We start from the raw sequence: 57,671 nt of genomic DNA, 5'->3' as shown, positions 1-57,671 counted from the left end.
TTCTAACAGAATTATTACCATACATCCGGCAAACTTCAGCCATGTCATCCGAATTATTTTCATTGTTAATCAAGTATGAAGCAAGGAGCATATCATAATCGATTCCATGTGCATGAATTCCAAGTCGGTTAAGTCCAACTGTCGTACGTTTTAAATCAAAAACATCCTTTTTGATTTTTTCATCTTCTAATAGATGTTGCAGATTTTGCTCTTTTAATAAATCAACATCGCGACTGACATAAATTTGACCAGCAATTTTAAATGCAAAACCAACAAAATCAGCTAAATGATAATTAGGTCCGAGCATCCCTAGGTAAAAGACAATGGTGTCGCCTTCTTTAGCATCAACTTTTGCTAAATCATCTTTTGTCAATTCTGTGTATTCCATCAAAACTTTTTCATTTTCATCATTTTGATTTTCTGAATCTGCAGCGTTAGGATCAAGTTCACTTAAAAATTTTCTAAAATTCATTTTTTCATAAAAACGTCGTAATTTTGGATAGTCGATATCCTTACGCTTAATATCATCAATTCCAATCGTAACTGGAGTTTGACAATCAATAGTCGCAAGTTTTTTACCCAAAAGAGCCTTGTCTTTATCGTTCAGCAGGTTTTCTTTTAATTTTGACTGCTTCATTTCGTCGATATGATCATAAAGATTTTCAACTGAACCATATTCTTGGACCAATTGCGAAGCTTTTTTGGGCCCTACCTTGGTTACTCCAGGATAATTATCGGAATTGTCACCCATCAAGGCCTTCATGTCGATGAATTCAGTTGGTGTAACACCATTAACTTCTTTCATGTGTTCCGGTGTGTAAGCCTCTAAGTTCATTACACCTGACTTAGTCACCATGACCGTAGTCTTTTCAGTAGCTAATTGAGTTAAATCCTTATCACCAGTCACAATTGTTACGTCAAAACCATTTTCTTCACCGATTCTAGAAAAAGTACCGATGATATCATCCGCTTCATAGTTTTCCAGCTCATAGGTCGATATACCTAAGTCATGCAGCAATTCTTGGATATATGGTAATTGCTCGGACAATTCACCTGGTGTTTTTTGACGTCCCCCCTTATAATCAGCGTACATGTTATTTCTAAAAGTAGTTTTGCCCGCATCAAAAGCAACTAACACATGGTCAGGCTTAACATCGTTAAGTAAGACATCGAGCATGTTTTTAAATGTATAAATGGCATTAGTATGTAGTCCCTCAGGATTCCTGAAGTTCTCAAGCTGACGGTATAATGCATAAAAAGCACGAAAGGCAACAGAATTACCATCAATTAAAAGTAGTTTTTGGTTAGCCATTAGATCTCCTCACAGTTAAATTAGTCTAGTATTCATTAATCATTTTACCAGTTTTTCCTTTTTTCTGGCACAATACTGATCTATCTTGCAATTTACTTAACTTATTAATTTTGAACAGCAAAAAAGACTGAAAACTCAGTCTTTTAGGTTAGTCTTTATTTAGTTCATTGTACTGATCCATATAATACATGGTGTAGTAGCACCTAAAATAGCATCACTTTCGGCTTGTGACTTATCATAATGAGATAAATCATTTTGGGTTTTAACCAAGATTGCTTTTGCCGCTTTTACTTCTGCAATTGTTGCCTTATCAGAACTTAGTGTAGTTTTAGCTAACTTCAGTGCAGCCTTAAAGCGATTTTCAAGATTACTCAAAGACGAGCTTTGGTATGGCGTAATGTTTTCTTGATCTACTAAATCTTGTAATTCCTGTTTGTCTTCTTTGACTGCTATCTTAGCATCTTTTTGAGCCTGCTCAGGTGTGTTAATTGGTTTTAAAACTGGACCTGATTCATATTCAGTTGTATCTGCCTTAACATAAACTAACCCAGCAAAATCTTGTGCGTGATAATTAGCTAATGAATAAAAACGAGGCTCGTTCCAGGAATCCTTTAACAAGTAAAATAGTTCTGCCTTATTGTCATTAGCATTCCACAAATAAGTTGCACTTTCAACTGGGTAAACATCATAAGCAGCAAAAGTTGAGTTAGGATCAGCTGTAGGACGAGCTGAACCATCCACATTATAAGTTCCAGCTTTTTGGGTAAATATAATGTAACTAGCTTGCGTATAAGTTTGCAACTGTTGCTTAGGTTTAGCCTTTATTTTGGTTTCTGGAATAAAGGCAGTCTTAGTTCCGCGAACACGATATTCAATCGAAAGACCTGATTGGCCTGACATACCAGTCACACGGTCAACTTGATAGCTTTTACCATTTTTTAAGTTAATACTGTCTTTACCAACACCGATTTTGTATGATTCGTTCTTTTTTAAATTGGCAATTTTAACAGTTGCTTGATCAGTATATAAGGGATGACCAGCAATTCGATAAACATTGTTTGCTTTAACATATCCACCAGAGCTAAGTTTGTAATAACATTGGCCCTTAATCATCTTATATGGTAACCAAGATTGCTTTTCACGATCTTCATTTAACAAATAGAACTTTTTAGTGTTAGGTTCAACTTCTTTAATAGAACCAGAAAAGTTTATACTCGTGCCCTTTTTCAAATATGCATTATTCTTTTGCCCATGATAATTTTTAATCCTTTTACCCTTTTGATTAAAAATATAGGCATTATGCGCTAATTCAAGATTGTTATTGCCTGTTGCTGCTTTAACAGTTGCAGCGTTAAAACTTGCTAACTGGCTTACAAGCCCAAGCGTTATCATTCCAGCTACTGCGCCTTTAAGCATCTTTTTTTGTAAATTCATAATTACCTCAAACTACTTTTTTAAAAATTTTAATCTCTATTTTAGCTGAAAAATAAAATTAATAAAGAAAAAACCAAACTAAAATTTTTAGTTTGGTTCTTAAATTAACTACAGAATTTCTAATGCTTAATAAAAACTATTAAATCAACACCTAATATGGCTTCGTATCGGTTACATAATCTAGAAGACTAAGTTCGTCAGGCGACTTCAATTCTTTTTCTTGCTGTCCTTTTAGGACAAAGGTTGCTTGTTTGACTTCCATTACAGTTGCAGTATCTGAAGCAACAAGCTTTTTGGCAGTTGCTAACGCTGCATCATAACCGTCATGTTTAAATTCCTTGTATGATTCTGAATTCTTAACTACATTTTCTTGATCAATTAGTTTCTGCAAGTCTGATTTATCAGTGCTTGTTGCTAGCTGGGTATCAGCTTTAGCCTGCTCAGGCGTATTAACTGGTGTCAAGTATGGCCCTCCGATATATTTACAGTCATCTGCTTTAAGATAGCTCAAATTATCTTTAGAATTGTCCACGTAAACAATATCACCCATACCTGAATCACCTAGCAAATGATAAAACAACGCAGCCTTATTTTCTTTTGGTAACCAAATATAAAGTAATTCATCTACTGGTAGTTTATCACCTTTACCAAAAGGTCTATAAGCTTCAAATGGTGGCTGTTGGTTTTCTCTAACTTCACCTTTATTGTTAAAAGTATTGATACTGGCATTAACTAAAACATAGGTATAACCACTAAAAGTCAGTAATTTCTGTCTTGGTGGAGTTACTACAACTGATTTTGCTAAAAAACCAGTCTTTGTACCACTAATACGGTAAGAAGGAACTGCAGATGGATCCTCCTGCTTTAACGTGGTACGATCTACTTTAATTTTTTGATTATTCTTAATCATCATATTGTCTTTTCCACGACCAACAGGAAAAGAATTAGGAGTTTTTACCTTAACGGTTGCTTCAGCAGTATAAAGCGGTTTTTGATTAATCTGGCCAACATTGGCCGCATTAATATAACCACCAGAACCTATATTGTAATAATAGCTTTTGCCAATCTTAGTATATGGTAACCATGTTTGGTGATAATTATCATCATCTAAAAGGAAGTACTGCTTAGTATTGGGCTTGATTGATTCAAGCTTATCAGCAAACTTTACAGTTGCTCCTTTATACAAATGAGTCTTGTATCTACTGCCCTGAAATCTCTTGAGTCGTTTACCATTTTTATTATAGACATAAGCGCCATGCACTAATTTCATTGTATTCGTAGTTGTCGTTGCTGCAAGCACTTCATTTGTCTGACTTACTGTTGCAAAAGATCCTAACGCCAGAACGCTTGCTACGGCACCTATGGCACCTAATGCAATTCTTTTCTTTAACTTCATAATATCACCTCATTATCAATTATAGTCCTAAATACTATATACGACTTTAATAAATAAAAATGACCATTACCTAATAAGTAACGGCCATTTTTTAATTAAATTAATTTTTCCAAAGCGTCTTCATACTTTTGAATATCACCTGCACCCATAAAGACAATCACACTGTCTTTATTTTGAGCCAGGTCAGCAATGTTTTCGAGGTTGATTACTTCGGACCCGGGAATCTTAGCTACTAGATCCTCACTCGAGATGTCGCCACTTGCTTCTCTGGCAGAAGCATAAATTGGGGTAACGTATGCTTTATCAACACCACTTAAAATTTCTTCAAAATCATGCGCATACTTCTTAGTTCGCGAAAAAGTATGCGGTTGAAAGACAACTACAAGTCTCTTATCAGGAAACTTCTGTCTAGCTGCTTGAATCGTTGCCCGCATTTCCGTTGGGTGGTGAGCATAATCATCGATAATATTAATATCGCCAAAATCCTTTTCGGAAAAGCGGCGTTTAGCTCCTTGATACGTAAGGAGCCCTTGCTTGATATCTTCCAAAGGTATCTTCTCTGTGTGAGCAACAGCAATAACAGCCGTTGCATTCAAGATATTATGATCGCCAAACAAGTGAATTGTGAATTCACCAATCCTTTGACCGTGATCCAAAACACTAAAGGTGGAGCCTTCTGTTGTTCGCTTGACGTCTACTGCTTGAAAATCATCATTAGCTTCAAACCCGTAAGTATATTTAGGGACTGCTGCTTTGAGTTCTCGTAGACGTTCATTGCCACCCCAAACAAATAAACCTTTTTTTGTCTGATCTGCAGCAGTTTGAAAGGCGGAAGTATAATCTGCTTGATCCTTAAAGTAGTCAGGATGATCAAAATCAATATTTGTCATAATCTGATAGTCAGGATGGTAGGCCAAAAAGTGACGGCGATATTCGTCAGCTTCGTAGACAAAAAAGCGTGAACTCTTGATTCCTTTTCCTTCACCATCTCCAATTAGATATGAAGTTGGCGCTGCTTCGCTCATTACTCGAGCAAGAATTCCAGTCGTTGAGGTCTTGCCATGAGTTCCTGCCACACCAATACTTGTATGCATTGCAACAACTTCTTCAACCGTATCAGGATAGCTTTGCCAGCTAATCCCTTTGTCCTCACAAGCCTTAACTTCAACATTATCGTTTTTGAACGCATTCCCTTTAACAATTACTTGACCTTCAGTTTTGATATTGTCAGCACTAAAAGGAGCAATTTTAATCCCAGCTTTTGCAAGTGGTTCCTGCGTGAATGTATATTTTTCAATATCACTACCGCTCACTTCATAACCTAGATCATTAAGTAATAATGCTAGGGCAGCCATTCCTGTTCCCTTAATTCCAATAAACCAAATTTGCTTGTTCTTGTCTAACATATCTTAGCTCCAAAATCTATTTTTCATCGTTTATTATTTTACCATTGTTGCAGTAAAAAGAGCAGAGTTCAAATAAACAGTTAATCACAAAAATAAATCTCAAATTACCGTTTTACGTTTTTAACCATAAAAAAACTTCACGTTAACCGTGAAGTTTATGTTTATTTATAGGCTGATTTTACCGCTAGCTAATAATTCATCACATTTAGCAGCATCAAATTCGTCTCCAACTTGAAAATCATCTGGTAAAACCATGATGCCACGTTTTTCTGGAGCATGTTCAAGGCCTAATTCGCGTGCTGAACAAATCATTCCGTATGAATCAACATGACGTAATTCGCCAGGCCAAATCATTTGTCCGTTAGGCATTAAAGTTCCTGGTAAGGCAACAACTACCTTTTGTCCTTGAGCAATATTAGGAGCACCACAAACAATTTGATGTTCTTCGCCGTTACCAACTTCAACTGTAGTGACATGTAAATGATCAGAATCAGGGTGCTTATCGCAAGTTTTAACAAAGCCGTAAACCAATGTTGGTTTACCATATGCAAGTTCCTCAGCAAAACCGGCATCTGCTAACGCTTTATTCAATGCACTCAAATCTGCATCTGATAATTTGACTTGACCGTCTGGTAACTTATCATAGTCAATAACTTTATCAACGTTGAAAAAGTTGAAACCAGTGACGTTCCCTTTTTCATCAGTAATACGAGTAATATTACCTTTTTCTTCATATTCACTCTTACCTTGATCTTGACCTAAAATAACAATCAAAGTATTGGGATAGCTACGTTTATTAATACTAGTAATCATCAAAATTCAATCCTCTTTCACTTAGTCCAATGACCGCAAAAAGTCTTCAACTTGGTCTTTGGTTTTACGATCCTTATTAACTAGTCTACCAATTTCTTCGCCATCTTGGTAGACCACAAATGATGGTATCCCCATAATGTTTAACTCTTTAGCCACATCAATTGAACCATCACGGTCAATTTGGTAAAACTTACTTTCAGAAAAGTCTTGTTCAATTTCAGGTAAAAATGGATCTAAAAAGTGACAATCAGGGCACCAGTCAGCTGAAAATTCTAAAACCACTCGACCACTTTTAGTTATCTCTGATAATTTTTCTTTGTTTAATTCTTTAATTTGTTCCATCTCATTAGCCTCACTCATCTAGATAAATATCTAATCTATTCTACTCCAAAATCTGCATGAAGAGCGTAAATTGGATTACCTTTAGCAGCAAATTTGTGCTCATACTCAGTTTCAATGTTTTTTGCTACAATCTCCTCATTTTCATGATGAAGATCAACAGAGACAAAGTCAAAATGCATACCATAATTGTTCATGCTGGCGACTGAATATGAGAATAATCCTGAGTTATCAGTCTTAAACTCAATTTGACCTCCAGGCTTCAAAATCTTTTTATATTTTTCTAAAAAGGTTTTATAAGTTAAACGCCTTTTTTCATGCTTTGTTTTAGGCCATGGATCGCTGAAGTTTAAGTATAGTGTATCAGCGCTATTTGCAGCGAAAAATGCCGTAATGTCAGCTGCATCAGCACATAAAATTTGCAAGTTATCCAGCTTCTTTTCAAGTTTGGTTCGCAAAATCATTCCGGCAGCTGTCACTTGCAGTTCAAGTGCAACAAAATTCTTATCAGGATTTTGTTCAGCCAAAGTGGTAATAAAATGTCCTTTGCCTGACCCAACTTCAATTTCCAATGGTCTGGAACAGTCTGCAAAACGCTGTGACCAATCAATCTGTTTTTCAGGATCAGGACGATCTAATACACTTTCTGGATGCTCCTGTACCAACTTAACTGCCCACGGCTTATTCCGTAATCTCACTTTTAAATCTTCCTTTTCTTGATTTTGATTGGTAAGTATAACCACAAAATAATTATACTAAAAATTAATAGACCGAGGATTGCCTCAGCTAACTGCAAACTAATTGGTAAGATAATTAGCCAAGACAAGCTAATAATAAGCCATTGCAGGCCTAGCGCTAATTTAAGTACTGCTACTAAATCTTGGCCCCTTTTTTCGCGTTCAATCGGATAAATTCTATACATAACGTTATCATCAAATTCAGATACCAAGGGTAATAACTGGTAAACGGTCAGAAAAATAACTAAGCATGACAAACCAAATGCCCAAAGCCAGTTCTGAACTATCCATGAGATTAAAATTGCAAATGCAGTCATTCTTACCAGTAAATTAAGGTATTCCGGGTTACGCAACAAAGAACGACGGTATAAGAATTTATTTGGTTCTTCTTTTGCCAAAGATTTTGGTAGCAAAAAGTCTAAATACTTGCGCCGCTTTATACTAATTTTCTTTTCTTTTACATCAGTAAACATGCTAAAGGCACTATAAACACGATTTTTTCTACCTTGTTCTTGGTTAACCGCATATTGCCAATCAAATAACGCAACATTTTTTTGCTTTTGTGCAAGCATAAAAAAAGCACCTAAAATCAAGATGACAGCTATATAGCTACAAATTGTCCAAGTGGCACTGCAAATTAAGCCAAGTAAAAGTAGCAAGCTGAGTAGTGGCAATGAAAGCTTATGACTCGAATATAAATTATATTCTTCTAATTTCAACTGCAGAACTTTTGCCAATAAAACTACTACTGCAAGTATAACGTACGCTACTGGGGATATTTCAGCTTTAAGTGTCGCGAAGGGAAACAAGATTCCCACAATAAGTACCAAAATAATTGTGGGTACAATCAAGCTATAATTTAGCATTGGTTTTAAATAGTCACGCATTTGCTTATCCTGCGGTAAGAGAAAATGCAAATCAGCTGGTTCTAGCAAAGTTACTAGTTTTCCAGAAATTAAGGGTAGCCAAATAATTACTCCAACTAGCGGGCGGTAAAACCATAATCCAGTAGGCATCTTTTTCATACTCTGCGCGTACCAAAACATTAATGCGCCGAATAGAAAAATCAGGGCTAGTATAAAGAAATCATTAAAAACTAACACCAAGTACTTAAGTGACTGCTGTAAATTTTTGTGTAATCTTTTTTGAGCTAACTCACGCATGACGTTGCTCCTGATTTAAGATTTGGTAAATCTTGTCAAAAGAATCGCTATCTTTTAGACCATAGTGCTGCCTAATTTCAGTCAGATTACCTACAACATCAATTACCCCATTGTTTAATACCGCATAATTTGAAATTGCTTGCTCTGCATCAGCTAGGATATGAGTCGACATCAAAATCATTTTACCGTCACTTATCGCTGCTTTAATCAGTTCAATTAAATTAGCTACAGCAAGTGGGTCCAGACCAGTAAATGGCTCGTCAATCACTAAAAGTGGCGTGTCTGCTAGAAACGCAGTGACGATCATCACCTTTTGCTTCATCCCTTTGGAGAAATGAATTGGTAACCACTCTAGCTTGTCCTCCAACCTGAACATCGTTAACAGCTTATTCGCTCTTTGCCAAGCCTTATCTTCATCCAGTTGATAGCTTAAAATTGTTAAATTTAGATGCTCTTTTAAGGTCAGTTCAGGATATAAAACTGGTATCTCCGGAATATAAGCAATTTGTCGCTTAAATTCAGTTGGTTGTTTAGTTAATTCTATTCCATTTAAACTAATTTTCCCTTTTTGCGGACGTAACAATCCTAAAATATGTTTAATTGTAGTAGATTTTCCAGCACCATTAAGTCCAATAATGCCTAATGCTTCTCCTGGTTTGATTTCAATATTAATATCGTTAATGACTGGCACACCAGTGTAGCCACCAGTCAAATGCTCTATTTTTAGAACCATAATTCCTATCTTTCTTTTAGTGAATTTACTTATTTTATATGATAGCATGATATTAATGGAAACTAAATTTCAAAATCAAGAGGTTTAAAAATGGATGAATTAGATAAAGACTGTTTATTTTGCAAAATTATTCGTGGTGAAGTTCCTAGTTATACCGTTTTCGAAAATGATGACGTTAAAGCTTTTTTAGATTTATCACAGGTTAATCCAGGACATACCTTAATGGTGCCCAAAAAGCATCTCACAAACTTATTTGATTATACTGCCGAAGATGCAGAAAAGTACTTAAAGTATATTCCGGCAATTGCCAATGCAATTAAGAAATTTGATCCTAAGATTACTGGAATGAACGTTACCACCAATAATGGTGAAAGTGCTAGTCAAGTTGTAATGCACTCACATATTCACTTCATTCCCCGTTTTGAAGGCGATGGCTTAAAACTTGCCACCCGGAATAATGAAGATAAATACACTCCTGACGACTATCAAAAGATTGCTGATCAGATTAAAGCACAATTTTAAGGAGAAAAAATGAAACATTTTAGCCTAGGACTTGCCGTAGGTGCAGGATTCGGGATGGTCCTCTCTCTTTTTGAAGATAAAAATGGCAATCGTTTAGCTAAACCAGTTCAAAAGCAATTTAATGGTGTTAAAGATGATGTTAAGAGTCTGACTAATGCCATCGCTGATTTAAAAACGGCCCAACAAGAATTAAAAGATGCAACGCCGATTGCTAAGCAGGGATTGACTGAAGTAGAAAAAGAGATTGAGTATTACCAACTTAGTGTTTCTCGCATAGTTGATAGTTTACAGCAAGAACTTGATAAACTGGTTCAAAGTACTTCAAAGAACAAATAATTCTAAAAATTGTTAAAGAAAGTTTGTTTTTTGAATGAATTCTGTAAATTTAAAAACTTGTTCTGCGAGTTTATGTTATATTAATTGTCGGTGACTTATTTAATTAAGGATGTGGAGAAATATTTTATGAAAAAATATATTAAAAAATTAGCTACAGTAGCTGCTGTAGCTGGTATTGCACTATCAACCACTGCTTGTTCTAACGGTGGTAAAACAGTTGCTTCCTATAAGGGTGGCAAGATTACCCAAAATGATTACTACGATGAAATGAAGAAATCACAAGCAGGGCAAACTACTCTTGCAAACATGATTATTAACCATGTTTTAGAGCAACAATATGGTAGTAAAGTTTCTAAGAAACAAGTTGATAAACAATTCAACAGCTACAAAAAGCAATATGGTTCTCAATTTAGTGCTGTTTTACAACAAAACGGTATGACAGTTTCAAGTTTCAAACAAAACTTGAAGACCAATTTACTCAGTGAAGCTGCATTAAAAGATGTTAAGAAAATTTCCAAGAGTCAGGAAGACAAAGCTTGGAAAGAATATCAACCTAAGGTTACTGTTCAACACATCTTGGTTTCTAAGAAATCACAGGCTGACACCATCATTAAAGAATTAAAGAATGGTAAGAGCTTCAAGAGCTTAGTTAAGAAGTACTCATTAGACCCTGGTACTAAGGCTGATGAAGGTAAGCTTCCTGCATTTGATTCAACTGATGCAACTTTAGATCCTGCATTCAAGAAAGCAGCATTTAAACTTAAGACTGGCGAAACTACTAGTAGCCCAGTTAAATCTCAATCTGGTTACCACGTAATTAGAATGATTAAACACCCAGATAAGGGTACATTTGCTTCTCACAAGAAGGAAATTGATGATGAAATTTATCGTTCAATGTCCCAAGATCAGGAAACAATGCGTAGTGTTATTTCAACTGTTCTAAAGAAGGCTGATGTTTCAATTAAGGATAACGACCTGAAGAACGTCTTATCATCTTACGTTTCTACTTCAGATTCTAAGAAATAAAAAGCAATAAAAAAGAAGTTCATTAGAAAATGAACTTCTTTTTTTACTCTAATTTTTTAAACTTCGTCAACGCCTCATCATTCTTTGGCCGATAAAAGCGTCTTCCACCCTGGCTCATAATGTTATCTGTAAAATTACCAGGACGCGTATTTTGCAGCGCGTTCGTTATTGCATAAAGCGATGCATCCAAGTCATCAATTCTGTGTAATAACTCAGCTTCTAATAAAGCCGGCAATTTTGGTGAACCATATTCAAATTTACCGTGGTGCGACAATACCATGTGGCGTAACAACAAAACGTCTTCTGATTCAAGATCAAAATTTAGTTCTCTTGCAGCAAGCATTATTTGCTCATCAATTAAAACTAAATGCCCAATCAAGTTACCTTCCGTAGTATATTGGGTTGCCACTGGACCAGACAATTCCAAAACTTTACCCATATCATGTAAAATGCAGCCAGCGTATAGGAGCGAACGGTCAACTTGCGAATAATTATCGGCAATTGCTTTAGCATCTCTTAACATTGACAGTGTATGATATGCCAGACCGCCACGTACCGCATGGTGATTGCTCTTGCCTGCTGGATAATCAAAAAAGCGCTTGTCCCATTTTTTCAATAAATAGCGCACAATTCTATTCCAAGTTGGATTTAGGATTTCAAACACATACTGATTAATTTCATCTTTCATTGAAGAAATTTCTTCTGGCGCCGATTTAACAAATTGATTTAGATCATAGCCCTCTTCAGGTCCTACCACACGCAAACCATAAATCTTAATTTGTGGCTGACCCTGATATTCTTCGCGCTTACCGTCCAATTCAACGATTGTGCCACTACTATAGGTTGCAGCATCTTGATTAGTTGCATCCCAATAATTTCCACGAATTTCACCAGAAGCATCACCAAAAGACAATGCCAAATATAATTTACCCTTCTGAGTATGTCTTAACTGGGAATTCTTAATTAAGACAATCGCCTCTAATTCTTCGCCATCATTGTAGTCCAGTAAGTGTTTATACATTACTCGGTTCCTTTCGTAAAAGTTAGCGGCTTAAGCTGTAACTTTTCAACTAATCCAGCTTGTGCGGTAAAAATAAGTACTTGATTATTCTCGGATACCTGGCCCAACAACTGCTTAATTTGATTTACTCTTTGATCATCAAAGTTTACAAAAGAGTCGTCAATTAAAATTGGCAAGTTAATCTGATCTTTAATTTGTTCAACAAAAGCCAACTTGAGTGCAAAATAAAGCTGCTCAGATGTGCCGCGTGACAAATATTGTACTTTAATCTTTTTACCATCGAATCTAGTAACTGTTAATTTCTTATCAATATTAAGACTATTATACCGATTATTTGTTAATAGTCGCAAATATTCTTTTGCTGTCTTTAACATTTTAGGGAACCGCTCATTTGAAGCGAGGTCTAAGGCGCGTGAAATCCACTTTGAAGCAGCTAAATTAGCTAGATACTCAATACTTAAGTTTCTAAATTCAGTTTCTGTATTAGCTAATTCTTGTTTGGCTGCAAAAACGGCATTTGAATTCGCCAAATTGGTCATTTTTACCTTTGTTTCGGCATCTTTGGTTTGCAATTCCTTGATTACTTCTTGCTTTTGGTCAATTTTAATTTGGACTGTTTCTAGCTTTTTGGCAAGTTGATCACTTTCTTGAAGCTGCTTAATCTCAGCTAGATTTTCACCAAGATTATCCTTCAAAAGAGAAATCTTAGTTTTTAGTTCGGCTTGTCGAGTACTCTTAGCCTGCAGAGCTTGGTATTCAGCCATATCTTGAACCTGTGCCTGAGCAAATGCCGTCTTTAACCGTAAATTCAGATCATGCAACTCAGCTTGAGTTTTTGCCAGCCGCTTTTGCAGATCAATTCTTTGATCTGCTATGTGCCGCGAGTTCGCTAACCGATTCTCAAGTTCATCTAATGAAGCTATAACGGCCTCAAAACTAGGTTCAATTGAGCGATCGAGTGTGGCACTGATTTTCATTGCAATTTTTGCAAGTTGCTCGTTAAGCTCGCGTTCATGCTGCAAATCATTCTGCTTTTTTTGCTCAAGCATTTGGTATTGACGCCATTCATTGACCAAACTATGAAGATCAAGCTGATCAGGATTAAGACCATACTTATGTGAAAATGTAATTCTTTGTTCCTTAATCAGCTTCGCCTGTTTTGCCTGTTGGTTGAGCACACGCTTTTCTCGCTTTTGTTTGCCAATGCCCCAGCAAGCTCCGACTAGGCCAATTAACATGACCACCCCACCGATTAGAGGTGATGATGCAACTAACAGAATTATGCCGATAACAATGATTAAGCCTGAACCAATCGCAGCGTATTTACCAACTGCATTTTCAGAACTAGAGGTATCGTCTTCAGAAGATGGCAATTTTTCAAAATCATTTTGTAGTTGAATAATATCTGCCTGAGTTAAATTGATGATTTGATGCAAGTCTGGATTTAAAGTGAGTAATTGCTCCTGCTGCTGACTAACTTGCTGAAAGTCCTGCTGGCAATCACGGTCTTCTGCGCGCCATTGCAATATTTCAGGCTTTTTTTGTACCAACAACTTCAAGGAATTCTGATTTTCATCATTAGACGAAAAGTTGGCAAGTTGCTGTTCTAGCTCACTTTGCTCTTTTTGAAGATTTTTAGCTTCTAAATCGAGTCTTTGCGCAGCTTGATATTTTTCTGGATCAAATTCAACTTGTTCCACTTCCCGCTCTAATTCAATTAGCTTGCGGTAGTTAGGAACCTGATTTTGCAGTTGACGTAATTGCTCTTGCTCACTCTGAAGTTTTTGAAGAGCTTGCTCCTGCTCTCTTAGTGCACTTGCTTGTGTTTTTTCTTGCTCACTCAAAGTACGATAATCATTAAACTCGTTTTCAGCTTCATCAACCTTAATTCGCTGATCCTTTAATTTGTTAAAAAGAACATTAAGTGGCGGGTTACTCCCCATCTTTTTGAAGATTTCGGAAGCTTTTTTAGCAAAGTCATCTCTTAAATCGATTAACTGGTCACTGTTTGAGGCTCCCAAATAATAAATTCGTTCCAACAGGTCAGTTTGTTGAATTTTCTCAACTTTAGCAAGCATGTCTTGATTAAAAATAAAACTATCCGCATAAAAGTCGCCATCAATATTTTTGATTTCTTCGAAAAAGACGCTTTCTGGAACAATCTGCTCGTTTAGTTTTACCGTTAATGTGCCGCCTTTAAGTCCTTTACCGCCAGCATATAAGCGCTCAAGTTCAAAGTGGTCTCCTCGGTCATTTTCAAAAAATAAAGAACCCCCCATTGGACTAACCCGTGCTAAAGGCGTGTAATCTTCAAAAAAAGCTGAGCTTTGTTTTTTTAAATGGAAACCAAACATAATCTGCTTAATAAAGGCAACGACCGTACTTTTACCAGCTTCATTCGTACCATAAAAAACGTTGAGCTTAGGACTGGACAGGTCAAAGGTAACATTAGAAAACTGCCCGAAATTGACAATTTTAATTTTCTTTAACTTCATCGCTAATTCCTTTCAGCTTGCTATTCAGTTTAACCTCGGCTAGTTCTTTCACTTCCTGCAGGAAATCTGGAGCATTTTCTAATTGATTTGAGAATTCATCTTTTTTGGCCCAATCTTTACTTAATTCAGCAAATTCGTCTGTAGCAAAAAGCTCTTTTTCTGCTTGATTAAAAAAGGCAAGATCACTTTCAGTGATTTTTAGTTGACTATTCGCCGAAAGACGAACGTCTACTAATTGAGAATCATAATCTAATTGATTGGAAATCATGCGCCAAAAATCATTTTCCTGAATCAGTTCACGCTCTTTATCATTTAAATACTCCGCTCCGCTTATTTGCAGACAAAAGTAAGTTGTTTCATTTGGATTTAATGAATCGATAATTAGATTCTGCAATTCGGTTTGTGAAACTTCAGAATTCAACTTAATTACTTGTTGCTGCCACACAATTGGACATGTTTGAACAAACTGAATGGTTGTTTCCTTTGTCTGTTCATTAATTTCACCCAAATAACAGCCTTTTTTATCTGTTTCGTTAATGTGGCGCCCTTGAATATTTCCAGAGTATACAATCCACGGAGCTTTAGCTAAAACCTGTCTAAGGTGAATATGACCTAAAGCAAAATAGTCATAATTCAGGTCTTTTAAAGTAGTTAAGCTGAAAGGCGCATAAACATCCTGAGCACTTTGATTAGTCTTTTCTTGTGCATGCATTAGTCCAAAAGTGTAATGCGCTGCTTTACTAGGAAATTGACTCACCTTATCTTCTGTGATGTGATTATTTAAATAAGAAAAACCCGTTACATCATAAGTAAAGCCCGTCTTGGTCTGACAAGTAATGGACTCGATTTTCTCTTCGTTGCCAAGCAACTTGAAATACTGGCTTTCGGGAACGAGCAAATCAGCTTCTGCCATGTGATCATGATTACCAAAAATCATGACTACTTGAATTTGTGCCTTAGTTAGCCGTTCAATTTGCTCAGCGAAAAAAATCTGCGTACTTGGGTTAGGACGCGCACTATCGAATGTATCACCCGCAATCAGTACGAGATCAACATCTTCTCTTAAAGCCAAGTCAACAATCTTGGTGAACGATTTATTGGGTGCCTGATGTATTTGTAAAGAGCTCTTAGATGGCAAAAAAGATAGCCCCAAAAAAGGACTATCTAGATGCGCATCCGCTAAGTGGATAAATTTCATTGGTCTAACTAATTTCTAAGACCTTTATACAGATCATTAATCGGCTGAGTAATTATCTTCTGTACTTCTTCAATCGTACCATATAGACCTTGCTCTGCTTGTAACAAATTCAAGATTTGTGGATCTTGTTGTACTTTTTCATTTAAGTTTTTATATTCATCTTGAAGCTCTTGCGATAAGTCTTCACCTTTGGATTGGGCAATTACAATCGCATTTTGTACCTTGTCCATTTCCTTGAAAAGTGCTGTACTTTCCGCGTTATTCTTAACGCCTTCAATTGCTTCTTTCAAAACACTAAATTCATCAATTTCTTGCAGCTCGGATGCTAATTGATTGGTCGTATCGAAAATATTCACCATTTTTAATCCTCCTAATCATCGGCCAAAAAGACCCTTCAAGTTATTATACCATTCATTTAGCTTTTCTCCCGCAGATCCTATACCTTTTTGAATTTTATTGTTCAATCCATTGGTCCAGTCCGATCCAGTACCATTATTTTGGATAATTTGCTTAGGAGCTTGTTCGGTAAATTGGTTCTGGGCAGTATAAGGAAGTATTCCTTCCATCTCTGCCTTGTATAGTCTAGTGATTTCAGTTTCTGACACACCATGCATGAAATGTTGCTTATTAGTGCGATCGTAACCAACCCAAGTTGCGACAACTACGTCAGGCGTATAACCAACAATCCACTGATCCTTGGTTCCAAAACCGTATGAATTTGGAACCTCAGTTGAACCAGTTTTTCCGGCAACTCGAAAACCAGCTGGTTGAGCTGATGCTCCTGTACCACTAGTAAACACGCCTAATAACATCGTTGTCATTTCATGTGCTGTACTTTCTGAAATAACTCGGTGTCTGCCAGTATCGTGATTTTCGGCAATTACGTTACCACTTGCATCAGTAATTTTTGTAATGAAATACGAATTATTCGGCAAGTTACCTTTATTGGCAAAAGCAGAATATGCTCGTGCCATTTGCAATGGTGATACACCGGTTGATAAACCACCTAGTGCTAAAGCTAGGTTTTGGTCTTCTTTTGGTACTTTAATGCCAAAATTATTTGCAGATTGTACCCCTTTGGACACACCAATCCGGTCTAGTAACCAAACTGCCGGTACGTTTTTACTTTGAGCTAAAGCAACATACATTGGAATCTTATCTGAATAGCCATTATCAACGTTATGCGGCTCATACCCATTTTTACCAAATCGCTGCAACTTGTTAGAAAGCTGAGAGTCATAATGATAGCCTTGTTGTAATGCAGGTGCGTAGCTCACAATCGGTTTAATTGAAGAGCCAGGCTGACGCTTCATTTGGGTAGCTCGGTTATAACCGCGAAAGACATGCTTGCCACGTCCGCCAATGACCGCCCTGACTGCTCCAGTACTAGGATCCATTACCACACTAGCGCCTTGCGTCTTTGTTCCATCAGTTGAGCCTTGAGGGAATAACCAGTCTTGGCTAAATTTTTCTTGGAGTTGTCCCTGATAATTTTGGTTCAGCGCCGTGTAGATACGCAGACCCTTATTCATAACATCTTCTTCTTTTAAGCCATAGCGTTTGATTGCCTCATCGACAACAGCATCAAAGAAGTACGGGTAGCGGTAGCCATCCTGGTTGTGATAGGTATCACGCAAAACTAAGCTTTGGCTTTTTGCGACCTTAGCTTGAGAAGAAGTCAGCTTATTGTTTGCAACCATTAAATCCAAGACTAAATTACGTCTTGATAAAGAATAATTCATGTGGTCAATTGGGTTATAATTACTTGGATTACGTAAAATTCCTGCTAAGGTTGCACCTTCTCCGACCGTTAACTCATTTGCGTTTTTACCAAAGTACTTTCTACTGGCATCTTGGACACCCCAGACCCCATTACCAAAATAGGCATTATTAAGATACATTGTTAAAATATCTTTTTTGGAGTATACATGCGTTATTTCAACCGCAAAAAATAACTCTTCGATTTTTCGCGACAAAGTTTGCCTCTGTGTTAGTAAAGCATTTTTGGCCAGCTGCTGCGTTAAGGTCGATCCACCACCTGCAATTTGGCCGTGATGAATTACCAGTCCTAATGCTGCACGTCCCATTCCCTTGATACTAAAGCCAGGATTTTTCCAGAAAGTGCGGTCTTCAGTCGATATCACAGCATTTTTTACGTTTGGCGAAATTTTGTTATATTCTACGAAAGTTCCCTTTTGCGAATATAGTGCTCCTGCTTTTTGACCTTTATAATCATAAATAGCAGTCGTCGTAGACAATGAAGCCTTCAAATTTGAAATGTTTGATGTTTTAACTTTGACGGTATAATAAGTACAAACCAAAAGCGTCATGCTGAGCAAGATTAAGATAATCCAGCGCCCGATATAAAAGCGGTGATCAATGCGATACCATAAGGCCGCTAAGCCACTTTTCTTTGGTTCATTATTTTCCATTTTATCTGCTCCTTTAGAAACAACTAAAATTTTATCATATTAGCAAGGCTTCCCTTTATTTTCAAGAAGATTTAACAAATATTTATGAGCTATTACTTTACATTTAACATTCCAACAAATCATGCACCCTGTTCAGTTAACGACTTGCTACGTCAATTACTAATTCCACGCAAATGGCGTCATTTTTTGCGTACCGAACAAAAGATAATAATTAATGGTGCTTATCGGTATTTCAATCAAGCAGTCTATCCTAACGATAAAGTCGAACTTTGGTTAGACCACGTTGAAACAGCGCAAAATGAGTATACACCTAGTGGTAAAATGCCGGAAATAATCTACGAAGACCAAAATTTCATAATAATTAACAAACCAGCTGGTCAAAAAACTCATCCTAACTTGTTTGAAACTAACACTGCACTAAATGATTGCGCCACCTATCTGGGTTTTTCTCCCTTTATTGTACATCGTTTAGACATGTTGACGAGTGGGCTGCTCCTCGTTGCCAAAAATCCAGCAGTTGTGCCTATTCTAAACCGTGAATTAGTTACCAAGGCCTTTCACCGTGAATATTTAGCAGTTGTTAATCTAGAAAAAGCAATTGATGACAACGGAACAATTGATTTACCCATCGGACATGATCCACTTGATCAACGTAAGCGCAAAGTTGTTAGTGATGGACTGAAATCAATCACAAACTATCAAGTTTTGAAGCGCTATGACAACAATACAGCTTTAGTTAAATTAACACTGGAGACTGGACGCACACACCAAATTCGCGTTCATCTTACCGCAATTGGTTGTCCAATTATAGGTGATCCCCTCTATAACCGAAATGCTAAAAAAGACGAGTTTCTCCACTTAACCGCATATCAGATTTCTTTACAAGTACCTTTCACATTAGACGAACTGAGGGTCAAATTACCTGTCGAAAAAGTGCTTTTACTTAAAGAAGCAAAAAACTAAATCATTTTTGATTTAGTTTTTTGTTTTCTAGTAATTTAGATGTAAGAGTTACTGGCGATAAGCTGTTGCAGTTGCCTCATAACCCCAGAATTCAGGTAGTTTATAGCTAATTGTATATTCAAGTAGTTCACCAGAAACTAGTGGCAAATAAGTTTCTCGTTCCTGATAAATAAAAAGTTGTTTTGCTTCTTGTGTGAAGTACTGCAATATTTCTTTATCGGAAACAGTTTTTGCCCAATTTTTTTGTTTAAATGGCAATTCAAAAGGATCAATTTTAGAGTCATCCCTAACCTTTTGGTAAACCGAACTGAACAATGACAAGTTATCCAATTCATCAGTATTTAAATAATTTGGATTTAGATAACTAATTGAATATTGACTTACTTTTTTACCAATATAGCGTAAACGTCTTACTTCAAGATAATTGTTAATTTCATCGAAATGAAGTTTTTGCAGCACATCTTGATCATCGCCCATTCTTACTAAAAGTACTTTAACACTTTCAGTTTGCCCCTCAGCCAGGTTCAAATCCGTGAGCATTGCAACCTGCTTATGTGCTTCTTTTGCTACAAAAGTCCCACTTCCTTGAACTCGAGTTACCTTATTTTGTTGTTCTAAGGTATTTAGAACTTTTACTGCGGTCGTAGAGCTAACATGATAAATTCGACTAATTTCTGCTTCACTATAGAAACGATCACCAGGATTCAGCCATCCATTATCTAACTTTTCAACCAATTTTAAAACAATATCTTGATATTTTGACATCAATTTCACCGGCTTTATTTAAAGGAAACCTTGGCTATTCTTACACACCAATCTGTCCCATAAGTGTAACCACCTATGTCCACCGTAAGCGTTCCTCTATCAACATCTTGCATAAAAGGAAGTTCTTTTTGATCATCTAGCCAAGTTATTTTTTCTATCTGTTTGAATATACCACTAAATGAACGTAAATTGATACCTTCACCGCCTAAAACCACATTATCATCGCCAACAATTTCTAAATCATGTAAAAACAAATATAGAGTATTTTTATCTATCAGAGCAATATCTTTATCGTTTCCGCTCGCCTTGATTTCAGAAGAAGGACGTGAGGTATAGATACTTTGCCCCGCCATCTCTGTCCATTTACCGATTTGTTCCATAACGGCTTGATTCATTAACGGAATTTGTCCAGTTCCCGTTAAGCCAATGTTAAGTAAAATGTTAGCTCCAATGCCACGAGCATGAACAATATTTTCAATTAGCTCTTTTGTAGATTTGAAGTTTAAGTCATCTCTGGCGTAGCCCCAGTGTTTATTCATCGTTACTGAGGCTTCCCCTGCGACATATTTATCTTGGAAACCATGATTAACTTGATCTGGCGTTTTTCGCTCATATGTCACAACATCAATTTCAGGATTACTTATCTTCCCTCTGTTTTTTAAACCTGTATTGTTAACAATTATTGCATTGGGCTGATATTTTCTGATTGTTCCGTATAAACGATCTAATTTCCAATTAGCCTCTTTTTTATTCCAATCACCATCAAACCAAAATCCTCCAATTGAGCCATAATTCTTGCACAAAATTTCAACGGATTTTAATAGATAATCTAAATACTTATTGAAGTCAGTTTCATACAGTTCACTATGCCAATCATATGTCGCCATGTATAAAAAAGGCTGAACATTATATTTATGGCAGGCATCAATAAATTCTCGAATCAAGTCTCTATGGGCGGGACTGTGCATTGCATCAAACTCAGATAACCCTTGGGTATCATACAAGAAAAAGCCTTCGTGGTGCTTGGTTGTCAAAACAATATACTTAGCACCCATTTTTTTAGCAGACAGAACAATTTGCTCGGCATCAAAATCTTTAGCAGAAAAGTTGTTAATTAAGTGTTCATACTTTGCTTTATCTCGATGATGGATATATTCAGTCCACTCTCCGACTTCTAATTGCGAATATAAGCCCCAATGAATAAATAAGCCTAACCCCAAGTCTTCATATTGCTTAATTCTAGTCAAAGCTTCTACCATGTTTATTCCTCCCAATCCATTTCAATATTTAACACATTAAGTTAAACACTAAGAAATATAAAAGTCCATAGCTGCTTTTAACAAATATTGTTATAAAGCTATTGCAATTGCTTTCATTTAGAATTAATATTTACCTTGTAACCAAGTTAACGCATTAAGTTGAAGGAGAGTGATTTTTATATGTATATCTTAGCAAGTCATGGTGACTATGCAAAACAAACGCTTAAGAGCTGTGAAATGATTACAGGCGAATTAACTAATTTCGCAACAGTTTCTTTTAAAGATCCGATGGGCATTGATGATGTCGTCAAATGCTATGAAGATATTTATCAGGGCAGACAAGATTCTGCTGAGGAAGTCGTAATTATTGCTGATATTCCAAACGGTACACCAGCAAACGCAGCAAATACTTTTATTGCAGAACATCCTGACGTCAAACTATATTCCGGTCTTTCCCTGATGTTGACCTTATCACTAGCAACAGGAACTCCTGCTGACGAGGCAATCAGTCAAACAATTGAATTAATGGAGTCAAACATCAAAAAGAAACCTAAAAAGCAGCCCGCAGCGCCAAATAAAGAAACTGCTCCTGTAAATACTGGTAACCCCCTAGTTAATGTAAGAATTGATTCGCGCTTAATTCATGGTCAAGTTGCTACCATGTGGACTAGAAGTCTTAATACGACGAGAATCATGGTCGTTGACGATCAAATTGTTACCAGTAAGGTGCAAAAGGCAACCTTAAAAACGGCTGTTCCAGCTGGGATTCACTTAAGTATTCTTACAGCTAAGGGAGCTGCAGAACGAATCAATAGTGGACAATACAATGGTCAAAGAGTTCTTTTACTCGTTAAAAAGCCGCAAATCTTGGCACAGCTAGTATCTGCTGGTGTTAAGCTTCCGGCAGTAAATGTTGGTAACATGTCAATGTCTCAGGGGGCACGTCAAGTTGCTAAAAGTGTTGCCGTTACTGACGAGGACACTGCTACCTTTAATCAGATGGCAGAAAAAGGAATTGAATTTTATCATCAAATGGTTCCGAACGATAAACAAGAGCCATTTATTTCAATGTTAAATAAGAAGGAGAACTAAAATGGCAATCACATGGTGGCAAATTTTACTATTAACAGCACTTGCTTTTTGGATGATTATTGACCAACTGACAGTTGCAATATTGTGTAATTATCCGCTTTTAATTGGTCTTGTAGCTGGACTTATTATGGGTGATATAAAAACAGGTTTAGTTGTGGGCGCGACGCTTCAATTAATGGTACTAGGTGTTGGTACTTATGGCGGCGCCAGCATGCCAGACTTCATGACTGGGGCTATCGTCGGCACTGCCTATGCAGTTATGAGTAACAAAGGAGTTAGCTTTGCAGTTGGTCTAGCAGTTCCTGTCGGCCTTTTAATGGTTCAACTAGATGTTCTGGCTCGTTTCACTAATACCTTCTTTTTACATCGAGTAGATAAGATGATTGAAGAAGATAATGAAAAAGGCGTTGCCCATAACATTATTTACGGGATGTTTCCTTGGGGATTATCACGTGCACTACCGGTACTTTTGATGTTATTAGTTGGTAAAAACACAATTCAGGTTGTAGTTAACTCTATGCCTCAATGGCTAACTAATGGTTTATCCGCAGCCGGTGGAATTTTACCAGTAGTCGGAATTGCAATTTTACTTAGATTTTTGCCTACTAAACGTTTTATCGCTTACCTATTAATTGGTTTCTTTTTAGCAGCATACATCAAAGTACCAATGCTTGGTGTAGCAATTATTGGTGCTGCAATGGCAATTATCTATTACAAACAAAGTGAAACTAAGGAAGCAACAACTACTCAAACTGAAGGAGGACATGAAAATGAACTCGGCGAATACGAAGACTAATTCCCAAAAAATAACTAAAAAAGATTTATTCCGCGCAAACTGGCGTTGGTTGTGGAGCAGCCAAATCTGTTGGAACTATGAGAGAATGATGTCGACTGGATATCTTTACACGATGTTACCAACAATTCAAAAACTATATCCTGACAAAGAAGACCGTGTTTCAATGATGAAACTTCATAATCAGTTCTTCAACACGAACGCTTACGTCGGTGGCTTTATTGTCGGGATGGACATGGCTATTGAAGAAAAAGAAGGCCGGAAAGCTGAAGAAGCAATCGCCGGTTTGAAAGCTGGTCTGATGGGCTCATTTGCTGGTGTCGGTGATACAATTTTTGGTGTTATTCTACCAACAATTTTCGGTTCAATTGCTTCATATATGGGATTAAAAGGAAACCCAATTGGTGCAATCATTTGGCTAATAGCAAACTTTGTTGTTCTGTTCTTACGCTTTGCCCTACTTCCGATGGGATACTCGCAAGGTGAAAAATTAATTTATGCAGCAGGAAATAAATTAAACAGACTAACTGATGCAGCGATTTTACTCGGGGTAACAGTTGTAGGAGCATTGATTCCAACAGTTGTTAATGCAAACGTACCATTAGTCTTTAAAACAGGTAAAGTTGTTCTAAAAGCACAATCAATTTTAGACCAAATCATGCCTTCACTTGTTCCAGTGCTATTAGTTGCAGTCTGCTACTGGCTTCTCGGCAAGAAGAAAATGACTTCAACTAAACTGATTATTACCGTTTTGATTGCCGGAATTATTTTAGGTGGATTTGGCATAATTGGTAAATAAAAACGAGTCAAAAGAATAGATACTAGTTAAGCAAGAAGCAAAAGAAACCGTGAGTCAATCGACTCACGGTTTCTTTTGTTTTATTTATCTTTAGCTCAAGCAGTTATTCACCCTTAAAAGTGCCAGCTTCAACTTCACGGATAAAATCAGCTACATGCTTGTAGTAAACATCTGGATTATCAACCATATGGTGATGTCCTGCATTCGGTGTAGTAACTAAGCGAGAATTAGGAATTTCTTTTTGCATAATTCTTGCTGTTTCCAAAGGCATCGTATCCTCTTCACCAAAGGTTAATAATGTAGGCATTTTGATTTCTTTTAAATACTTTCTAAAGTGCCAATCTTTCAATTTACCAGTTACCACAAATTCATTATCACCTTGAAAGGCATGGTATACAGGCAAACCGCCAATACGCTTAATATGATATAGCTTACATGGCTGACGACGATCAAGAAAGTTAATGTTCAATATTTGAACGTCCTCTTGGTAGCGTTTATTGTCATAGTCATTGTTTTCTTCACATTCACGCATAAAGTCAATTTCTGATTGTGGGAAAATTTCTTGTCTACGGCGATTGATTGACTCAATATAGTCATCAGTATCATCGACCATAGAAGAAATAATTGTTCCTTTTAAGTGTTGACCATATTTAACCGCATATTCTTGCGCCAGCAAACCGCCCCAGCTTTGTCCAATCAAGTAGCAATTATCAAGGCCAAGCTTGTCCCGAACCTCATCCACTTCGTCGAGAAAGTATTCGTAGGTTAGGTATTTAGCTGCAATCTCTGGATCATCATAATCAGGTTGATCTGAATAAAGAGAGCCCAATTGATCGTACATTGTTACTTGGACATTAAGTCCTTGTTTAGCCAATTGATCTGCGGCGTCTTCCCAATATTCATGATTGCCGCCTGGGCCTCCATGTAATGCTAATAAATGGATATCGCCTTCACCTTGGGTACTTGTCCATAAGTGATAGCCGTTATCTAAAGTGATAATTTTTGAACCTGTTCTCATTAGTTAGTCTAGTCCCTTTCTAGCCTATTTTTATCTTATTTTGCGTAACCAACTTTATACCATAATGGGTGACCGTTATTACCCTCAGATGGCTTCAATGAATAACCAGTAATCTTATCGTTAATTGCTGAAATTTGGTATGAATTATCGATTGGAATTACATAAGCTTCGTCATTCATGTATTTTTGCCATTCATGGAATTTTTGAACACGATATTTATGGTTCAAAGCCTTTTGCGAGTTCATTTCTTCCAAGAGCTTGTTGTTCTTCTCAGTTACAAAACGAGTCATATTAAACGGTGCGGTTTCACTGTAATATGGGTTTGGCGATGGTTCCGTAGGGGTTGACCAACCACCAATGTACATGTCAATACCCTTGTCATCGTGTTGCAGCTTATCGTAGAACGAGTTGTGTTCGATCAAACGGCCAGTAGCTAACTGAACATTCAAGCCTACTTTATGCCATTGTTGGATGTAATTTTGGATGATTGGTTCCTTAGTTGCATCCCCACTCATAGCAGCAACATTAATAGTTAAAGGTTTGCCGTTAGGTTGCACACGCCATTTACCCTTCTTCTTATAACCAGCCTTGTCTAAAATTTCATTGGCTTTCTTTAAGTTATAGTCAAAACCTTTTTCGCTCTTGTCGTAAAAGTCACCAAATTGTTGCGGAACAAGAGTTTTCACTCTGAAAGTTAATGAATAAGTGTAGCGTTTATTAACTGCATCAACGTTCATTGCATATCCAATTGCCTGACGTAAATACTTGTTGTTCATTTTAGCTTTTGGATTTTCAACGTTCTTGCTGAGCTTACTGTCCCATTTACCAACCTTAAAACCTAAGTAATGATATGCAATTGGAATTTGAGCAATGAAGTTAACATCCTTAGTTTCCTTAACTTGTGGCCATTGCGTGTTGATTACAGGGATTACATCAAACTTATGACTCTTGATTGCTTGTGAAGCAGAGTTTGGTGAAATAACTGAAACAACAATCTTATCTAAGTTAGGCTTACCACGCCAGTAGTATTCGTTAGGTACCCAAGTAGCTGATTGACCACGAACAAGTTTCTCCATCTTATAAGGACCAAAGAATAATGGGTTCTTTCTGATCTTATCAGATGACTTTAATTTAGCAAATGGAACGTCTTTAAGGTAGTGGTATGGTTCAACCCCTTCCCAAAGTGAACGACTTCCCGCATTGTACATACTTGGGCTTAATTCAGTGAAGTGAAGAATCAATTTACGGCCATTTTCTCCATCTGGCATTTCAATTCCAGAAATAGTCTTAGCCTTACCTTCATGGTATTCCTTGAGACCCTTTAAGAGTTCAAATTGACTACTATATCTTTGGCAAGCCGTATCCTTGTTAGCTAGGATTTCATATGCATATTCATAGTCTTTAGCAACGACTTGCTTACCATCCGACCACTTAACACCTTTTTTAATGTTAATGGTGATTGTGTTGTTTTTTGGATCTAATTTACGTGTAGCAGCACCCTTGTCCGTAACGCGATAATTGTCATCACTGTCAAACAAAGTTTCCTGGCCAGGAGAAGCAACTGTTGAATCCACATCTTCAGAAGATAATTCTTGAGAAAAGATACCTGAAAATGGGGTATCTGTTTCAACGGCAATTTTGACAGTGCCACCCTTTTTAATTGCCTTTTTCGGTGTTTCCATTGGAAACTTGGCTACAGATTTGGTGTCATCATTATTAGCACTGTTGTTGTCATTGCCTTTACCACATGCAGTTAAAGCAAATGCTGACAAACTCAAAATACCAATTGAAGAAAATAGTTTAGCTTTTTTCATCTTATTTCTCATTTCTTTATAAATTTAATTTATTAATATTAATAAATATATCATAGAAATAAAATTATTACATCATAATTATAAAAATAACATTTAATTTTAGTAAAGAAAGGAGTAAAATGGTGATAAAAGTCTGTTTTTTACCGATACGTTTTACACTAATGTACCGGTAATTTTTAAAGGAGTAGTAATGGAAAAGCAAAAAATAACTGATTTCGCTGAAAAAGTAATGGATAAATTTAATTTACCTAGTCTAGGCTTTGGTGTATATCACAAAAATGAAAGCTACAGCCACGTCTACGGTGATGCAAACGAAGATAGTCTGTATCCATTGGCTTCTATTTCTAAGTCATTCTTAGCTACAGCAATTTGTCAACTGGCTGATGAAGGCAAAATTAGCTTAGATGATCCATTAAAGAAATATTGGCCTGACTTTAAAATGGTCGATAAATATGTTGAAGATCACTTAACATTCAGGGATGCATTAAGTCATCAAAGTGGCTTACCAGCACATGATTTAATGCGTTTTACCAATATGAATAAACATGATCTTTCATTAAAAGAAAAAGCAGAGCATGTCGGTTATTTACAGCCCAATCACGAATTGCGTGTAAAAATGCAATACAGCAACTTGGTTTATGCCGTGGCTACCTACGTAATGGAACAAGCAATCGGTCAAGATTACGGTTCATATGAGCGTGAACACCTCTTAAAGCCACTCCACATGAATGACACATACATCAACCATAATGAGGCTCCTCGTGACCGCATCCCTAAGCCATATATTAGAGACAATGATGTAACAGAAGAAGTACCATTTATTGCACCTGGTAAAGTTGGTGGTGCCAGCAGTATGCTAGCTACAATTTCTGACTTGCTAACTTGGGCAGAATTTCAACTGAAAACCCAAAAATCAACCAAGGATGAAGTGACAGCACAACGTTATTTACCACAATCAATTATGTTACCTAATCGTCCTTACGGTGGGGCAAACTTTGGTGCTTATGGTTTGGGTATGATGATGGAAGACTATCGGGGTCACAAATACTTCTATCACAGTGGCTCATACATTGGTTATTGCTCATTCCTTGGTTTTGTTCCTGACCTTGACCTTGCCTTTGTCTTTACTACCAATATGGATTCAACAGATTCAATTTTTGCTCTTGGCTATCAAACAATTGACGAAACTTTAGGAATTCATGATACAGATTGGGCAGACAAAGTAAGTAAAATCATGGCAGATAAAAATCGTGCTCGTGAAGATAACATTGCTAAGCTTAAAGGACCATCTCCAAAAGCGGTAAAAGCAACAGCTGAATTACTTGGTGATTATCAAAATCCAGGTTACGGTTTGGTTACCCTCTGCGATGAAAACGGTGAACTAAAAGCTACTATTGGCAAATGGAATTACCCAGTAATTGAAAATGCAGACGGTAAAATGTTCATTGAAGAAAGATTATATCAACATGGCCTAATTCCAATTACATTAGGTAAAGATAAAATTGCACTTCAATCTGATCCTGCACTTAAAGAACCAACTGAATTTACAAAAGTAAAATAAAAAACTAAAAAGGCGCTGCAAATTGCAGTGCCTTTTTATATATAGAAAATCATCTAGTTTATTTGACTTTATCTAATGAGTCCTTAACTGCTTCCTTAATTGCGCGACTAGTTTGCGAAGCACCAGAAACTGCATCAACATCATACGTGTTTTCTTCGACCATTTTTTGTGGCAATTCTTTCACTGCCTTTAGACCATAGTCATCACTCTCAGTTTGTTTCAATATCTCAACATTTTTAATCTGGCCATTATCACCAACTGTAGTCCGGACAACAACACCGTCACCCATTCCTTGGTTGCTATAACCTAAATATTGGTTTTTACCAACAGAATATTGTCCTTTGTCCTCATCACTGGTTGTATCAAAATTACTATTTACAACTGCTTCGTTAAGGTCAATACCACCAGAAACTGGTAAATCCTGCTTAATCATTGCTGCGTTTTCTCCAGCAATTTTACCAGAAATCAAGCAATCCGCCACATTACCACCAGTAGTATATTTATTAACAAATGGTGAACCTAATTCTCCAGCTTCATACAAGTGTGGAATTGGTTGGTTATTAGGATCAAGAACTTGGCAGTGTCCGTCTCTTCTTCCTCCACCTTGCGTATTAAGCATATTTTGTCTTAAAGCAATTGCATAATAAGGTCCATTTTCGCTAAATTTACGCAAAGTTTTTGGATTTCGATGAAAGGCATAATCCTTGCCTTGTTCAGCCATAAAGTTAAATTCTTCAATTGTTTTAGTCAAATTGGTAGCACTCTTATTAATTTTCTCTGCTAATTCTTCGATTGTTTCTGCTTTAATGGCTTTTTCAAGGTAACCAGGAACTTTTAGACCATCATCAGGTTCATTCTTTAGTTCATTATATTTTTGTTGATCAAAGATCATGTATGGGCGCTCTTGATTTAGTGGAACAACCCAGTCGCCGTGGTTATAAATATGACCATGACGGTTCATTTCGGCTTCGTTAAAGTAACGTGTACCATCATCACCAACTACAACGACACTACCAGTTGAACTCTCTTGCCAAAAGACATTCAAAGCGTAAGTCGAGCGAACACCCTCTTTTTGACGCAATGATAAACCGTGGAATTGTCCCAATGATTCAAATGATCGCATATTCCACAATTGAGCATTTACTTCTTGCAGCATTTTAATGCCGTCACCTTTATTATATAGGGAACCAATTGGTGACAAATAAGGCGATTGCAAAAACGTTTGAATCATTTCTTTATTATTTTCGAAACCACCTACAGCCAAAATCACACCATTCTTGACTTTGATATTTCTTAAAACATGATCACGTTCAATTTGAACACCAATAACTGTTTTTGAGACACCGTCTTGAATTAAATGCTTAGCTGGAGAAGAATACCAAATATCAATTTTATCTGAGCGATCAATGACCTTTTGTCTCAGAATCTTCCATAAAGCTGCGTCATCAACGCCTTCGTGAACTAAATAATCGTCATATGAATCTGCATCAGGTAATTCAGGGTATTCAGTTACATAGGCTGTTGAAGGCGTTCCTGCGAGCATTTTTTTCATACTTACTGGCTCAACATCTAAGTACTTTCTAAAATAGCTTCCCATGTTAGCCATACCTTCAATCAAGTTTTCAAAAGCTTCATTGTCTGGCTTAAGCGGTGCCGCCATATGTTCATGGTAGTTCTTTAATGCTTCATAGTCAGTACCAGCACCAACCATTTGACCTGAATATCTTGTATTACCACCTTCATGGCCCTCAGGGGCGCTATCTACTAAAAGAACTTTTGCACCGTTATCAGCGGCAAATCTGGCAGCAGTTGCACCAGCTCCACCAAAGCCCAAAACGGCTACATCATATACTGCATCCCATTGAAATTTTTCGTTATTAACCATTTTTATTCTCCTATATAAACTGTTGTTTACTCTTTTATTTAACACTATAATTTAAAGTATGTGAAATACTTAATTATTGAAATCACTATTACAAAATAGGAATAGGTGAATAAAATGGATAGTCGGTTGTTAACTTTTTTAGAAGCACTTGAAAGCAGTACGTCTTTTTCCGAAGCCGCACAAAAGCTTTATTTATCACAGCCTTACGTCAGTCGTGTCATCAAAAAATATGAAAAACAGTACAATGTTACTCTAATTAATCGTAATTCTCACCCCGTACAATTAACCCCTGCAGGGCATCTTTTAATCACTTATTTGCGCAAAGATTTACAATTACAAAACGAATTAACTAATAAAATGAGAAAATATGAGCAAAGTTCTTTTCCCACATTACGAATGGGAATTACTCCCCCACTTGGAGAGAACTTTAACTTAACCATATTACCAATTTTATTGGAGAAGTTTCCTAACTTAAAAACTTCTACACTAGAACTTAGTACAGCTGATGCAGAAAAAGCGTTTAAAGATGAACAACTAGATTTGTTTGTTGGTAATATTATTCAACTTCCAGGTATTAAAAGTCAAAGCCTGCACAAAGATACTCAAGTTTTAGTTTTAGGTAGAAATTCAAAGTTATACCAGCCTCGTCAAAAAGAAATCCCTTTTTCTCTTAACAAACTTCATGAGCTCATCCAGGAAAACTTTATTATTGTTGATGGTGAACGTCATTATCAAGAAATTATTAATAACTACTTTAATAAAATTGGCCTTCATTTTTACCCACAAATTCACGTTCGAGATTCGCTCACTGCCCTTAAGCTAGCAAGCAAGGGATTGGGAAACATGACAACTAGTATTGAAATGGTTAAAAATGATAGATTTAGCAATATCAATTATATTGTGTTGCCGATTAATGAGATTAATGTCAATTTTGCGGTTTCTACTGATACATCAAATATTCAGCTGGCAGAAGAAATTAACGAAGTTAGCAAAATACTGAACAGAACTTTTACGAGTAAAATCTTAACTTACTAGTTTTTATACTAATTTAGAGTACAGTATAAAAGCTACGATAATCTTTAAAAACAAAAGTATTATAATAAACTCTGAATGTTACGCATTAATGAAAAATAGAAAGGTAACTTATTTATGAAAACAATTTACTTGGTACGTCATGGGCAAACTTTGTTTAATGTTCAACATAAAATTCAGGGCTTTTGTGATTCACCATTGACCGAATTAGGTATTAAGCAAGCTTTGACTACCAAAAAAGAATATTTTGAACACAACCAGATTACTTTAGAGGAAGCACATTGTTCTACTTCAGAACGAGCAGTTGATACTCTAAAGTTAATCACTGATTTGCCTTTTTCAACTCATAAAGCTTTACGTGAATGGAACTTTGGTACTTACGAGGGCGAGGGTGAACATTTAAATCCTCCTCTTCCTTATAATGACTTCTTTGTTCAATTTGGTGGTGAATCCCAAGTACAGCTGACTAGAAGAATCAATGAAGCCATTACTAAAATAGCTGCAGAGTCTAGCAATGAACAAATCTTAATCGTTTCGCACGGAGCTGCTATTGCAAACTTCTATCGACAATGGGAAAAGTACAACACCTTTACGCGTAAAGATCGAATCAAAAACTGTTCAGTGCTGAAATATACATTTGAAAACGATATTTTTTATTTACAAGAGCTTTTTAACCCAAGCTGCTAATTACATGCACTTTTTATAACCTAACACAAAAAACTTCCTACATTTAAGATGATTAAATGTAAGAAGTTTTTTACATCTTAGCAAATTTACGTTCTTACTTTACATTTTTCCACCAAATACTGGAAAGTGCCCAGCAGAACCGTAATCAAAGCTAGTGATATTCTCTAAAGTGGACATATCTTCAGCACTTATTTCAAAATTCAGCTCTGCATCCTGCTTCATATGATCTGGATTTTTTGCTTTAGGCAAAACTACAGTGTTTAACTGCCAATCATAACGAATACACAACTGAGCAACAGAAACATCATATTTATCTGCAATTTCTTTAATTGTTGAGTTATTCAGAGCTTCTCCATGTGCAACTGGAGAAAATGATTCAACTACAATATCATTTTTTTGACTAAAATCGATTAGCTTCTTAGGAGTTGCTCCAATATGACACAAAATTTGATTTACCATTGGTTTAGTATCACTGTTATCAATCAAATTTTTCAAATCCTCTGGTTCAAAGCTTGAAACACCAATAGCTCTTAATTTACCCTCTTTCATTGCATCCTCTAAAGCACGCCAGGTTTCTAAGTTGCCTTCAAAATGACGATCAGAAGATTGATTTACTTCTCGCCAAGGTTGCGGATTATGAATGATCATCATATCTAAGTAATCAAGTTCCATCCGTGTGAGAGTTTCATCAATTGACTTTTTCGCCTCTTGATAGTTTTTGATTTCAGCCTCAACCTTTGAATTAACAAAAATTTGGTCACGTTGAATGCCAGATTCTCTTATTCCTTGACCAACCCCTTTTTCATTATGATAAGCTTGTGCGGTATCGATATGACGGTATCCCATCTTTAAAGCGGCTGCTACAGGTAAAGCTACTTCATTGTCTGGAATTTCCCAAGTTCCCAAAGCTAATTTAGGGATTTCTACTCCATTAGTAAGTGTAAATGTCTCATCAAAAATCATAATTGTCCTCCCATATGTTTTTCTTGAGTATAGTTCTTAAAGCCCACTTTAAGTCAAGAATTTTTCCACTCATTTAAAAATTAGAGAACTAGCTTTTTGAAGTACAAAAAAAGCCAGTTTTAAACTGACTTTTTTAGATATTAAGCTAACTTAATTATTCTAAGTTTAATGAGCTCTTATCAAATGCAACTGACTTAATCTTGTCGTCGATTGATGGAGTACCTAACCAAGTAATCATTTCCTTCATTGAGTCAGTGATTGCTTCAGTACCAGGAAGAAGAAGCTTACGAGGATCGTAACCCTTGTTGTCCTTGTCTTCATCCTTGTGAGCTTCGAAGTACTTACGAGTAGCTTCTTGGAATGCTAATTGGAATTCAGTGTTAATGTTAACCTTTGAAATACCAAGTGAAATAGCCTTCTTAACTTGTTCTTCAGGAATTCCTGAACCACCGTGTAATACAAGTGGAACTGAAACAGCATCAGCAATTTCCTTTAGACGGTCAAAGTTAAGACCCTTCCAGTCAGCTGGGTAAACACCGTGAATGTTACCAATACCACAAGCAAGCTTGTCAACACCGGCAGCAGCAAATGCCTTTGCATCTTCAACAGAAGCAAGTTCTCCACCTTCGGAACCTTGGTTTTCACCAATCTTACCGATTTCAGCTTCAACTGAAATGCCGCGTTCGTGAGCCAACTTAACGATTTCCTTAGTCTTAGCTAAGTTTTCTTCAGTTGACAAAGCATGACCATCAAACATAACTGATGAGTAGCCAAGTGCAATACATTCCTTAGCGGCTTCAAAATCACCGTGGTCCAAGTTCAAAACAACTGGAACTGAGATATTCATTGAATCCATTGAGTCTTCAACAATATCCTTAGCAACCTTGTAACCACCCATGTACTTAGCAGCACCCATTGAAACTTGGATTAAAACTGGAGTTCTAGTTTCCTCAGCAGCTTGCAAAATTGCACGAGTCCATTCCAAATTGTTAGTGTTATAAGCACCTACTGCATAATGGTTTTCACGCGCATCTTTAAAGATTTGGTTACCATTATCTAAATATGCCATTAATAATTACCTCCTATTAATCTTACAGTCACATTGTACCGTAATAATGAAGTGATGAGCAATCTTTTAATCAATGTAAACGCTATTTTTGCAAAAAAATTTACATTTCTTTTGGTGCATTTACACCTAATAATCTTAATGCTTCAGTTAAAACAATTGAAGTGGCTTCAACTAAGGCCAAGCGACTATTAATCTGCTCATCTTCAGTCAAAATTTTAACATTAGCGTAGTATTTATTAAACTTTTTCGCAACATCTAAAGCATATTTAGCAATTACAGAAGGTTCAAACTTGTCACTACTACGTGCAATGATTCTAGGAAAATCGGCTAGAGCCTTAGCAACGCTAAATGACCAATCATCATTGAGACTATTATTTGAAAGGCTAGGTTCTTGGCCCATCTTCACAGCTTTGCGTAAAACACTTTGAGCACGCGCATTGGTGTATTGAACGTATGGACCAGTGTCACCTTCAAAACGAACAACTTCATCCAAGTCAAAATCAAAGTTTTCAATTCGATCATTTTTCAAATCGTGGAAAATAACTGCACCAACACCTACATCATGCGCAACTTGTTCCTTATTAGCCAAGTTGGGATTCTTTTGATCAATTTGCTTCCGCGCAAGGTCAACTGCATCCCCTAAAACTTGATCAAGGAAAACAACATTACCCTTTCTAGTAGAAAGCTTTTTGCCATTTTGTGTGATTAAGCCAAATGGAACATGATGAATTCGATCTGCCCAGTCATAACCCATTTTCTTAAGAACAGTTTTTAATTCTACGAAGTGTTGTGCTTGCTCATTCCCAACAACATATAGCATTTTTACAAAATGGTAAGTGTTCATTCGATAAATTGCAGCTGCCAAATCTCTTGTTAAATAAATACTACTACCATCAGATTTAACAATTAAAGCTGGGTTTTCATCTTCACCCATATCAACAACTTGGGCTCCGCGAGATTCGTGCAACAAGCCCTTTTCCTTCAATTCATCAATAACAGGCTGCATTTTGTCATTGAAAAAGGCTTCACCTTTATAAGAATCAAAATCTACGCCTAATTCTTTATAGATCCGCTTAAAGTCAGCTAAAGAAACTTCACGGAACCATTGCCATAATTCGACTGCTTCAGGATCACCGTCTTCCAACTTCTTAAACCAAGCACGTCCTTCATCATCCAATTTAGGATCTTTTTCGGCTTCTTCATGGAATTTAACATAGTACTTAAACAAGTTCATGATAGGGTCTTTTTTGACGTCTTCTTCATTGCCCCAGCGCTTGTATGCATAAATCAATTTACCAAATTGAGTACCATAATCACCAAGATAATTGATTTTGATTGGTGTGTAACCAACCTTTTTCATTGTTTCTGCAATTGAATTACCAATCACAGTTGAACGCAGATGGCCCATTGACATTGGTTTTGCAATGTTAGGACTCGACATATCGATAGGAACATTACCTTCACCTAACTTCTGGTCACCATAGTGTTCTTTTTCACTTAGCACCTCGTCAAGAGTTTGACTGATTAGCTTTTCATGGTCAATTGCAAAATTGACATAAGGGCCAACTGCCTGAATATTTGCAAAGTCAGCACTAGTTAAATTAGCTGCGATTTCTTTTGCAATTTCTGCAGGGTTCTTATGCATTGTTTTTGCTAAGACGAAAGCTGGAAAAGCATAATCACCCATCTTTTCATTTTTAGGCCGTTCGATTAACTGACTAATCTTATCTTTTGGTAGATCAACTTGGCTTGAAACCAAATCAACTACTTTATTTTTTAAGTCCATCGTTACCTCCAAAATCAAACAAAAAGTCTCCTCCTTACTTAAAAGGAAGAGACGAGTTTTTGCCCGCGGTACCACTCTAATTGACACTAAGTATCCGCTTATTTAATTTGTTATCTTTTTATATTATTAGGCACGCCTTCAGCTATTTCTCCAGTTCACCTTACACCAACGTGAACTCGCTAAAAATGGAAAAGATACTTACTACTCCTAACACCTTACAAAAACAGATTATAACAGGAAAAACTGTCAAAGCCAACCGTTTTAATTGTTTTTGATTATAACTTCGGTGTTTGCCGGTACATGCTTCATTATCCAATATGCATCAGGCACACTTAATCTAATACAGCCGTGTGATGAAGGCTTAACACCTAACCTTTTGGCTTCTTTTTTATTGTACTTGCCATTGGTTTTGACGGGAACAGAATGAAATAAATAGATATTGTCAGTGTCAAAGCTTGTCCAATAATTCGCACCTTCATTTAATTTAGGATTGTAAAAGGACGCCCCACGATTATTCTGAATCTTAAATGTACCAGTCGGCGTATATGACTTACCATTGTGATACTTTCCTGCACTTGAAACCATTGTGTATACAACATGATTGTCACGTAAAATATAAACGCGATTCCCTTTTAAAGAGACACGAATCGTTAAATCATTTTCAAGACGTTTAACTTTGGGATACGGTATGCTTTGACTTGGTTTACGCCAATTGATTGGCACATTTAAAGTTTTAGGGTCTTTATAAGGACGATAAGAAGCTGCAGTCTTAGTTGCCGTACTTTGTTTTTGAGGTAAATTTGCCCTTTCTTGTGTTGGAGGCATTGAAACGCGCGCCAAACTAATCGCACAAATCAAAAGTATAAAAAAAGTAGCGAGCGGTTTTAATAAGTTGTCTTTCATGTTAACCGACCTCCTTAAGAAGCTCTCAGGTCTATTTTACAATCTTTTACAAAATAAACTTATTGATCTTCAAATTCTTTCATTAATTTAGGCAAAAGCGCACTGATTTTAGTTGGTTGAACAACATAATCTCTTTTTGCAATGATATCTCCAGCCAGTGAATGCAAGTAAACTGCTGCTAAAACTGAATCAATGTTGCTACCAAACTGAGCTACAAATCCACCTATTATTCCAGCTAAGGTATCTCCCATGCCCCCTACTGCCATTCCTGGATTACCAGTAGTATTTTCATAAATATTTCCGTTTGAATCATAAATGTGAGTGTGATTTGATTTCAAAACTAAAATACCATTTTTATTAGGAAAAAAATTAACAAGAGTAGAAAGATTGGCACTATCAGTTTGATAAGGTATTCTGAGCTGGCTGACGCGTTGCCACTCCATTTGATGCGGGGTGAGGATCACTAAGCCAGCAGCTTGCGGAATTAATTCATGATTAGTTGCAATTAAATCAAGCGCACTGGCATCTAAAATCAATGTTTGCTTACTTGTAATTTTTTGGCATAACATCATCAGTATTTTTTTACCAAACTCATTAGTGCCCATCCCTGGTCCACAAATAATAACATCTACTTTTGGAACTAGTTCTGCCAAGTCGCTGCTACGCCAATCGATGTACATTGCTTCTGGATCACGAGCATGAAGTGCATTTAAATTAATCGAGTGACAAGCCACAGCTACCAGGCCTGCACCACTTTTTAGGGCTCCTTCAGTAGCCATGATAATCGCTCCGCCATAGTTTTCGCTACCACCAATTAGCAAAACCCTGCCATAATCGCCTTTATGACTAGCACTTTTTCTCTTTGAAATTACTTTTGTTAAAATCTTTTCTGTTACTTTTATCATTTTATCCTCCAAATAGCCAGTGCCAGAAGCGAATAAAGATATTTACTCTATCAGTTGACGTTTGCGCTTGAGCTGGAAGCATGATGCCGTTTGGTTGCTTTAGCGAAAACAGTTTTGAATTACCTGACTTGAAATAATATGAACTGACTGTTTGACCCATAGTGATTGGAGCTTCTACTGTTTTTTTAGTTAGACCAACCGAAAATGTTTCATCAACAGGTCGCCAAATAATTGCTTGTTTTTTTAAGCTAATATTGACTTGCTTACTTTTTCCATTATGCACATTAACATTAGTTGAACCAATAATTGCTTGGTCCTTATTCAATTTAATTGGTTGATACTTTTGATAAACAAAAGATAATAATTTCTTGGTTTGTTCAAATCGAGCTGGATCAGCACTATTTATATGTTTAGCCCCCATAACAACAGTGATAACCCTCGCTCCTTGATGCTTCGCAGTGCCAATAAAACACGCACCCGCTGCATCAGTTGTACCTGTCTTCAGACCATCAATGTTGAAATTGGAACTATGTTGCGATAATCCCTTAAGCATCCAATTAAAATTTGTCATTGGTGTTTTGGTGGCTTGATCTACGAAATCCAAATGAGCAATTCTAGTCGTCTTAATTATTTCTGGATATTCATTTAGTAAATGCTGACCAACTACTGCCATATCTTTAGCCGACATTAGATTTTCTGCATTTTTTTCAGCTCCGGGATAAGCGTCACTCCCTACACTTTTGTTGGGTAAGCCACAAGCAGTATATAGCTTGGCATCTTTTATGCCCCATTGCTCTACTTGCAAACGCATTTGCTTTACAAAAGCTTTTTGTGAACCACTAATAGCTTGAGCTAATAACATCGCTGCACCATTTGCCGATTCAATTAAAGTGGCTTGATACAACTGCTTAATTGTATAAGAATGGTTCATTTTTAGTGGCACATTGGAAAAAAGTCTATTATTCGCCACCTTGACAATTTGTTCAGTTGGTTGAACTTCAGTATTCCAAGTGATTTTTTTATCATCAATTGCCTTCAATGTCAGATAGGCTGTTATAAGCTTCGTCATTGAAGCAATCGGAAGTGGCTCGTTAATATTTTTACCGTATAAAAGCTGACCGGTACTACTATCAATAGCAAGAGCAGATTTTACATCTAAATTCAATTGTTCTTGTCTGTAATTGTCCGGTATTGCCTGAGCCGATATGGTCTGTGTCGGTAATAATAATGTGACTATGGTAACAAGTACCACTAAAAGCTGGGAAATTTTTCGTTTCAAAATGGAGATCACCTTCCAATATCTTTTTTGGATATTTTTAGTTTTATGATTACATTCTATCAAATTTTTGGTATCATTATTACTGGATTGAATAAAGCCCCGATGGCGGAATTGGCAGACGCGCAGCGTTCAGGTCGCTGTTTAGGTAACTAAGTGAAAGTTCGAATCTTTTTCGGGGCACTAATTTGAGAAGCTAATCATTACTGATTAGCTTTTTTTGTATTAAAATTTAGTTAAGTGAGGAGGGTTTGTTATGCAGAAACATTTAACTAAATCAAGAGATAAAATTTTAGCAGGAGTTTTTGGTGGAATTGCTGAGTATTTTGGTTGGGACAAAGCATGGACTAGAATTGGTGGGACAATTTTAATTTGTTGCACTGGATTTGGTTTGATTGCATATATTGCTGCTGCAATCGTGATGCCTGACAAGCCAAAACATTCTGAAGCTCCAAAAGGAGATTTCCATAAACTATAATATTTCAATTACAATTCAATTTAAAAGTGCTTCAAGTAGAGTCTACTTATCTCTTACTTGAAGCTTTTTTATTGTCTACTATAGAGAACGCACCATCTGAGTTTAATTACTTAACCAGTTTGACGCTTTTGCAATTATGGAATATTATTTAATAAATTCTTAATGCAATGAAAGGTTAAAACATGAGCTTAGACGTTAACATTTTGCCCCCAGACTACATTGATTTCACCATAGGTGATTTTCGCTCTGGTGTAGAACCGACAGTTATCGAAGAACTTACGAAAAAAGTTCAAACAGACGGTAACGGTTATACACCCGGTCTTGGTCTACCCCTTCTTAGAGAAAAAATTATTTCTCACTATCAAGATACTTACGGTATTAAAAATATTAGTACGGAAAATATTCAAATTACTGTATCTTGTTTGCACGGCGCATTTTTAGCCTTAAAGTCAATTATCACATCGAAAGACGATGAAGTAATTATTATTGCACCGTATTTTCCTTCCTATATAAACTTAATTAAGGGAGCTAACGGAACACCAGTTGTAGTCAAATCAATTGCTCCAGATTTTGCATTGCCAATTGAGCAAATTCAGGACTGTGTAAGTGAAAAAACTAAAGCAATTATTATTAATTACCCAAATAATCCAACTGGTGTCGGACTGTCAGATCAAGAACGTAATTTTTTAAATGAACTTGCTCTAGAAAAGAATATTTTTATCATCGATGACCATGTTTACAGTGATTATCCAAGTACACATCCCTACAAACCAACATCTACAGATATTTCTCATCAGGTTCTAGTAAGCAGTTTTTCGAAAAATTTTGCGATGCCTGGTATCAGATTAGGTTACGTAATCGCGCCTAAGAAAATCATTGACCAAAATGCTTTTTATAATGAAGGGATTACCTTCAGCCCGCCAACCATTAGCCAATATATTGGTGAAATCGTATTAGATAATACTTTCCAGTATCAACAACATTTAAAGGATATTGAACAAAAAGGTAAATCTGCTGCTCAATTATTCCGCTCAAGTAACTACTTTGACTCTTGCACTTATAATGGCGGCCTATATCTATTCGTCAAAGTGACAGATGAAATCAAGAATCCAGCTTTATTTTATACACTCTTGGAAGAGCACTTCCACGTTTTAGTAGCACCTGGAGATGAATTTGATTACTCAAATAGATACTTTAGAATTTCTTTGTCTGCAACTAACGAAGACTTGCATAAAGGTGTCCAGAAAATTATTGATTGTGTTGATTATACTTTAAACTTTAAGCAATAAAATCTTGCTAAGTTTTACAATTAACCTACTTACTACTAATTAGATGAGACAGCATTGCAACTTTAACAAGCAATTGTTAAAATAAAGTTCCTTGGCAGGGGCAGCAAGCTAATATATTATGTTTAGCTTGAATAAGTCAAAAAACGATATTGCTATATTAGCAATATCGTTTTTTATATCCTAATGTGTAATTTTTCTAAAATTGGAACTATTTTATCTCCAAGTATTTTCTGCGCTAAATGCGATTTGATTGCAACCAGTGCATAGAAGACGCCACCAACAATTACCGCAACAAAAACAATTATTAATGCTGAAGCACGTTTAGCCGGACTTAGGAAGATTTCTAAGCCATGTTCAACTGCTAATACCAATAAGAACATGATTATCGAGAAAAATGTAATTCCAATAAAGCGGCGACTTGTCCTACTCTTATTGAAGTCAAACTCCACCTCGAGATGCTTAAATGACATAAAGATAATTACTAGCATCCCTAAATTAGTAGCAATTAATGGCCCATATACTTTAAACAAGTAAACCATCGGATACTGAACTATCATCTTAATGACTAAGCCTAAAACTAAATATTTAATTGCTAGTCCATTTTCAGACAGTCCTTGTAAAATGGCCATTAATACCGTAAAAAGTCCCAGGGTAATCGAAGTAAAGGCCGACAAATATAAGATATTCGATCCTAATTCATCAAATCCATAAAAAACTGTATAAATTGGTGTTGCAATAGCCGCCATTCCAAAAGCGGCAGGAATCATCACAAACAAAAATAAGTCTAATGTATTACTGATTTGGTCAGAAATCCCTTTAAAGTCACGTTTTGCATGTGCCGCAGACAATAATGGAATCGCCGTTACAGCCATCGCACTCGCCAATGACACAATAATCATAATCAATTTATTTGCATTAAGAGCAAAAAGTGCATACCAAGTTTCAATTGTGTTATAGCTTGCATTAACTACACTTGCTATCATCGGATGAAAAGTGTATTGATCGACCAAGTAGAACAACTGAATCCCAGCATCGATAATAATAAATGGGATTGCTTGTTCAATTATCTCGCGAAAAAGTGAAGCAGTGGAAACCTGAATTTCATTATTTGAATTATCAACTAAATAATTCAATTCCTTACGTCTAGAAAACAAGAACCAAGCTAGTACTAAAATCCCAAAAGCTGCTCCAATTGCAGCAGCCAAGTTTGACTGAACAACCGCATCAACAAAATTACCATGTTGTACTTGCATAATGATGTATGCGGTGAGTAACATCCAGATTACTCGTGCCAGTTGTTCAACAAACTGTGACATGGCTGAAGGCATCATATCAGAATAGCCTTGAAAATACCCTCGCATAATACTTAGTACAGGAATAATCAAAATGGCATACGATAGGCTACGCATTACAGCAACCTGCCGTGGATCACTACGAGATCCATTTGAAGCAAGTAGTGGGGAGGCAAAGTACATGATTGCAGCTGAGATTACGCCCAAAACAACCATCAAAACTAATCCTCTACGGAATAATTTTCGTCCTACCCCATACTCATTCAATGCATTATATTTTGCCACTTGTTTGGCCACTGCACCTGGAATGCCAGCAGTCGAAATCAAAATAAAGATACTGTAAATATTGTAACTTCGAGCTGTTAACGCGTTGGCAATGTTGCCATACGGTGACATCCAAATAAACCATGGAATAATGTAGAGGGCGCCCAATAAACGTGAGGTAATCGAACCAAAAGTCATCCACGCACTGCCTTTAACAAAGGTATCTTGCGTATTTTGTTCTTTCAAATTATTTTCTCTCATTAATTTTCCCTAAATTTATTTTACTAACTATCCTATTTTGACTGAAAAAAGGCAATTAACAACAAATCTACTTTGCACTTTAGGAAAAATTAAGTTTATTTAGCAACAATATTGACAATTTTATTTGGAACAATAATAACTTTTTTGACTTCCTTACCGTCTAAAAATTTCTGTACATGTGGTAAAGCTAGAGCTTGTTTCTCTAAGTCATCCTTGTCAGCATCCTTTGGCGCATCAAAGTTACCGCGTAATTTACCGTTGACTTGAACCATAATTTCTACTGTTGATTCAACTAGTTTACTTGGATCATAAGTTGGCCATTTAGCAAAAGTGATTGACTCATCATGACCGTAAATTTGCCAAATCTCCTCCATCATGTGTGGTGCAATTGGTGCGATTAAGGTCATGAAGCCTTCTGCATATTCTCTTGGAATTGTTTTTGCCTTTTGTGCTGCATTAATGAAGACCATTAATTGAGAAATTGCAGTGTTAAAGTGTAAGGCATCAAAGTCCTCAGTTACCTTCTTAACCGTTTCGTTATAAACCTTGTCCAATGTACCGTCATTTTCTTCAACAACGTTTTCTTGAGGAATTGCCTTCAGATCTAAGTCATTTACAAAAAGACGCCAAATTCTATCTAAGAATTTCTTAGTTGATGCAGGACCGTTGTCATCCCAATCAATTGAAGCATCTAGAGGACCCATGAACATTTCATACATTCTCAGACTATCGGCACCATATTCCTCGATAACATCGTCAGGGTTAACAACATTACCCTTGGATTTTGACATCTTGTCATGGTCTTTAAGAATTAAACCTTGATTGTACAATCTTTGGAATGGCTCCTCATTTGGTACAACGCCTAGGTCATAAAGAACCATATTCCAAAATCTTGCATACAATAAGTGACGAACTGCATGCTCAGCACCACCGATGTACAAGTCTACCGGCATCCATTTCTTAAGCAATTCGTAGTCTGCAAGCTTATTGTCATTATGTGGATCAATGTAGCGTAAGAAGTACCACGATGAACCTGCCCAGTTAGGCATTGTGTTGGTCTCACGTTTTCCTTTACGACCATTTTTATCTACCACATTAACCCAATCTTTAAGGTTAACCAGTGGACTTTCTGGGGTACCTGATGGCTTAATGTCAGTAGCGTGAGGTAAAACTAGTGGCAACTCATCTTCAGGAACTAAAGTAGTTTCGCCATCTTCCCAATGAATAACTGGAATTGGTTCACCCCAGTAGCGTTGACGACTAAATTCCCAATCACGAAGTTTGTAATTAACCTTTTTCTTACCAGCGTTATGTTCTTCAAGCCAATCAACAATTTTCTTCTTGGCTTCTTCAACATTCAAGCCGTTCAAAAAGTCAGAATCAATATGTGGACCATCTTCTGTAAAGGCTTCTTTACTGATGTCGCCACCCTTGATAACAGCCTTGATTGGCAAATCAAATTTTTGCGCAAATTCGTAATCACGCGTGTCGTGAGCTGGCACAGCCATAACAGCACCAGTTCCGTAACTACCAAGAACATAATCAGCAATCCAAATTGGAATTTCTTGATTATTAACTGGGTTAATTGCATAAGCTCCAGTGAAGACACCTGATTTAGTTTTATTTAAATCTGTTCTTTCTAAGTCTGACTTGGATTCAATTTGCTTAATGTATGCGTCAACTTCTTCTTTATGCCCGTCAGTCGTAATCTTTTGAACTAACTTGTTTTCAGGAGCCAATACGGCATAGGTAGCACCAAATAAAGTATCAGGGCGCGTACTAAAGACATCAAAGGTTTCATCCGAACCCTTTATCTTAAAGGTAATCTGAGCACCCACTGAACGGCCAATCCAGTTGCGTTGCATTTCTTTAACGTTTTCTGGCCAGTCAAGATTATCAAGTCCAGCAAGCAGACGATCTGCGTATTTGGTAATTCTAAGCATCCATTGCTTCATGTTGCGACGGTAAATTGGGTAACCACCTCGTTCTGTTTTACCATCAACAATGTCCTCATTGGCTACAACTGTACCTAAATCTGGTGACCAATTGACTGGAACTTCGGCTTCATAAGCAAGACCATTTTTATACATTTGCTCAAAAGTCCATTGAGTCCACTTGTAGTACTTAGGATCACTGGTAGAAACTTCACGATCCCAATCATAAGAAAAGCCCAATGTGTTAAGCTGCCGTTTAAAATTAGCAATATTTTCTTTGGTTACTACTGCAGGGTCTTGACCAGTTTGAAGTGCATATTGCTCAGTTGGCAGTCCAAATGCATCCCAGCCCATTGGGTGAAGAACATTGTAGCCCTCACTACGCTTCATCCGCGCCACAATATCAGTAGCAGTATAGCCTTCTGGGTGACCTACATGGAGTCCCTTACCAGATGGGAAAGGAAACATATCTAAAACGTAGTAATTTTTCTTTTTAGGATCATTACCCGTTTTAAATGTGTGGTTTTTTGCCCAATATTCTTGCCATTTTTTCTCTACAACTTTGTGATTGTACATAAATTTTACCTCATAAAAAAAGTCCTATGAAATTAATTTCATAGGACGAATAATCGCGGTACCACCTAAGTTTCATACATTTTTGCATGACACTCAAACGCTCCTTAACGCGGCTAGCCAACGAAAGATTTCATCTAGGCTCAGTTCACAATATATTTTTCGAGTCTTGCACCAACCGACTTTTCTCTATAGAAAAATAAAATCGCTACTATTTCCTAACCTTTATTTTTTGTTCAATAATGATTATAATTTACCACAAATGCTAAAAAAAACAAGGGGAGAAAGTCATTTGGATACGACAATTCATTCAAAAAGAGATACCATCATACCCGCGACGATTTTTTTAATGTTGTACGCGGTATGGGCAATATTAGTTTCAGCTGACAGTCAATTCATCCATCAGTTTGATACTGCTTTAATTGGGATAATTTGTAATAACAATCCTGCAATTATCAAATTTGCCACTACTTTTACTAATCTCGGTAATACGAGTGTTATCATGATTGAAACAATCATTTTGGTAGTGATTCTCGGAATTTTCAAAAAATATGCTTATGCATTTTTTACTGCTGGAACTATGATTGCGGCCAATGGATATAATTGGATCATTAAGCATGCAATTGCTAGACAACGTCCTTCAGTGCATCATCTTGTTGACGCACATGGATATAGTTTTCCATCAGGTCATTCCGTAGGTAGTGCAACATTATTTGGCATTCTAATTGTCTTAACTATTTTACTAATTAAAAATAAAGCCGCTAAAACAGTCCTATGCATCGTTTGGCTGTGCTTCCCACTTCTAATTGGTTATACTAGAATTTTCAATCATGTTCATTATCCATCAGACGTAGTTGGTGGCTTCTTAGAAGGAATTGCCTTTTTATTAATTGGTTACTCCTTCTTATATCACTACTATTTGGAAGCGCGAGCACAGGAAAAAATTTAGTTTAAAATAAAAAAGTTCAAACTTTTAGTAGTTTGGGCTTTTTTTGTATTCAAAATCAATCCTGAGCTAAGCAACTAATAATGTCTTTATATTCTGAATACCTCTTTAACAAATCGATTTTTTGCAACAGCTCAAGATTGTGGCAATCGCCTTCCCATCTTACTCTTGATAAGATTTAAAATTTATATTTTTGATATGTTCATCGCGTTGCATTTTTGCTTAAAAGTTAGCTAATAATTTTCTAGGTAGACGTTGCGAACTTAAATAATTTAAGCTTAATTGATTAAATTTATTTCCAATAATAAATATTATATGAACTTTTTATTGCAAAAAAAGGAAAAATAATATATTATCAAGTAACAAAATATTGACACATAAAAGCAATTGTGATAAAAGCTGTGACATATTTTTTAATATTAAAGTCATAAGAACTGCTAGATTAATAAATTGAATCTAGCAGTTTTTATTAAACCTAAACTAAGAGGTGACGAAAATGCCATATATGAAATTAAAAATTAAGCAGGTACTAAAAAGTAAATTTACCTGGATTAGTCTTTTAGCCATTTTACTCGGATGTTTTTATTTTTGGACGAAAAACTACAATTCTCGATATATTAATCCGCGCATAACGGAAGCTCGAGAAAATATTGCGGTGGAAAAGAAAAATATCAAATATTATCAAAAACAGTTAAAGAAATCTAATTTAACAAAAACGAATAGACACAAAATCGAACTGGATTTGGCAGAAAACAAGTCATCTATCAAAGAATTTAAGACATTAATTAAATCAATTCAAACAAATAAGTGGCAAAAAGCTTATCAAATCATAATAAAGCAAGAGAAATATAATCTTGCTGATGCAAAACGTAATAATGCCAATAAAGATGATTTGCTGCCACTTGAAAGTAATATTAAAAAATTACAGTATCTGGCTCGAAATAACTTACCAGAAGAAAATGAACATTATTCTGTTAAAGGCGGCTTTTTTATATTAGAAATGATGCAGGAAGTCTTACCACCTTTAGCGGTTTTAGCCGTAATTTTTATTCTAATCAAATTATACTCCTCAGGTTTTTATGATCGAATGCGTCTAGGAAATCTCTTACCACAAAGAAACCATTTATTGATTGAAGTTGGTGCTGGTTCATTAATTGGATTTGGCTATTTTTTATCAGCATTCCTGTTGATTTTTATTATTCCGAGCATATTTTTTGGTACTGGTAACTTTAAATATCCGATGATGGGTGTAGACGCAGTAGCTAAACAGAACATTTTCATTCCAATGCACCAGCTGTTTTGCCCTACTTTGATTTTAGAATTATTTAGTTTTTTGTTCATTGCAAATATGGTTTTACTATTCGTACAAATATTTAAAAACCGCTTGTTGGCATTATTCGTTTCAGTTTTTATATTAATTGGTGGGATGGTACTACCTCAATACGTAGTAGCAGCACGGAATTTTGCTCAGTTTATTCCTATGAGTTACTTTTTCTCCTTACAACCGGTAGATGGTATGTTTGGTATTAGTAATGCATATGTCTTTGCAGATGAAACAAAATTAGTCACTTACCCACAGGTTAATTTTGTCAATGGCATCCTTGTTTTAACCGTAGGAATTATTATTCTTTTACTTTTAAACTATCTCATCGCACAAAAAGCCCAAAAAGGGAGGAAAACAAAATGATTGAAATTAAGGATTTAACCCTTACATTACGTGAACCTATACTAAAAAATGCCAATTTTAACTTTCAAAATGGCAGAATTTATATGCTTCATGCACTTAACGGTACTGGTAAAACAAGCGTCCTCAGAACTATAGTTAGCTTACTTGCTCCGAACTCAGGTCAAGTCCTGTTTGACGGTAAGCCGTTTGCTAACGTCAAAAGCCAAGTTTTTTACCTGGAAACTTCTGACTGGTTTGACAAAAATCTTTCAGGCCTTGATTATATGCAATTTGTTAAAAACGAATGGCATTCACACCAGGATTTGCAGGAAATAATAAACCGTTGGGAAATGAGTAATTATATCAAAACTCCAATTAGAAAATATTCATTAGGTATGAAACAAAAACTGGTAGTTGCCCTTTATGAGTTAAGCGATGCTAAATACTTATTAATGGATGAAATTAACAATGGCCTTGACTCTGACAGCCGTCAAATTCTTTATCAGGAATTGACCAATTTAGCAAAACAAAACAAACTTATTATTATGGCTTCTCATTATCAAGATGAAGTAGCAGGAATTGTTGATGATACTCTGACTTTAAAGCACTACCAATTAGTTCGGGGATAAAGCTTATGGCCTATTTTGAATTACAATTTAAAAAAGTATTTAAAAATACTTTGACCTGGCTGATTTTAAGTATAGTGCTAATATGTGCAGGACTTATTCTAGGCTATAATGCCCTTAAAGGCGATCAAACAACAATTCGTTACCAAATAAACCAAGATTTAAGCCAGCAGAAACAGCCTCAAGCTAATTTACCCACAGTTAAAAATCAAAATAGAAACGAGCGGCAAATATTAAAAGCCTTAGATAATAAAAATTGGGGTCATGCTTATGAATTGATGATTCGCCAAAATGACAAGCAAGCAGCACAAGTCAAAATTGGCGGAGCTGATCTTAGACAAGAAATCAAACAGAAAAATGCCCGTTTAAATGCTCTAAAAAATGCAAATTTACCAGAACAAAATGAACAACATCCTAAACAAGGTTGGTTATTCCTGTTTAAACTTTCAGAAGGTTTTCTGCCTGCAATGATTGTCGCCATGCTTTGTTTTATTTTAAGTAATATTTTCGCATCAAAGTATGTCGATCATCTAAATCGTGCCATATTGTTACCAAGCAAGCACAGCGTATTACTAGATATCATTTTAGGATTACTGATTGCTTTTTCACTAACTCTTTTTATCAGCCTTTTAATCTGGGGACTTAGCAGTCTGCTCTTCGGTAGTGGCCCACTTTCCTATCCAATTCAAGGAATAACTTTACCAGGTAGTTTCAAAAGTACTTATCAACCTCTTTCTGTTTGGCTAAAACCTGCGTTTATTTTAACCGTCTTAACGTGTATTTTCATTGTGATTCTGCTACTTCTTTTAGCTCAAATTACGCGTAATCAATTAAGCTGCCTTTTCTTAGCACTATTTATACTTTTAGGTGGAGCAATTTTGCCATTCATTTTGCAATCAACCTCTGGTGGAAGTGGAATGGCACAAACTACTATAGTACAATATATACCAATGACTTACCTACTTTCGACTCAGGTGGCAAATGGAAATCTAGCAATAAGATTTAACAATCCACAGCTTAATTTTACTTTCGGCTGTAAAGTCCTCATGGTTTCAATTATCATTCTCACAATCCTTAATTTTTTATGGCCTTGGTTTTCAAAGCAAATGGCAAAGTTGACTAAAGGGTAATTGAATAATTTGGAAGCAAAAGAGACTGGGAGAAATATTTTCCCAGTCTCTTTTTGATATGTAGTTAAATCACATAATTGTTCAGACCGAAAATACATATCATCTCTAACCTTTTTATCTACACTTTCTATCTGTAATTTTTTGATATCGTCCATTATGATTTTTAGAAACCAATTTTTTTACTATAGAGAAAAGTTGAATAAACAAAAAACCTGCTGATTTGGTTATCAGCAGGTTTTTAGTCGATATTTATTTTAATCAACTATTTCTTGTTGCTTTTTATAAATACAGTTGAACACAATTGAAAGAATAATTGCTATCAAGGAAACCACATAAACGCCCTTTAATGCGCTAAACAGTACTTGACGCAATTGTGGAACCAAGTTAGCTGCCAACTCTTTAGCTTTGATAGAAGAAACAATCTTGTTCATCATTGCCTGAGTTAGATTTGGATGCTTGGCAAGTTCACTTGCCACAATCGTATTGAAAGTAATACCGTAAATCGAAACCATCATAGTTTGTCCTAAGTAGCGCATTAAGGTATTAAACGATGTTGCAACACCAACATGGTCTTGATCGACTAGAACTTGTGAGCGAACTTGTGCAGCGGTCATAATGGAACCAAAGCCAAAGCCGTTCATAGCTGCAATGATGCAAAACAGCCAGAATGGTGTCTGCATTGGAACAATCAAAAGCATAGTGTCAGCCATCAACAATAGAGTTAACATTCCAAAGAATGTTTTACGGACACCCCATTTACTTAGCATTCCACCAATTAGAAATGAACCAATTACCCACATAACTGAACTTGGTGTTACTGCAAACCCTGCAATGGTTGCTGTAGTGCCCTTAATTCCCTGCATCCAAGTCGGAATATAGAATTCAAAGCCAATAACAACTCCTGATACAAACAAGGTAATCATATTGACTGCAAGGAACTCTCTCCCCTTAAGCATCGTCAATGGCATTATCGGGTCCTCTGCGCGTTTTTCTTCACGGTAGAGCATAATTGCACTAACAATAATTAAAACTGCCAAAGCAGCTAATATTAAGCCACTGAGCGAACTCAGTTCTTGCAAAGTAAACATTACTGTCAATAGCAGAACGACCAGCCAAAATGTGCCTTTAACATCAAGTTTAGCTTTTTGCTTAGCTTTCGGTTCGCTTAAGAAGAACACAACTAGTAAAAAGGCTATCAAACCTATTGGAACATTGATGTAGAAAACCCAGTGCCATGAAAGATTCTGAACAATGAATCCACCTAAAAGTGGTGCAATAACAGAAGCTACACCCCAAAAACCAGAGTTAAGCCCCAGCATTTTAGTTCTTTTTTCTAGAGTATACATATCGGCAATAATGGTCATCGCTACCGGTTGAACAGCTCCAGAGCCAAGTCCCTGAATCACACGGAAAAGAATCAACTCAATCATGTTGTGAGCTTGGCCACAGAGTGCCGAACCGATTACAAATAAGGCTATCCCGAATAAAAAAATTGGCTTTCGACCAATGCTGTCAGCTAATTTTCCATACAAAGGAGTTGAAACAGCCGTCATGAACAGAAAGATTGAAACAACCCAATTCATGATTTCTAACCCATTTAGATCGGAGACAATGGTTGGCATCGCTGTGGAAACAATTGTGCCTTCAATCGCTGTCATAAACGTTGTCATAAAAATCGCAAGTGTAACTACAGGTACATTTGTCTTTTTCACAATTACAACTCCTTCAAATTTTCTAAAATCTATTTATTTTTATTAACAAAGTCAAGTAATTCTTGAACTTTATCGGTTCTCTCCCACGGTAAATCAACGTCAGTTCGACCAAAATGACCATAGGCAGCCGTTTGCTCATAGATTGGTCGTCTTAAATCAAGCATTTGAATGATACCTGCAGGACGAAGGTCAAAGATTTGTCGTACAGCACTTGTCAACAATTCATCACTTACCTTACCGGTATTTGCGGTATCAATCATTACTGAAACAGGATGTGCGACCCCAATCGCATATGCAAGTTGGACTTCACAGCGATCTGCTAAACCTGCTGCAACAATATTTTTAGCAACATAACGAGCAGCGTAGCTGGCACTACGGTCAACCTTTGTCGGATCCTTTCCAGAAAAGGCACCGCCTCCATGACGAGCGTAACCACCATAAGTATCAACAATAATCTTACGTCCAGTTAAACCTGAATCACCTTTTGGTCCACCTATTACAAAACGGCCAGATGGATTAATTAAAAATTTAGTGTCTTCATCAAGAAATTCTGCTGGAATTACTTTTTTAATTACTAGCTCAATCATCGCCTGGCGAATTTCTTCATTGGATACTTGATCATCTGTTTGAGTTGAAATTACTACTGTATCAACACGTTTAGGCTTTTGATTTTCATCATATTCAACTGTTACTTGTGCTTTAGCATCAGGTCTGAGCCACGTTAATTCGCCGTCTTTACGTAATTTTGCAACTTGGCGCATTAAGCGATGAGCTAAAGAAATTGGCAACGGCATGAGTTCTGGTGTTTCATTAACTGCAAAGCCAAACATCAAGCCTTGGTCTCCAGCCCCAATTTGATCAAGGTCGTCATCATCAGACTGGTTTTCACGCTTCTCAAGCGAGTGATCAACTCCCTGTGCAATATCAGGTGATTGCTCATCAATCCCTACTAAAACAGCACAGTTATTGCCATCAAACCCAAGTTCCGGACGGTCATAACCAATTCGTAGAACTGTTTTTCTAACAATGCTCTGAATATCAACATATGCACTAGTTGATATTTCACCAAAGACATAAACAATTCCCGTATTTACCACCGTCTCACAAGCTACGTGAGCTTGTGGATCCTTGGCAATAATTGCATCCAGAATTGCGTCTGATATTTGATCAGCCACTTTATCTGGATGCCCTTCAGAAACAGATTCTGAAGTAAATAAACGTTTTTCCATATTAGTCCCCCTATAGACGTCAGCTATTCGGTTACAAGGCATCTCCAAATATTGGATCCTCTCAGGACTTGAACCGATAAATATAATTATATTCGTTCTTTTTTTTGTAAAAAAAAGACTACCGTGTATTCGGTAGTCATCGAACGATGGAGGATACAGGGCTCGAACCTGTGACCTCCTGCTTGTAAGGCAGATGCTCTCCCAGCTGAGCTAATCCTCCAAAGTGACCCGTACGGGATTTGAACCCATGTTACCGCCGTGAAAGGGCGATGTCTTAACCACTTGACCAACGGGTCAGGTTCTGAATCAAAGTACATTCAATAGTATACTAGATAAAAAATGATTTGCAAGTAAAAAAATCAAAAAAAGTAAATTTGTTTGAAAACTCCTGCTAAAGCCTATTAGAGCAACAAGAATAGCTTTTACTCAATAAACGCATTGATTACAGGCAATACTAGCTGCTTTGACCAGCAACGTTTGTTATTTTACCAAAAAAGGATTAGTACTTCAAGATACTAATCCTCTTTATTTATTTCGTTGCGTTTTGCTGCTTTACCAAAAATTGATCATATTTTTTAATGAATGGCCAGTACACAATCATTGAGAGAATGATAATGACAAATTGCCATAAAGCTGTTCGCCATCCTCCAATTAAAAATCCTGAAATAATTGGTGGCGTTGTCCACGGAACCATCACGCCAGAAAACAGTGGCAAAATTCCCCATTGCATCAGTAAGTAACTAATGATTCCAACACAAGTTGGAAAAACCACAAATGGAACTAATAAGTATAAGTTCATTACAATCGGAACGCCGAAAATAACTGGCTCATTAATATTAAAAATGTTTGGAACTAGCGACAGTTTTCCAAGTTCTTTTAGAGCAGATGACTTTGAGAAAAATGTCATGTAGATGACAAGACCCATTACAATTCCTGCACCTGTCATACACAGATAATTATCCCAAAACTGTTGGGTAAAAATGTGTCCACCATTAGCGACTGTTAGTTTTTTCCCTGCATCCAAAATTGATTGGTTATCAGACATGTTAGACTGCAAAATTGGTGTCAGAATAGCGCCACAAATTGCTCCACCGTGAACACCACACCACCATAGTAATGACATTACGATTGTCATAATTACCACTCCACCAAGAGAATCAGTAATTCCTTGAAGTGGCGTTTGAATTGCTGAGTAAATTATTTCCGCAAAACTAGTTTGAGCTACAAATTTGAAGATTGCACAGATTGCTCCGGCAACAACTAAAACTGCTGCAGTTGGAATTAGTGCCATAAAAGAATTTGCTACAGCTGGTGGAACTCCATCAGGTAGTTTGATTCGCCAATCTTTTTTAACACAGTAACTATAAATAAAACCACTTAGTAAACCGACGATGATCGCACAGATCATCCCTTGACCCGCAGTCCAATTTTTTGAAATAACATTTGTAATAAGTTCTCCACCTTTAGGCTTAATTTCAGATGGCAATAGCATAATGAACGCACCGAGTGCAGCTAAACTACCTGAAAAAGGTGAATCAACTTTTTCATTTTTAATATAAGTATATGCAATACCTACTACGGCAAAAATTGCCATCAATGAAAATGAAGATTGGTATATTTGGTTAAAAACATCAGCCCAACCACTCTTAGTAATCTCATTTGCGACTGCTGGTATTGGTATGTTTGCTAAGAGCATGAACAGCGAGCCAACAATTAGAAATGGTAATACAAACATCATTCCATCTTTTAGTGCGCTAATAATCTTAGTATTGGTAAATTTCATAACCATTGGTACTAATTTATCGTTAATGAACTTTTTCATTTCTCTACCCTCACTTGATCTTTTAGACACTCACCATTAGTTTTTATAATATTTTTATACCATTCAAATGATTGTTTACGGTAGACACCTGCAGCACCTTGCTTTACTTCATCTAAATTGACATAAATAAAGCCGTAGCGCTTTTCTATCTCACCAGTTGAAGCACTAATAATATCGATTGCTGCCCATGGGGTATAGCCAATTACATCAACGCCATCAAGTTCGATAGCTTTCAACATTTGAACAACATGGCTTTGAAGATAATTTATTCGATAATCATCATTAACAGAGCCATTTTCTAACTTGTCATAAGCACCAAAACCATTTTCGACGATAAACAATGGTTTCTGATATCGCTCATAAGCAACGTTTAAAATATATCGCAGTCCGACCGGATCAATGGCCCAACCCCAGTCACTTTTAGAAACATAAGGATTAGGCTTTTCCAAAAAGTCAGCCTGAGCATTATATTCTGCAATAGTCGACTTATAGTAACTAAAGCCTAGAAAATCGACAGTTCCTTTTTTTAAATTAGCCAAATCTTCTTGTGTGATGTCTAATTTAATATTTTTGCGTTCCCACAGTTTTTTTGTATATGAAGGATAAGTACCCCTGATCTGAACATCACTAAAGAAGAAGCGCCTGTCCATTGCTTTAAGACTTGCAATTTGATCAAGTGGTTTACAACTTGCAGGATATAGGGGCCCTAAATGAAGCATACAGCCTATCTGAAGTTTTGAATCAATTTTCTTAGCTTCTTGAACGGCCAGAGAACTTGCTACAAATTGATAATGACTAATTTGATACATTGTCTGCTCTGGGTTCTCATCTTCCTTATATAAAACACCAGCACCAGTCCATGCATTGAATGGATTATCTGTATCAATCAGATTATTAATTTCATTGAAAGTCATCCAGTATTTTACTTTTTCGTGATAGCGTTCAAAGCAAACCTTTGCGTATCGTAAAAAGAAATCAATTACCCTACGATCACGCCATCCACCATAATGGTCAGCCAAATAATATGGCATTTCAAAATGCGATAGCGTAACAACAGGTTGAATGCCGTATTTCAAGCATTCATCAAAAACATTGTCGTAAAATGCTAATCCTTCTTCATTTGGCTTTTCCTCGTCACCATGTGGGAAAATTCTTGACCAAGCAATACTTAGTCTGAAACATTTAAATCCCATTTCTGCAAAAAGTTTTATTTCTTCTTTGTAATGATGATAAAAATCAATGCCAAAATGATTGGGATACTCTTCATTTGGTAAAACCCCTGCTGTTATTTTTCTAGGCGTATTTACATCACCTTTAGTCATAACATCAGTTACACTAATTCCTTTACCTCCTGTGTCCCAAGCTCCTTCATATTGGTTAGCGGCTACTGCACCGCCCCATAAAAAGTCTTTATTAATCAATTTTGTCTTTCCTTAATCTTTTCAACCTCATCTGAAGTCTCACTTACTTCAGAGTAATTATTGAGCATTTTCAACGACATCAACACGTCAAATAGGTATTGAATCGATGAAATATACACAATATTACTAAGCTCCAACGTGTTTTTAGTAGTCTTAATAACCATTGTTTCATCGCATAATCGACAAATTGAGCGCTTAACGGAATCGCACACAACAACAATTTTATAGTCCTCAGCCTTCAGTTTTTTAGCAATGCCATACATATGCTCATTATTCCCAGTATGGGTCAAAATAAAGGCTAAGGGTCTGACTTTTCTATTTCGGTATACTTTCGCATGCATCAAATTCAAAGAATCATATGCTTCCGCTTCAACACCGACTTCTTGAAAATTTAAACAAAATAATTGAGCTAACGGATAATTAAGTCCATCACCATAAATTTCAATTCTATCTGCAGTTTTAAGTAAACTAGCTACTCTATTAAGTAACTCTGTATTAAAAATGTTTTTGGTATATTTCAGAGAGTTTCGATGAACAGTTTCAATTCTATCCAAAACTTCTCTTGAAGCCTCACTGCCATTAAAGCCATTGCTCTTTAGATCATCATCTAATTCAATAATTGTGGGCAATTCAGTTGCTAATTTATATTTAAACTCAGTAAAACCGCTAACGCCTGCTTTTTGGCAAAGCCTAATTACTGTTGACGAACTCGAAAAGCTCGCTTTTGCAACCTCATGAACTGTCATTCCAAGTACTCTTTGTGGATTATTACTAATGAAATCTAGAACTTCACGTTCTTGTCCGGTCAATTTACTACTTTTAAGCATTTCGTCTAATATCATAATTTTCCTTTCGGCCGCTAAGATCAATTACTCAATCGACAACGTCATTATATCTTGTAATCGCTTTCTAATTCAATGATATCAATACTTTTGGAGTAAAGTACCAAATTGGAACAAATTTGAGACCATTTTTGAAAATAAATTCCAAAAGTTAAAATGTAAATTTTGAAAACAAAAAAGAACGCCTTAACGACGTTCTCTCTTATAAGTCTGTTTCTTTTATGGAGGATACAGGGCTCGAACCTGTGACCTCCTGCTTGTAAGGCAGATGCTCTCCCAGCTGAGCTAATCCTCCGGTCACTTGACTACGTTTAAAACTTTAACATAATATCCAAAACATGTCTAGCGCTTTTTTCCCACCTATATTTTTTTGCTCTAATTTTATTTAGTTAAAAAAGAACTAAATAAAATATTTTAAATAACACTTAGAAAGAAAAGTAAAATAGTAAAAAAACTATTTTCACAAATGTGTTAATAAATATAATAAATAACGTACACATTTTAATTACAGAACAAAAAGGAAAATTGCTAATTATAAAAAGGCCATTTATAGCCAAAAAAAATAAACAAATTCGGTTATTTGGTTTGCTCATTTAGTTATCAAATGCTATAATTCTTATTGAGTTGGCGTAGCATTACTAGTCAGCTTACATATATACTTTACTTTATACTTTATTACTTCATGTTAATATATTAATATATATAACGTTAACTAAATAAAAATACCACACGGTGTTATTTTAGTTAATCATAAAAAGAGCTTTCATGACATTTTGTTTGAAGGCTCTTTTCTTGCTTTTAGTGGAACTAACTCCACATAGTAGAAAATAGTATAACAAAAGTGTTTTAGTGCCGTATAAACTAAATTAGACACTATCAGTTTGCATATTAAGATAATTAAATACTTTTTCCTCTAGCTTAAGATCCATTATAACTTCTTACACAAAAAAACTGTCAGACATTAATCTGACAGTTTTTATTATTTAAACTACGGAGTGTGAGAGATTTGAACTCTCGATACAGGATTAACCCATATACATGATTTCCAATCATGCTCCTTAAGCCACTCGGACAACACTCCAGAATACTCCGGCTGTCAGACTCGAACTGACGACATCTTGATTAACAGTCAAGCGCTCTACCAACTGAGCTAAGCCGGAATATTAAAAAAGCACGGCAGCGTCCTACCCTCGCAGGCAGTCTCCCACCAACTACTCTCGGCGTGAAGAAGCTTAACTGCTGTGTTCGGCATG

At 36.3% G+C, this 57,671-nt stretch carries 48 protein-coding genes, 6 tRNA genes and 1 riboswitch (1 of these 55 running past the window's edge); of the genes, 17 read left to right on the top strand and 37 right to left on the bottom strand.

Translation table 11 applies throughout. The features are described 5' to 3' along the window. The 9 genes from polA to H3T48_RS02785 form a co-directional block, all read right to left on the bottom strand. A protein-coding gene (gene polA, locus H3T48_RS02825) for a DNA polymerase I (RefSeq protein WP_198188378.1) crosses the window boundary here: on the bottom strand, positions 1-1,312 show its 5' portion. 1,364 nt of this gene lie to the left of the window's left edge; only the first 1,312 of its 2,676 coding nucleotides appear in the window; its start codon is at positions 1,310-1,312; its stop codon lies off the left edge, out of view. A gap of 159 nt (positions 1,313-1,471) precedes the next feature. Beyond that, positions 1,472-2,746, bottom strand: coding sequence for an SLAP domain-containing protein (locus H3T48_RS02820; RefSeq protein WP_198188376.1), 1,275 nt, complete (start codon positions 2,744-2,746; stop codon positions 1,472-1,474). Between the two features lie 151 nt (positions 2,747-2,897). Continuing rightward, a complete protein-coding gene (locus tag H3T48_RS02815; protein WP_198188375.1) occupies positions 2,898-4,142 on the bottom strand; it encodes an SLAP domain-containing protein in 1,245 nt (414 codons plus the stop codon). 95 nt (positions 4,143-4,237) lie between these two features. Further along, a complete protein-coding gene (murC, locus tag H3T48_RS02810; RefSeq protein ID WP_198188374.1) occupies positions 4,238-5,548 on the bottom strand; it encodes a UDP-N-acetylmuramate--L-alanine ligase in 1,311 nt (436 codons plus the stop codon). A gap of 165 nt (positions 5,549-5,713) precedes the next feature. After that, the gene (ytpR, locus tag H3T48_RS02805) at positions 5,714-6,361 is read right to left on the bottom strand and encodes a YtpR family tRNA-binding protein (RefSeq protein ID WP_198188373.1); all 648 of its coding nucleotides are present in this window, start codon (positions 6,359-6,361) and stop codon (positions 5,714-5,716) included. A 21-nt stretch (positions 6,362-6,382) separates the two neighbouring features. Continuing rightward, positions 6,383-6,703: a thioredoxin family protein gene (locus tag H3T48_RS02800; RefSeq protein ID WP_074425038.1), complete on the bottom strand. Its 321-nt coding sequence runs from the start codon at positions 6,701-6,703 to the stop codon at positions 6,383-6,385. A gap of 35 nt (positions 6,704-6,738) precedes the next feature. Beyond that, on the bottom strand, positions 6,739-7,398 hold the full coding sequence (gene trmB / locus H3T48_RS02795; RefSeq protein WP_046307305.1) for a tRNA (guanosine(46)-N7)-methyltransferase TrmB: 660 nt from the start codon (positions 7,396-7,398) through the stop codon (positions 6,739-6,741). A 2-nt stretch (positions 7,399-7,400) separates the two neighbouring features. After that, complete coding sequence (locus tag H3T48_RS02790; RefSeq protein ID WP_198188372.1) at positions 7,401-8,600, bottom strand: ABC transporter permease; 1,200 nt, start codon at positions 8,598-8,600, stop codon at positions 7,401-7,403. Continuing rightward, entirely contained in the window at positions 8,593-9,333 is a 741-nt protein-coding gene (locus tag H3T48_RS02785) for an ABC transporter ATP-binding protein (RefSeq protein ID WP_198188668.1), read from the bottom strand. The genes H3T48_RS02790 and H3T48_RS02785 overlap by 8 nt, the downstream gene beginning before the upstream one ends. 90 nt (positions 9,334-9,423) lie before the next feature. On the opposite strand from H3T48_RS02785, the gene H3T48_RS02780 reads away from it, so the two are divergent. The 3 genes from H3T48_RS02780 to H3T48_RS02770 all read left to right on the top strand — a co-directional run bounded on the left by H3T48_RS02780 (position 9,424) and on the right by H3T48_RS02770 (position 11,217). Next, positions 9,424-9,855: an HIT family protein gene (locus H3T48_RS02780; protein WP_198188371.1), complete on the top strand. Its 432-nt coding sequence runs from the start codon at positions 9,424-9,426 to the stop codon at positions 9,853-9,855. A 9-nt stretch (positions 9,856-9,864) separates the two neighbouring features. Further along, positions 9,865-10,191 (top strand): hypothetical protein, encoded by a 327-nt coding sequence (locus H3T48_RS02775; RefSeq protein WP_198188369.1) that lies wholly within the window; start codon positions 9,865-9,867, stop codon positions 10,189-10,191. Positions 10,192-10,317: 126 nt separating this feature from the next. Beyond that, the gene (locus H3T48_RS02770; RefSeq protein WP_198182296.1) at positions 10,318-11,217 is read left to right on the top strand and encodes a peptidylprolyl isomerase PrsA; all 900 of its coding nucleotides are present in this window, start codon (positions 10,318-10,320) and stop codon (positions 11,215-11,217) included. A gap of 43 nt (positions 11,218-11,260) precedes the next feature. Here H3T48_RS02770 and H3T48_RS02765 read toward each other — a convergent pair whose 3' ends face one another. From H3T48_RS02765 to H3T48_RS02745, 5 genes are read right to left on the bottom strand one after another with little or no spacing between them, the layout of a single operon-like run. After that, positions 11,261-12,238, bottom strand: a complete 978-nt coding sequence (locus H3T48_RS02765; protein WP_046307314.1) for a 3'-5' exoribonuclease YhaM family protein — start codon at positions 12,236-12,238, stop codon at positions 11,261-11,263. Further along, on the bottom strand, positions 12,238-14,733 hold the full coding sequence (locus H3T48_RS02760; protein ID WP_198188367.1) for an AAA family ATPase: 2,496 nt from the start codon (positions 14,731-14,733) through the stop codon (positions 12,238-12,240). The genes H3T48_RS02765 and H3T48_RS02760 overlap by 1 nt, the downstream gene beginning before the upstream one ends. Further along, positions 14,714-15,931 (bottom strand): DNA repair exonuclease, encoded by a 1,218-nt coding sequence (locus H3T48_RS02755; RefSeq protein ID WP_198188365.1) that lies wholly within the window; start codon positions 15,929-15,931, stop codon positions 14,714-14,716. The genes H3T48_RS02760 and H3T48_RS02755 overlap by 20 nt, the downstream gene beginning before the upstream one ends. A gap of 8 nt (positions 15,932-15,939) precedes the next feature. Continuing rightward, positions 15,940-16,290, bottom strand: a complete 351-nt coding sequence (locus H3T48_RS02750; RefSeq protein ID WP_122035540.1) for a YlbF family regulator — start codon at positions 16,288-16,290, stop codon at positions 15,940-15,942. Between the two features lie 15 nt (positions 16,291-16,305). Beyond that, positions 16,306-18,363, bottom strand: coding sequence for a PBP1A family penicillin-binding protein (locus tag H3T48_RS02745; RefSeq protein ID WP_198188363.1), 2,058 nt, complete (start codon positions 18,361-18,363; stop codon positions 16,306-16,308). Positions 18,364-18,447: 84 nt separating this feature from the next. Here H3T48_RS02745 and H3T48_RS02740 point away from each other — a divergent pair, with 84 nt between their 5' ends. Next, on the top strand, positions 18,448-19,326 hold the full coding sequence (locus H3T48_RS02740) for an RluA family pseudouridine synthase (RefSeq protein WP_198188362.1): 879 nt from the start codon (positions 18,448-18,450) through the stop codon (positions 19,324-19,326). Between the two features lie 48 nt (positions 19,327-19,374). On the opposite strand, the gene H3T48_RS02735 is transcribed toward H3T48_RS02740, so the two are convergent. Further along, complete coding sequence (locus tag H3T48_RS02735; protein WP_198188359.1) at positions 19,375-20,091, bottom strand: GntR family transcriptional regulator; 717 nt, start codon at positions 20,089-20,091, stop codon at positions 19,375-19,377. A gap of 14 nt (positions 20,092-20,105) precedes the next feature. Continuing rightward, a complete protein-coding gene (locus H3T48_RS02730; RefSeq protein WP_198188358.1) occupies positions 20,106-21,350 on the bottom strand; it encodes an alpha-L-fucosidase in 1,245 nt (414 codons plus the stop codon). A 180-nt stretch (positions 21,351-21,530) separates the two neighbouring features. Here H3T48_RS02730 and H3T48_RS02725 point away from each other — a divergent pair, with 180 nt between their 5' ends. The 3 genes from H3T48_RS02725 to H3T48_RS02715 are packed head-to-tail and all read left to right on the top strand — an operon-like array spanning position 21,531 to position 24,034. Further along, the gene (locus H3T48_RS02725; RefSeq protein WP_198188357.1) at positions 21,531-22,442 is read left to right on the top strand and encodes a PTS mannose/fructose/sorbose transporter subunit IIAB; all 912 of its coding nucleotides are present in this window, start codon (positions 21,531-21,533) and stop codon (positions 22,440-22,442) included. 1 nt (position 22,443) lies between these two features. Next, entirely contained in the window at positions 22,444-23,238 is a 795-nt protein-coding gene (locus H3T48_RS02720; protein ID WP_198188355.1) for a PTS sugar transporter subunit IIC, read from the top strand. Beyond that, a complete protein-coding gene (locus tag H3T48_RS02715; RefSeq protein WP_122035552.1) occupies positions 23,213-24,034 on the top strand; it encodes a PTS system mannose/fructose/sorbose family transporter subunit IID in 822 nt (273 codons plus the stop codon). Before H3T48_RS02720 ends, H3T48_RS02715 begins: the two co-directional genes overlap by 26 nt. Before the next feature lie 103 nt (positions 24,035-24,137). Here H3T48_RS02715 and H3T48_RS02710 read toward each other — a convergent pair whose 3' ends face one another. Both H3T48_RS02710 and H3T48_RS02705 read right to left on the bottom strand, forming a co-directional pair. After that, the gene (locus H3T48_RS02710) at positions 24,138-25,052 is read right to left on the bottom strand and encodes a proline-specific peptidase family protein (RefSeq protein ID WP_074425011.1); all 915 of its coding nucleotides are present in this window, start codon (positions 25,050-25,052) and stop codon (positions 24,138-24,140) included. A 35-nt stretch (positions 25,053-25,087) separates the two neighbouring features. Then, positions 25,088-26,866, bottom strand: coding sequence for an oligopeptide ABC transporter substrate-binding protein (locus tag H3T48_RS02705; RefSeq protein ID WP_109715671.1), 1,779 nt, complete (start codon positions 26,864-26,866; stop codon positions 25,088-25,090). 190 nt (positions 26,867-27,056) lie between these two features. Between H3T48_RS02705 and H3T48_RS02700 the strand changes: the two genes are divergently transcribed. Continuing rightward, positions 27,057-28,427 carry a serine hydrolase gene (locus tag H3T48_RS02700; RefSeq protein ID WP_198188354.1) on the top strand — a complete coding sequence of 457 codons (1,371 nt, stop codon included), beginning with the start codon at positions 27,057-27,059 and terminating at the stop codon, positions 28,425-28,427. Between the two features lie 58 nt (positions 28,428-28,485). Here the strand turns inward: H3T48_RS02700 and H3T48_RS02695 are convergent, their stop codons facing one another. Continuing rightward, the gene (locus tag H3T48_RS02695; RefSeq protein ID WP_198188353.1) at positions 28,486-30,312 is read right to left on the bottom strand and encodes an FAD-binding protein; all 1,827 of its coding nucleotides are present in this window, start codon (positions 30,310-30,312) and stop codon (positions 28,486-28,488) included. 114 nt (positions 30,313-30,426) lie between these two features. On the opposite strand from H3T48_RS02695, the gene H3T48_RS02690 reads away from it, so the two are divergent. Together H3T48_RS02690 and H3T48_RS02685 are read left to right on the top strand one after the other, a co-directional pair. Further along, positions 30,427-31,347: a LysR family transcriptional regulator gene (locus H3T48_RS02690; RefSeq protein ID WP_198188352.1), complete on the top strand. Its 921-nt coding sequence runs from the start codon at positions 30,427-30,429 to the stop codon at positions 31,345-31,347. Between the two features lie 114 nt (positions 31,348-31,461). After that, positions 31,462-32,031 (top strand): histidine phosphatase family protein, encoded by a 570-nt coding sequence (locus H3T48_RS02685; protein WP_074425006.1) that lies wholly within the window; start codon positions 31,462-31,464, stop codon positions 32,029-32,031. 99 nt (positions 32,032-32,130) lie between these two features. Here the strand turns inward: H3T48_RS02685 and H3T48_RS02680 are convergent, their stop codons facing one another. From H3T48_RS02680 to H3T48_RS02655, 6 genes are all read right to left on the bottom strand, one after another. After that, positions 32,131-32,994: an aldo/keto reductase gene (locus tag H3T48_RS02680; protein WP_232349858.1), complete on the bottom strand. Its 864-nt coding sequence runs from the start codon at positions 32,992-32,994 to the stop codon at positions 32,131-32,133. A gap of 154 nt (positions 32,995-33,148) precedes the next feature. Continuing rightward, positions 33,149-34,063 (bottom strand): class II fructose-1,6-bisphosphate aldolase, encoded by a 915-nt coding sequence (gene fba, locus H3T48_RS02675; protein ID WP_109715677.1) that lies wholly within the window; start codon positions 34,061-34,063, stop codon positions 33,149-33,151. A gap of 100 nt (positions 34,064-34,163) precedes the next feature. Further along, on the bottom strand, positions 34,164-35,849 hold the full coding sequence (argS, locus tag H3T48_RS02670) for an arginine--tRNA ligase (protein WP_198188351.1): 1,686 nt from the start codon (positions 35,847-35,849) through the stop codon (positions 34,164-34,166). A 261-nt stretch (positions 35,850-36,110) separates the two neighbouring features. Beyond that, positions 36,111-36,752 (bottom strand): L,D-transpeptidase, encoded by a 642-nt coding sequence (locus H3T48_RS02665; protein ID WP_198188348.1) that lies wholly within the window; start codon positions 36,750-36,752, stop codon positions 36,111-36,113. A 59-nt stretch (positions 36,753-36,811) separates the two neighbouring features. Continuing rightward, positions 36,812-37,657, bottom strand: a complete 846-nt coding sequence (locus H3T48_RS02660) for an NAD(P)H-hydrate dehydratase (RefSeq protein WP_198188347.1) — start codon at positions 37,655-37,657, stop codon at positions 36,812-36,814. A gap of 1 nt (position 37,658) precedes the next feature. Next, complete coding sequence (locus tag H3T48_RS02655) at positions 37,659-38,939, bottom strand: serine hydrolase (protein ID WP_198188666.1); 1,281 nt, start codon at positions 38,937-38,939, stop codon at positions 37,659-37,661. A gap of 93 nt (positions 38,940-39,032) precedes the next feature. Between H3T48_RS02655 and H3T48_RS02650 the strand changes: the two genes are divergently transcribed. The 3 genes from H3T48_RS02650 (at position 39,033) to H3T48_RS02640 (ending at position 40,700) form a co-directional block, all read left to right on the top strand. Then, a tRNA-Leu gene (locus H3T48_RS02650) sits at positions 39,033-39,116 on the top strand. 73 nt (positions 39,117-39,189) lie between these two features. After that, the gene (locus tag H3T48_RS02645) at positions 39,190-39,411 is read left to right on the top strand and encodes a PspC domain-containing protein (protein ID WP_187158105.1); all 222 of its coding nucleotides are present in this window, start codon (positions 39,190-39,192) and stop codon (positions 39,409-39,411) included. A 182-nt stretch (positions 39,412-39,593) separates the two neighbouring features. After that, positions 39,594-40,700: a pyridoxal phosphate-dependent aminotransferase gene (locus tag H3T48_RS02640; RefSeq protein WP_198188346.1), complete on the top strand. Its 1,107-nt coding sequence runs from the start codon at positions 39,594-39,596 to the stop codon at positions 40,698-40,700. Between the two features lie 173 nt (positions 40,701-40,873). On the opposite strand, the gene H3T48_RS02635 is transcribed toward H3T48_RS02640, so the two are convergent. Together H3T48_RS02635 and leuS are read right to left on the bottom strand one after the other, a co-directional pair. Next, a complete protein-coding gene (locus H3T48_RS02635) occupies positions 40,874-42,517 on the bottom strand; it encodes a polysaccharide biosynthesis protein (RefSeq protein ID WP_198188345.1) in 1,644 nt (547 codons plus the stop codon). A gap of 95 nt (positions 42,518-42,612) precedes the next feature. Next, entirely contained in the window at positions 42,613-45,027 is a 2,415-nt protein-coding gene (leuS, locus tag H3T48_RS02630) for a leucine--tRNA ligase (protein WP_187158108.1), read from the bottom strand. A gap of 259 nt (positions 45,028-45,286) precedes the next feature. On the opposite strand from leuS, the gene H3T48_RS02625 reads away from it, so the two are divergent. The 4 genes from H3T48_RS02625 to H3T48_RS02610 all read left to right on the top strand — a co-directional run bounded on the left by H3T48_RS02625 (position 45,287) and on the right by H3T48_RS02610 (position 49,392). After that, the gene (locus tag H3T48_RS02625) at positions 45,287-45,973 is read left to right on the top strand and encodes a phosphatase PAP2 family protein (protein ID WP_198188343.1); all 687 of its coding nucleotides are present in this window, start codon (positions 45,287-45,289) and stop codon (positions 45,971-45,973) included. Between the two features lie 493 nt (positions 45,974-46,466). Next, positions 46,467-47,657, top strand: coding sequence for a hypothetical protein (locus tag H3T48_RS02620; protein WP_198188341.1), 1,191 nt, complete (start codon positions 46,467-46,469; stop codon positions 47,655-47,657). After that, positions 47,654-48,265, top strand: a complete 612-nt coding sequence (locus H3T48_RS02615) for an ABC transporter ATP-binding protein (RefSeq protein WP_198188339.1) — start codon at positions 47,654-47,656, stop codon at positions 48,263-48,265. The genes H3T48_RS02620 and H3T48_RS02615 overlap by 4 nt, the downstream gene beginning before the upstream one ends. A gap of 5 nt (positions 48,266-48,270) precedes the next feature. Then, positions 48,271-49,392 carry a hypothetical protein gene (locus tag H3T48_RS02610; protein WP_198188338.1) on the top strand — a complete coding sequence of 374 codons (1,122 nt, stop codon included), beginning with the start codon at positions 48,271-48,273 and terminating at the stop codon, positions 49,390-49,392. A 254-nt stretch (positions 49,393-49,646) separates the two neighbouring features. Here H3T48_RS02610 and H3T48_RS02605 read toward each other — a convergent pair whose 3' ends face one another. From H3T48_RS02605 to H3T48_RS02560, 10 genes are all read right to left on the bottom strand, one after another. After that, positions 49,647-51,104 (bottom strand): MDR family MFS transporter, encoded by a 1,458-nt coding sequence (locus H3T48_RS02605; protein WP_198188337.1) that lies wholly within the window; start codon positions 51,102-51,104, stop codon positions 49,647-49,649. 29 nt (positions 51,105-51,133) lie between these two features. After that, positions 51,134-52,333, bottom strand: a complete 1,200-nt coding sequence (gene metK, locus H3T48_RS02600) for a methionine adenosyltransferase (RefSeq protein ID WP_198188336.1) — start codon at positions 52,331-52,333, stop codon at positions 51,134-51,136. After that, positions 52,331-52,412, bottom strand: a riboswitch (SMK box riboswitch). It overlaps the preceding gene by 3 nt. 68 nt (positions 52,413-52,480) lie before the next feature. Further along, positions 52,481-52,553, bottom strand: a tRNA-Val gene (locus H3T48_RS02595). A 4-nt stretch (positions 52,554-52,557) separates the two neighbouring features. Then, positions 52,558-52,629: transfer RNA gene (locus H3T48_RS02590), tRNA-Glu, on the bottom strand. A gap of 233 nt (positions 52,630-52,862) precedes the next feature. Continuing rightward, positions 52,863-54,155: a PTS sugar transporter subunit IIC gene (locus H3T48_RS02585; RefSeq protein WP_198188335.1), complete on the bottom strand. Its 1,293-nt coding sequence runs from the start codon at positions 54,153-54,155 to the stop codon at positions 52,863-52,865. Continuing rightward, entirely contained in the window at positions 54,152-55,576 is a 1,425-nt protein-coding gene (locus tag H3T48_RS02580) for a 6-phospho-beta-glucosidase (protein WP_198188334.1), read from the bottom strand. Before H3T48_RS02580 ends, H3T48_RS02585 begins: the two co-directional genes overlap by 4 nt. Continuing rightward, a complete protein-coding gene (locus H3T48_RS02575) occupies positions 55,573-56,418 on the bottom strand; it encodes a MurR/RpiR family transcriptional regulator (protein ID WP_122035593.1) in 846 nt (281 codons plus the stop codon). Before H3T48_RS02575 ends, H3T48_RS02580 begins: the two co-directional genes overlap by 4 nt. Before the next feature lie 222 nt (positions 56,419-56,640). Next, positions 56,641-56,713: transfer RNA gene (locus tag H3T48_RS02570), tRNA-Val, on the bottom strand. A 696-nt stretch (positions 56,714-57,409) separates the two neighbouring features. Continuing rightward, positions 57,410-57,499: transfer RNA gene (locus tag H3T48_RS02565), tRNA-Ser, on the bottom strand. A 6-nt stretch (positions 57,500-57,505) separates the two neighbouring features. Then, positions 57,506-57,578: transfer RNA gene (locus tag H3T48_RS02560), tRNA-Asn, on the bottom strand. Positions 57,579-57,671 lie beyond the last annotated feature (93 nt).

Origin of the sequence: Lactobacillus sp. M0403, from assembly GCF_016101265.1 — a bacterium.
Taxonomy (GTDB): domain Bacteria; phylum Bacillota; class Bacilli; order Lactobacillales; family Lactobacillaceae; genus Lactobacillus; species Lactobacillus apis.
Note: the sequence above shows the minus strand (reverse complement) of the source record. Positions and strands in the feature narration are given on the sequence as shown.

Excerpts from the sequence above, each read along its gene's own strand:
- H3T48_RS02820 (WP_198188376.1), bottom strand. The coding sequence starts at position 2,746 with ATGAATTTACAAAAAAAGATGCTTAAAGGCGCAGTAGCTGGAATGATA.
- H3T48_RS02815 (WP_198188375.1), bottom strand. The coding sequence starts at position 4,142 with ATGAAGTTAAAGAAAAGAATTGCATTAGGTGCCATAGGTGCCGTAGCA.
- murC (WP_198188374.1), bottom strand. The coding sequence starts at position 5,548 with ATGTTAGACAAGAACAAGCAAATTTGGTTTATTGGAATTAAGGGAACA.
- ytpR (WP_198188373.1), bottom strand. The coding sequence starts at position 6,361 with ATGATTACTAGTATTAATAAACGTAGCTATCCCAATACTTTGATTGTT.
- H3T48_RS02800 (WP_074425038.1), bottom strand. The coding sequence starts at position 6,703 with ATGGAACAAATTAAAGAATTAAACAAAGAAAAATTATCAGAGATAACT.
- H3T48_RS02790 (WP_198188372.1), bottom strand. The coding sequence starts at position 8,600 with ATGCGTGAGTTAGCTCAAAAAAGATTACACAAAAATTTACAGCAGTCA.
- H3T48_RS02785 (WP_198188668.1), bottom strand. The coding sequence starts at position 9,333 with ATGGTTCTAAAAATAGAGCATTTGACTGGTGGCTACACTGGTGTGCCA.
- H3T48_RS02780 (WP_198188371.1), top strand. The coding sequence starts at position 9,424 with ATGGATGAATTAGATAAAGACTGTTTATTTTGCAAAATTATTCGTGGT.
- H3T48_RS02775 (WP_198188369.1), top strand. The coding sequence starts at position 9,865 with ATGAAACATTTTAGCCTAGGACTTGCCGTAGGTGCAGGATTCGGGATG.
- H3T48_RS02770 (WP_198182296.1), top strand. The coding sequence starts at position 10,318 with ATGAAAAAATATATTAAAAAATTAGCTACAGTAGCTGCTGTAGCTGGT.
- H3T48_RS02765 (WP_046307314.1), bottom strand. The coding sequence starts at position 12,238 with ATGTATAAACACTTACTGGACTACAATGATGGCGAAGAATTAGAGGCG.
- H3T48_RS02760 (WP_198188367.1), bottom strand. The coding sequence starts at position 14,733 with ATGAAGTTAAAGAAAATTAAAATTGTCAATTTCGGGCAGTTTTCTAAT.
- H3T48_RS02755 (WP_198188365.1), bottom strand. The coding sequence starts at position 15,931 with ATGAAATTTATCCACTTAGCGGATGCGCATCTAGATAGTCCTTTTTTG.
- H3T48_RS02750 (WP_122035540.1), bottom strand. The coding sequence starts at position 16,290 with ATGGTGAATATTTTCGATACGACCAATCAATTAGCATCCGAGCTGCAA.
- H3T48_RS02745 (WP_198188363.1), bottom strand. The coding sequence starts at position 18,363 with ATGGAAAATAATGAACCAAAGAAAAGTGGCTTAGCGGCCTTATGGTAT.
- H3T48_RS02740 (WP_198188362.1), top strand. The coding sequence starts at position 18,448 with ATGAGCTATTACTTTACATTTAACATTCCAACAAATCATGCACCCTGT.
- H3T48_RS02735 (WP_198188359.1), bottom strand. The coding sequence starts at position 20,091 with ATGTCAAAATATCAAGATATTGTTTTAAAATTGGTTGAAAAGTTAGAT.
- H3T48_RS02730 (WP_198188358.1), bottom strand. The coding sequence starts at position 21,350 with ATGGTAGAAGCTTTGACTAGAATTAAGCAATATGAAGACTTGGGGTTA.
- H3T48_RS02725 (WP_198188357.1), top strand. The coding sequence starts at position 21,531 with ATGTATATCTTAGCAAGTCATGGTGACTATGCAAAACAAACGCTTAAG.
- H3T48_RS02720 (WP_198188355.1), top strand. The coding sequence starts at position 22,444 with ATGGCAATCACATGGTGGCAAATTTTACTATTAACAGCACTTGCTTTT.
- H3T48_RS02715 (WP_122035552.1), top strand. The coding sequence starts at position 23,213 with ATGAACTCGGCGAATACGAAGACTAATTCCCAAAAAATAACTAAAAAA.
- H3T48_RS02710 (WP_074425011.1), bottom strand. The coding sequence starts at position 25,052 with ATGAGAACAGGTTCAAAAATTATCACTTTAGATAACGGCTATCACTTA.
- H3T48_RS02705 (WP_109715671.1), bottom strand. The coding sequence starts at position 26,866 with ATGAAAAAAGCTAAACTATTTTCTTCAATTGGTATTTTGAGTTTGTCA.
- H3T48_RS02700 (WP_198188354.1), top strand. The coding sequence starts at position 27,057 with ATGGAAAAGCAAAAAATAACTGATTTCGCTGAAAAAGTAATGGATAAA.
- H3T48_RS02695 (WP_198188353.1), bottom strand. The coding sequence starts at position 30,312 with ATGGTTAATAACGAAAAATTTCAATGGGATGCAGTATATGATGTAGCC.
- H3T48_RS02690 (WP_198188352.1), top strand. The coding sequence starts at position 30,427 with ATGGATAGTCGGTTGTTAACTTTTTTAGAAGCACTTGAAAGCAGTACG.
- H3T48_RS02685 (WP_074425006.1), top strand. The coding sequence starts at position 31,462 with ATGAAAACAATTTACTTGGTACGTCATGGGCAAACTTTGTTTAATGTT.
- H3T48_RS02680 (WP_232349858.1), bottom strand. The coding sequence starts at position 32,994 with ATGATTTTTGATGAGACATTTACACTTACTAATGGAGTAGAAATCCCT.
- fba (WP_109715677.1), bottom strand. The coding sequence starts at position 34,063 with ATGGCATATTTAGATAATGGTAACCAAATCTTTAAAGATGCGCGTGAA.
- argS (WP_198188351.1), bottom strand. The coding sequence starts at position 35,849 with ATGGACTTAAAAAATAAAGTAGTTGATTTGGTTTCAAGCCAAGTTGAT.
- H3T48_RS02665 (WP_198188348.1), bottom strand. The coding sequence starts at position 36,752 with ATGAAAGACAACTTATTAAAACCGCTCGCTACTTTTTTTATACTTTTG.
- H3T48_RS02660 (WP_198188347.1), bottom strand. The coding sequence starts at position 37,657 with ATGATAAAAGTAACAGAAAAGATTTTAACAAAAGTAATTTCAAAGAGA.
- H3T48_RS02645 (WP_187158105.1), top strand. The coding sequence starts at position 39,190 with ATGCAGAAACATTTAACTAAATCAAGAGATAAAATTTTAGCAGGAGTT.
- H3T48_RS02640 (WP_198188346.1), top strand. The coding sequence starts at position 39,594 with ATGAGCTTAGACGTTAACATTTTGCCCCCAGACTACATTGATTTCACC.
- H3T48_RS02635 (WP_198188345.1), bottom strand. The coding sequence starts at position 42,517 with ATGAGAGAAAATAATTTGAAAGAACAAAATACGCAAGATACCTTTGTT.
- leuS (WP_187158108.1), bottom strand. The coding sequence starts at position 45,027 with ATGTACAATCACAAAGTTGTAGAGAAAAAATGGCAAGAATATTGGGCA.
- H3T48_RS02625 (WP_198188343.1), top strand. The coding sequence starts at position 45,287 with ATGCTAAAAAAAACAAGGGGAGAAAGTCATTTGGATACGACAATTCAT.
- H3T48_RS02620 (WP_198188341.1), top strand. The coding sequence starts at position 46,467 with ATGCCATATATGAAATTAAAAATTAAGCAGGTACTAAAAAGTAAATTT.
- H3T48_RS02615 (WP_198188339.1), top strand. The coding sequence starts at position 47,654 with ATGATTGAAATTAAGGATTTAACCCTTACATTACGTGAACCTATACTA.
- H3T48_RS02610 (WP_198188338.1), top strand. The coding sequence starts at position 48,271 with ATGGCCTATTTTGAATTACAATTTAAAAAAGTATTTAAAAATACTTTG.
- metK (WP_198188336.1), bottom strand. The coding sequence starts at position 52,333 with ATGGAAAAACGTTTATTTACTTCAGAATCTGTTTCTGAAGGGCATCCA.
- H3T48_RS02585 (WP_198188335.1), bottom strand. The coding sequence starts at position 54,155 with ATGAAAAAGTTCATTAACGATAAATTAGTACCAATGGTTATGAAATTT.
- H3T48_RS02575 (WP_122035593.1), bottom strand. The coding sequence starts at position 56,418 with ATGATATTAGACGAAATGCTTAAAAGTAGTAAATTGACCGGACAAGAA.